At 46.1% G+C, this 57671-nt stretch carries 48 protein-coding genes, 1 pseudogene and 1 riboswitch (1 of these 50 running past the window's edge); of the genes and pseudogenes, 9 read left to right on the top strand and 40 right to left on the bottom strand.

The window, feature by feature from the left end; translation table 11 throughout:
- The 3 genes from FYJ57_RS07265 to FYJ57_RS07255 all read right to left on the bottom strand — a co-directional run.
- Positions 1–269, bottom strand: the 5' portion of a protein-coding gene (locus FYJ57_RS07265; RefSeq protein WP_154432182.1) for a DJ-1 family glyoxalase III. Its footprint begins 283 nt before the window's first position; 269 of the gene's 552 nt are visible here — the first part of the coding sequence; its start codon is at positions 267–269; its stop codon lies beyond the left edge, outside the window.
- Positions 270–339: 70 nt separating this feature from the next.
- Entirely contained in the window at positions 340–1134 is a 795-nt protein-coding gene (proC, locus tag FYJ57_RS07260) for a pyrroline-5-carboxylate reductase (protein ID WP_106491919.1), read from the bottom strand.
- A gap of 116 nt (positions 1135–1250) precedes the next feature.
- The gene (locus FYJ57_RS07255; protein WP_154432181.1) at positions 1251–2330 is read right to left on the bottom strand and encodes an NlpC/P60 family protein; all 1080 of its coding nucleotides are present in this window, start codon (positions 2328–2330) and stop codon (positions 1251–1253) included.
- 190 nt (positions 2331–2520) lie between these two features.
- Between FYJ57_RS07255 and FYJ57_RS07250 the strand changes: the two genes are divergently transcribed.
- Complete coding sequence (locus tag FYJ57_RS07250) at positions 2521–2694, top strand: chorismate--pyruvate lyase (RefSeq protein WP_106491917.1); 174 nt, start codon at positions 2521–2523, stop codon at positions 2692–2694.
- Between the two features lie 108 nt (positions 2695–2802).
- On the opposite strand, the gene FYJ57_RS07245 is transcribed toward FYJ57_RS07250, so the two are convergent.
- From FYJ57_RS07245 to FYJ57_RS16230, 4 genes are all read right to left on the bottom strand, one after another.
- A complete protein-coding gene (locus FYJ57_RS07245) occupies positions 2803–3801 on the bottom strand; it encodes an ABC transporter substrate-binding protein (protein ID WP_154432180.1) in 999 nt (332 codons plus the stop codon).
- Between the two features lie 134 nt (positions 3802–3935).
- Positions 3936–4523, bottom strand: coding sequence for an HD domain-containing protein (locus FYJ57_RS07240; protein WP_118575631.1), 588 nt, complete (start codon positions 4521–4523; stop codon positions 3936–3938).
- Positions 4524–4696: 173 nt separating this feature from the next.
- Positions 4697–6055 carry a M20 family metallopeptidase gene (locus tag FYJ57_RS07235; RefSeq protein ID WP_154432179.1) on the bottom strand — a complete coding sequence of 453 codons (1359 nt, stop codon included), beginning with the start codon at positions 6053–6055 and terminating at the stop codon, positions 4697–4699.
- A 101-nt stretch (positions 6056–6156) separates the two neighbouring features.
- Complete coding sequence (locus FYJ57_RS16230; protein ID WP_328597445.1) at positions 6157–6345, bottom strand: DUF6783 domain-containing protein; 189 nt, start codon at positions 6343–6345, stop codon at positions 6157–6159.
- Here FYJ57_RS16230 and FYJ57_RS16225 point away from each other — a divergent pair.
- The 4 genes and pseudogenes from FYJ57_RS16225 to FYJ57_RS07220 form a co-directional block, all read left to right on the top strand.
- Positions 6256–6579: pseudogene (locus FYJ57_RS16225) on the top strand (DUF6783 domain-containing protein); the annotation flags it as partial. The gene FYJ57_RS16230 and the pseudogene FYJ57_RS16225 sit on opposite strands and share 90 nt — an antisense overlap.
- On the top strand, positions 6560–7990 hold the full coding sequence (locus FYJ57_RS07230) for an MATE family efflux transporter (protein ID WP_022172270.1): 1431 nt from the start codon (positions 6560–6562) through the stop codon (positions 7988–7990). The pseudogene FYJ57_RS16225 and the gene FYJ57_RS07230, both read left to right, overlap by 20 nt.
- A 333-nt stretch (positions 7991–8323) precedes the next feature.
- The gene (locus FYJ57_RS07225) at positions 8324–8512 is read left to right on the top strand and encodes a hypothetical protein (RefSeq protein WP_022172271.1); all 189 of its coding nucleotides are present in this window, start codon (positions 8324–8326) and stop codon (positions 8510–8512) included.
- 175 nt (positions 8513–8687) lie between these two features.
- Positions 8688–8924, top strand: a complete 237-nt coding sequence (locus tag FYJ57_RS07220; protein WP_022172272.1) for a helix-turn-helix domain-containing protein — start codon at positions 8688–8690, stop codon at positions 8922–8924.
- Positions 8925–9060: 136 nt separating this feature from the next.
- On the opposite strand, the gene FYJ57_RS07215 is transcribed toward FYJ57_RS07220, so the two are convergent.
- Positions 9061–9507 (bottom strand): CYTH domain-containing protein, encoded by a 447-nt coding sequence (locus FYJ57_RS07215; RefSeq protein ID WP_022172273.1) that lies wholly within the window; start codon positions 9505–9507, stop codon positions 9061–9063.
- 204 nt (positions 9508–9711) lie between these two features.
- On the opposite strand from FYJ57_RS07215, the gene FYJ57_RS07210 reads away from it, so the two are divergent.
- The 3 genes from FYJ57_RS07210 (at position 9712) to FYJ57_RS07200 (ending at position 13641) form a co-directional block, all read left to right on the top strand.
- Positions 9712–11415: an ABC-ATPase domain-containing protein gene (locus FYJ57_RS07210; protein WP_277664075.1), complete on the top strand. Its 1704-nt coding sequence runs from the start codon at positions 9712–9714 to the stop codon at positions 11413–11415.
- Positions 11416–11841: 426 nt separating this feature from the next.
- Positions 11842–13014, top strand: coding sequence for a YncE family protein (locus FYJ57_RS07205; protein WP_154432177.1), 1173 nt, complete (start codon positions 11842–11844; stop codon positions 13012–13014).
- 24 nt (positions 13015–13038) lie between these two features.
- A complete protein-coding gene (locus FYJ57_RS07200) occupies positions 13039–13641 on the top strand; it encodes an SGNH/GDSL hydrolase family protein (RefSeq protein ID WP_154432176.1) in 603 nt (200 codons plus the stop codon).
- Here the strand turns inward: FYJ57_RS07200 and FYJ57_RS07195 are convergent.
- From FYJ57_RS07195 to FYJ57_RS07160, 8 genes are all read right to left on the bottom strand, one after another.
- Positions 13619–13843: an alpha/beta-type small acid-soluble spore protein gene (locus FYJ57_RS07195; protein ID WP_118575615.1), complete on the bottom strand. Its 225-nt coding sequence runs from the start codon at positions 13841–13843 to the stop codon at positions 13619–13621. The two genes, FYJ57_RS07200 and FYJ57_RS07195, sit on opposite strands and share 23 nt — an antisense overlap.
- Before the next feature lie 66 nt (positions 13844–13909).
- A complete protein-coding gene (locus FYJ57_RS07190) occupies positions 13910–14092 on the bottom strand; it encodes a PspC domain-containing protein (RefSeq protein ID WP_022172278.1) in 183 nt (60 codons plus the stop codon).
- A 59-nt stretch (positions 14093–14151) separates the two neighbouring features.
- Positions 14152–14394: a hypothetical protein gene (locus FYJ57_RS07185; protein ID WP_022172279.1), complete on the bottom strand. Its 243-nt coding sequence runs from the start codon at positions 14392–14394 to the stop codon at positions 14152–14154.
- Positions 14391–15152 carry a DUF1700 domain-containing protein gene (locus tag FYJ57_RS07180; RefSeq protein WP_154432175.1) on the bottom strand — a complete coding sequence of 254 codons (762 nt, stop codon included), beginning with the start codon at positions 15150–15152 and terminating at the stop codon, positions 14391–14393. Before FYJ57_RS07180 ends, FYJ57_RS07185 begins: the two co-directional genes overlap by 4 nt.
- Complete coding sequence (locus FYJ57_RS07175) at positions 15142–15471, bottom strand: PadR family transcriptional regulator (RefSeq protein ID WP_022399506.1); 330 nt, start codon at positions 15469–15471, stop codon at positions 15142–15144. The genes FYJ57_RS07180 and FYJ57_RS07175 overlap by 11 nt, the downstream gene beginning before the upstream one ends.
- A 219-nt stretch (positions 15472–15690) precedes the next feature.
- Positions 15691–19314: a helicase-exonuclease AddAB subunit AddA gene (gene addA / locus FYJ57_RS07170; protein WP_154432174.1), complete on the bottom strand. Its 3624-nt coding sequence runs from the start codon at positions 19312–19314 to the stop codon at positions 15691–15693.
- Positions 19274–22729, bottom strand: coding sequence for a helicase-exonuclease AddAB subunit AddB (gene addB / locus FYJ57_RS07165; protein WP_154432173.1), 3456 nt, complete (start codon positions 22727–22729; stop codon positions 19274–19276). The genes addA and addB overlap by 41 nt, the downstream gene beginning before the upstream one ends.
- Positions 22730–22905: 176 nt before the next feature.
- The gene (locus FYJ57_RS07160; protein ID WP_328597444.1) at positions 22906–23799 is read right to left on the bottom strand and encodes a radical SAM protein; all 894 of its coding nucleotides are present in this window, start codon (positions 23797–23799) and stop codon (positions 22906–22908) included.
- A 128-nt stretch (positions 23800–23927) separates the two neighbouring features.
- Between FYJ57_RS07160 and FYJ57_RS07155 the strand changes: the two genes are divergently transcribed.
- The gene (locus tag FYJ57_RS07155; protein ID WP_154432172.1) at positions 23928–24389 is read left to right on the top strand and encodes a hypothetical protein; all 462 of its coding nucleotides are present in this window, start codon (positions 23928–23930) and stop codon (positions 24387–24389) included.
- A gap of 14 nt (positions 24390–24403) precedes the next feature.
- Here FYJ57_RS07155 and FYJ57_RS07150 read toward each other — a convergent pair whose 3' ends face one another.
- The 24 genes from FYJ57_RS07150 to FYJ57_RS07035 all read right to left on the bottom strand — a co-directional run bounded on the left by FYJ57_RS07150 (position 24404) and on the right by FYJ57_RS07035 (position 56678).
- Positions 24404–25303 carry an acyltransferase domain-containing protein gene (locus FYJ57_RS07150; RefSeq protein WP_154432171.1) on the bottom strand — a complete coding sequence of 300 codons (900 nt, stop codon included), beginning with the start codon at positions 25301–25303 and terminating at the stop codon, positions 24404–24406.
- Positions 25304–25375: 72 nt separating this feature from the next.
- On the bottom strand, positions 25376–27289 hold the full coding sequence (locus tag FYJ57_RS07145) for an NAD(+) synthase (RefSeq protein WP_154432170.1): 1914 nt from the start codon (positions 27287–27289) through the stop codon (positions 25376–25378).
- Between the two features lie 15 nt (positions 27290–27304).
- Entirely contained in the window at positions 27305–28186 is an 882-nt protein-coding gene (hslO, locus tag FYJ57_RS07140; protein WP_154432169.1) for an Hsp33 family molecular chaperone HslO, read from the bottom strand.
- Between the two features lie 104 nt (positions 28187–28290).
- On the bottom strand, positions 28291–29046 hold the full coding sequence (locus FYJ57_RS07135; protein WP_022172289.1) for a class I SAM-dependent DNA methyltransferase: 756 nt from the start codon (positions 29044–29046) through the stop codon (positions 28291–28293).
- A gap of 271 nt (positions 29047–29317) precedes the next feature.
- Complete coding sequence (locus FYJ57_RS07130) at positions 29318–30109, bottom strand: prolipoprotein diacylglyceryl transferase (RefSeq protein WP_154432168.1); 792 nt, start codon at positions 30107–30109, stop codon at positions 29318–29320.
- Positions 30110–30155: 46 nt separating this feature from the next.
- Positions 30156–30752, bottom strand: a complete 597-nt coding sequence (locus tag FYJ57_RS07125; protein ID WP_154432167.1) for a nucleotidyltransferase family protein — start codon at positions 30750–30752, stop codon at positions 30156–30158.
- On the bottom strand, positions 30749–33028 hold the full coding sequence (locus tag FYJ57_RS07120) for a xanthine dehydrogenase family protein molybdopterin-binding subunit (protein WP_154432166.1): 2280 nt from the start codon (positions 33026–33028) through the stop codon (positions 30749–30751). Before FYJ57_RS07120 ends, FYJ57_RS07125 begins: the two co-directional genes overlap by 4 nt.
- Positions 33019–33495: a (2Fe-2S)-binding protein gene (locus FYJ57_RS07115; protein ID WP_022172293.1), complete on the bottom strand. Its 477-nt coding sequence runs from the start codon at positions 33493–33495 to the stop codon at positions 33019–33021. The genes FYJ57_RS07120 and FYJ57_RS07115 overlap by 10 nt, the downstream gene beginning before the upstream one ends.
- 4 nt (positions 33496–33499) lie before the next feature.
- A complete protein-coding gene (locus FYJ57_RS07110) occupies positions 33500–34285 on the bottom strand; it encodes an FAD binding domain-containing protein (RefSeq protein ID WP_154432165.1) in 786 nt (261 codons plus the stop codon).
- Between the two features lie 164 nt (positions 34286–34449).
- Positions 34450–35205, bottom strand: coding sequence for a pyruvate formate-lyase-activating protein (gene pflA, locus FYJ57_RS07105; RefSeq protein ID WP_154432164.1), 756 nt, complete (start codon positions 35203–35205; stop codon positions 34450–34452).
- A gap of 129 nt (positions 35206–35334) precedes the next feature.
- Positions 35335–37587 carry a formate C-acetyltransferase gene (gene pflB, locus FYJ57_RS07100; RefSeq protein WP_154432163.1) on the bottom strand — a complete coding sequence of 751 codons (2253 nt, stop codon included), beginning with the start codon at positions 37585–37587 and terminating at the stop codon, positions 35335–35337.
- A 189-nt stretch (positions 37588–37776) separates the two neighbouring features.
- On the bottom strand, positions 37777–39195 hold the full coding sequence (locus FYJ57_RS07095) for an alanine/glycine:cation symporter family protein (RefSeq protein WP_154432162.1): 1419 nt from the start codon (positions 39193–39195) through the stop codon (positions 37777–37779).
- A 21-nt stretch (positions 39196–39216) separates the two neighbouring features.
- Positions 39217–40065: a PIN domain-containing protein gene (locus tag FYJ57_RS07090; RefSeq protein WP_154432161.1), complete on the bottom strand. Its 849-nt coding sequence runs from the start codon at positions 40063–40065 to the stop codon at positions 39217–39219.
- A gap of 318 nt (positions 40066–40383) precedes the next feature.
- Complete coding sequence (locus FYJ57_RS07085; RefSeq protein WP_235904479.1) at positions 40384–41691, bottom strand: TPM domain-containing protein; 1308 nt, start codon at positions 41689–41691, stop codon at positions 40384–40386.
- 16 nt (positions 41692–41707) lie between these two features.
- Positions 41708–42820, bottom strand: coding sequence for a TFIIB-type zinc ribbon-containing protein (locus FYJ57_RS07080; protein ID WP_154432160.1), 1113 nt, complete (start codon positions 42818–42820; stop codon positions 41708–41710).
- Between the two features lie 119 nt (positions 42821–42939).
- Positions 42940–44040, bottom strand: a complete 1101-nt coding sequence (locus FYJ57_RS07075; protein WP_154432159.1) for a DUF4428 domain-containing protein — start codon at positions 44038–44040, stop codon at positions 42940–42942.
- Between the two features lie 20 nt (positions 44041–44060).
- Positions 44061–45578 (bottom strand): SPFH domain-containing protein, encoded by a 1518-nt coding sequence (locus FYJ57_RS07070; protein WP_154432158.1) that lies wholly within the window; start codon positions 45576–45578, stop codon positions 44061–44063.
- 156 nt (positions 45579–45734) lie between these two features.
- Entirely contained in the window at positions 45735–46379 is a 645-nt protein-coding gene (locus FYJ57_RS07065; protein ID WP_118619741.1) for a response regulator transcription factor, read from the bottom strand.
- Between the two features lie 29 nt (positions 46380–46408).
- The gene (locus FYJ57_RS07060; RefSeq protein WP_154432157.1) at positions 46409–47743 is read right to left on the bottom strand and encodes a sensor histidine kinase; all 1335 of its coding nucleotides are present in this window, start codon (positions 47741–47743) and stop codon (positions 46409–46411) included.
- Positions 47730–49412 carry a histidine kinase N-terminal 7TM domain-containing protein gene (locus FYJ57_RS07055; RefSeq protein ID WP_154432156.1) on the bottom strand — a complete coding sequence of 561 codons (1683 nt, stop codon included), beginning with the start codon at positions 49410–49412 and terminating at the stop codon, positions 47730–47732. The genes FYJ57_RS07060 and FYJ57_RS07055 overlap by 14 nt, the downstream gene beginning before the upstream one ends.
- A 257-nt stretch (positions 49413–49669) precedes the next feature.
- A complete protein-coding gene (locus FYJ57_RS07050; RefSeq protein ID WP_154432155.1) occupies positions 49670–50755 on the bottom strand; it encodes an ABC transporter ATP-binding protein in 1086 nt (361 codons plus the stop codon).
- Between the two features lies 1 nt (position 50756).
- A complete protein-coding gene (locus FYJ57_RS07045) occupies positions 50757–51821 on the bottom strand; it encodes a FecCD family ABC transporter permease (protein ID WP_154432154.1) in 1065 nt (354 codons plus the stop codon).
- Positions 51822–51832: 11 nt separating this feature from the next.
- The gene (locus tag FYJ57_RS07040; protein WP_154432153.1) at positions 51833–53146 is read right to left on the bottom strand and encodes an ABC transporter substrate-binding protein; all 1314 of its coding nucleotides are present in this window, start codon (positions 53144–53146) and stop codon (positions 51833–51835) included.
- 64 nt (positions 53147–53210) lie between these two features.
- Complete coding sequence (locus tag FYJ57_RS07035) at positions 53211–56678, bottom strand: hypothetical protein (protein WP_154432152.1); 3468 nt, start codon at positions 56676–56678, stop codon at positions 53211–53213.
- A gap of 325 nt (positions 56679–57003) precedes the next feature.
- Positions 57004–57220, bottom strand: a riboswitch (cobalamin riboswitch).
- Between the last annotated feature and the right edge of the window lie 451 nt (positions 57221–57671).

The following is a 57671-nucleotide window of genomic DNA, read 5'->3' as shown; positions in this document are numbered from 1 at the left end:
CACAGCATATCCGTCAGCGGTTTGTATGCACCAAGATGTCTGGTTCCAGGCATTCCTCCCGGCAGAACCAGCATTTTACCCTCTGTAAAATCTGTTTCTTCAAAGAGGGCATCTGCTTCCACTTTGATCTTATGAGAACCTTCGATCATTTTTCTTCCCATGATAGATACTGTCTCCACCTCTTCTCCGGCCCGCCGCAACAGATCCACTACAGTCAGTCCTTCAATCTCTTCAAATCCATCTGCCAGAAATACATATACTTTACTCATCGCTTTCCTCCCTGCATATCCTTCAATCGTCTGTCATGTTCTTCATAAATACGCATTATATTTCTATATTTTATACTTCCCGTCCCTTTTTTACACAGGCTTTCATTGCTTCGAAAACCGCACTTCGCAGTCCTTTTTCTTCCAGCACCCGGACAGCTTCGATTGTTGTTCCCTTCGGAGAGCAGACCATATCTTTCAGTTCCCCCGGGTGTTTACCGGTCTCAAGAACCATTTTTGCGCTTCCGAGTACCGCCTGTGCCGCAAAGCGGTACGCCTGTGCTCTCGGCATGCCGTCTGCCACGGCTGCATCTGCCATCGCTTCAATAAACATAAATACATACGCCGGTGAACTTCCGCTTACACCGACCACCACATCGATCATATCCTCTTCCACGATCTCCGTTTTTCCAAATCCGGCAAAGATCCGGCAGACCGTATCCACATCTTCGCTACTGCATTTTGCATTGCCGCAGACACAGCTCATGCCCTCACCTACCAGTGCCGGTGTATTCGGCATGGTGCGGACAATCTTTAACGGTTTTTCAAACAATCCCTCTATCCATGTCAGTTTCTTTCCCGGTGCAATAGAAACAACAATGGTATCATCGGCTACAACATCCCGGATCTCTTTGATCACATCTTCATAATAAAATGGTTTTACTGCCAGAATCAGAACTTCTGCAAATGCTGCCACTTCCCGGTTATCTGCAGTCATTGCAATCCCCAGTTCTTCTTTTTTCTTTTCACGGCTGACCTCTGTTTTTGCGGAAGCAAGGATATCCGCCGGTGCTACCACCTGATTTTTTATGATTCCGCCGATCATCGCGGAAGCCATATTTCCACATCCGATAAATCCAATTTTCATCTTTTTCTCCTTCTGCTGTAATATATATATTATTATTTTGCTTATATCAAATATATTTTTGAAAATTTTAGAAACTTCTCATCCGTTTTTTCCAAGTATTCTGAATGTTCGTTCTCTCAGGTTTTATAACGATCCATTCGGACGAATTTTGCATTCGCAAGATCGTTTTCATTTAACGGGCGTTTCCAGGTTCGGCAGTTGCATTTTGTTCCCTTCACATGCTGATCACAGCTCAATCCCAGAGAACATACCGCCGGTCCTCCGCACTCGGAGGCAACCACCATATCATTTCCAATATACAATAAAATATGCTGATATCGTTCCCCGTTATAACAGGTACAGATCGCATCTCCCGGCTGCAGTTCTTCCCGGCTGACCTCCTGCCCGTACCGGGCAAAATTGTCAGCGTTCAGATCGGCACCAAAATCATATCCGTTCTGTGTATACGCATACATCAGAAGCCCGGAGCAGTCCACACCTCCGTCCTGGGGTCCATTGCCTCCCCAGATGTACTGGGCATCCAGCAGTGTCAAAGCTGTCTTACATACCTCGCTGTCCGTCACCGTCACCGTGCAGGTTGCTTCCTTCGTTCCCATACTTGCTGTGATGGTTGCAGTGCCTTCTCCCACGGCCGTTATTTTTCCTCTGGAAACTTCCGCCACACTGGGATCGGAACTCGTCCACTGCATGTATTTCCACCGGGTGGTATCCTGCGGCTGCCACTGTGTCAGAAGATTTGCCGTCTCACCCCGGAGCAGGGTAATTGATTCCTCATTCAGTGTCAGACTCTCTAATGGCAGGTCTTTTTCTTTTTTTATCGAAGTGTCCTTTTTACCCTCACTGTCTACCCAATATCTGCCGACCCAGGTGTCCGTCAGCATCCTGCCATCGGTTCCCACATAATACTCATCGATCCATCGTCCGGTCTGCAACACACCGTCTTCGTCAAAATCATACCAGTTATCATCAATCTTTCGCCATCCGGTAACGCAGTAACCATTCTCGTCAAAATAATACCATTTATTATCGATCTCTTTCCACTGCCACGCCGGCCAGATTCCATCCTCCTCCTGATACCACCAGTTGTTTTCTTCCTGCTGCCAGGTGCCTGCCAGAACAGTGTCAGGTACCTGTATATTTATCACTGCAAGGCACAGCAGTGCTCCGGCAAGATATTTGTATCTTCTTTTTTTCAACTCTCTACGCCCCTTTTTTATAGTTACTGTTCACTCCGTGCTCAGTAACACGCTGCGCGATGCACTGAATCTATGCTGAACGGTAACTTTTTATACTCTGTTATCGCCAATTATAACACCGGATGGATGCATTTTCGAGAAAAATTTGTTATAATGAAAAAAATATCATGAGAAATGAGGTGATGGTCTGATGCTGACCTGTGATTATAAAGTACTTTCCATCGATGGTGACTATGCCCACCTGGAACGTCAGGACGCTCCGGAGAATGAACCGAAACTGGTGGCCCGTGCACTGCTTCCTGCAGAGATTTATGAGGGATGTATTCTTCATTATGAGATGATGCAGTATGAGATGAAAAACTGACGCAAAAAGATCATATCCACCTATCGTTTTATTATGAGGATATGATCTTTTTTACAGTTTTTTGATATTATGTCACCTGTTTATCCGGTACATCTGTTTTCAATTCCACTATTTTTTCATTGCTTCTTTCGCATATATCGTAGTCACCAGTTTCTCATAATCTGCCCGCTTTTCCAGTTCTCCGGCACTCTCCAGAATATCCTGTAACAGTTCAAAGGATTCTTTCTCGAACACCAGATTTTCTTTCCAGGTATCCTGACTCTGATAACGTTCCACGATCCTTGTTATCGTATCCAGATCATTTTCCTTAAACTGTGGCTGAATCACCTTCGCGATCTCCTCCGCCGTGTGGGAATTCACATAGTCCACTCCTTTTTGCAGACCGTCGGTAAACGCCTGGATGATCTCCGGATGTTTTTCGACGTAGCTGTTCTTTGCGCTGTAAGAAGTATAGGGCACATAACCGGAATCGACACCAAGCGAAGCAACCACAAAGCCATCCCCGTTCTTTTCAAGTGTCGTGGCCGCCGGTTCAAATTCCACTGTAAACTCCCCTTTTCCACCGGAGAAAGCTGCAGCAGTAGAACCAAAATCAATGCTCTGGTCAATTGAAAGATCCTTTGCCGGATCCAGACCGTTCTCTTTCAGGATATACTCAAAAACCATCTCCGGCATACCGCCTTTTCGTCCTCCCAGCACTTCTTTTCCTTTCAGGTCACTCCACTGAAAATCCGCCATCTCTTCCCTTGCTACCAGAAAGTTTCCCGCACGCTGGGTTCCCTGTGCGAAGTTTATCACCGGGTCGTTGGCGCCTTCAAGATACGCGTACACGGATGCTTCCGCTCCCATAAATCCGATCTGCGCCTCCCCGGAAATGACCGCTGCCATCGTCTTATCCGCCCCGTACCCGGTCACCAGGTCGAGATCGAGGCCTTCCTGTGTAAAATATCCATTTTCCAGTGCGACATACTGTGGGGCATAAAAGATCGAATGTGCCACCTCATTCAGGGTAACCTTTGTCATTTCATTCTCTTTTTCCCCACATCCGGCAAACAGACTGACCACCCCAAAAGCCATCAGCCCTGTTATGAATTTTACTTGTTTCATCCTAACCTCCTGGGTCTGTTTCATAATATTACATTATGGAAAACCAGGCTGGAAGGTGCCAATTTTGATAAATTATATTCTTTATGTCTACTCCAATTTTATCAGACAAAAGATTCCGTGTTCTGTATTTACCATTATTCCGGCAAATTCCCTTTTGCAATATTTTCTTTCAGAATCTGATCTGTCACTTCAAAAAGTTTTTCTGAACCACGTTTTGTTTTTCTCTGTCTTCCGTACACTTTTTCAGCATTTACCTCATGTTCTTTCCAGTCGCCGCCGTCGTTACTGTCGTTTAATAGCAGTGGCTGCAGGTTATCCATGGCACGGGCAAATTTCGCCTCCGGCGTCTGAAATGCTTCGAACTCATCGAAAATCCGAACCAGTTCCTGCTTCTGATCTTCCGGGAGCAGGGAAAAAATCCGCTCTTTTGCTGCATCTTCTCTGGCTTTCTGCGTTTTCAGACCGTCTGCGTCATATGCATAGGTATCTCCGGCATCGATCTCCACGATATCGTGTATCAGGCACATCAGCATCACCCGTCCGATATCCACCGGCTCGTTGGAGTATTCCCGCAGCAGATACGCCATGATCGCCATATGCCATGCGTGTTCCGCATCGTTTTCGTTTCTGCCCTGACCGGACAGATGGGTCTGCCGGAAAATATTCTTTTCTTTATCAATTTCCAGAACAAATTCCAGCTGTTGTTTTAATCTCTCATCCATATTTTTCTCCTTCTGCGCATGCTCTCTTTATTTATCTCCGGTTATCCGGCACTGATCAACTCTCATATAAACACAGACTTTGACTCGTTGCACACGGAAATCAAATACCATAAAAGAAAAACTACCGTCAACTTCTACCCCGGATGTTGACAGTAGTTTTTCTCCGACTCTCATCAGATAGCCAGCAGATTTTTGATTGCTTCCATATAAATCAGCACAGACTCTTCCATGCCTGACACCAGAATATACTCATCCGCGCTGTGGATCCGATAATCGATGCCCGGCATCTCCGGACCGAAGGCGATGATATTTTTCAGGGATTTTGCGTATGTTCCACCGCCGATTACCATCGGTTTGTTCTCGGTATCTCCGGTTACATCGACATAGGCTTTGTATAAAGCAGTCACCAGCGATGAATCTGCCGGGAAGAACAGGGATTTCCCTACGCTCCGGATCTCAATACGGCCATTTTCGTCTTCCAGTTTTCCTTCACACATGCTGCGAAGCTCCTCTTCTTTCAAAGTAACCGGAACACGGATATCGATCGTACAGGAGATTACACCGTCCTCAGTCTTTACGATACCGTTACAGAAAGTAAGATCTCCGTAAGCATCGGCAAACTTCAGTCCGATTCCTGCACCATCGCAGGAAGTTCCCAGATGGGTATTATAGAAGGTAACAAAATCATCTTCAAATCCTGCTTTTTCCAGGCATTCGAAGGTAACCCCTGCTGCATTGACACCCAGTGTCGGTGTACTTGCATGTGCCGGAACACCTTTGGCATAGATGTTCAGAGTTCCCTTTTCTTCGGTCACTTTATATTCCTGCAGTTTTGTCTCGGAAAGTGCTGTTTCCAGTCTTTCTTTCAGTCCCGCTTCTGCAGGGATCACGGTATTACAGGAGTCGCAGACCGCATTGACCACAAATCCTCCGTTCATGGAGATGATCTTTGTGTTTTTGGAATAGGCCATCATATGCACGCCGCCTTTTTCTCCGTGAATACATGGATAGCTTGCATCCGGTGTAAAACCGCAGGACAATTCTTCTGCAACCTCATTATAGTGTTCCATACATTTGGAACCGTTTTCCTCGTTACATCCCATGATCAGGCGGACACGTTTGTTTAATTTCACACCGGAATCACGCAGCAGTTTCATCGCATACAGAGCTTCAAGAATCGGTCCTTTATCATCGGTGGTTCCGCGGCCGTACACATAGTCACCGTCACGTGTCAGGGTGAATGGATCATGTGTCCAGTCACCGCCTGCCGGCACGATATCCAGATGACCGGCGATACCAACGATCTCGTCCCCCTCACCCATCTCTGCATATCCGCAGTAGTTATCCAGATTCACGGTCTTAAATCCCAGTTCTTCCGCGATTTTCAGTCCTACTTTCAGTGCTTTTGCAGGTCCTTCTCCAAAAGGCATTCCCTCTGCCGGTGTACCAAGCTGAGAATCAATGGCAACCAGTCTTCCCAGGTTCGTCAGCATCTCGTCTGTCAAATCATGGATTTCTTCTTTTATACTCATTAATCTTTCCTCCAAATTTTCATTTAATATGCTCATTATACCAGATAATGGAATTGTTGACAATTTGCATTTTGTAGTTGCAGGATTCATCATATTCAGGATTACGGTTCATTCCGTGCCAGCAACACGCCTCGCGGAATATTACCAGTGAACAGTAACTCTTCAGGTTCATCCGGGCTAGAGCGTGTCTGAAAAAGGCTTTTCGTGAGCTGCAAGTTCCAGTTTGTGGGAGAGTTTATCCGAATGAGGGCGGCGTAGCGGGCTACGGCAACCGAATGAGGGTAAAATATACCGCAAAGTGGGGCTTGCAGATTGCGGAAATGATTTTTCAGACACGCTCTAACAGGACAGGGCATTTCCTGACAGCTGTTTTCCTGTACAAAATCATGAAAACGTTAGGATTTTTTTGTGCTGTTTTTCTGACTTCTTTTAATGACTTCCGTTTCAAAAACTGTTACACTGGGAGTATAATGCTACATTATATGTTATTGGAGGTTTTTACAAATGAATCACAAAAACTTTGACTGGGGCTACTTTCTGAAGCACATTGCGATCATCGCAGTACCGGTAGCACTTCAGAACCTGCTTACCACAACAGGCAGTATGGTGGATACGATCATGCTTGCTTCGATCGGTGAAAAGGCTGTGGGAGCCGTTGGTCTGTGTGCACAGTTTTCCAGCCTGATGTTTGCAGGGTACTGGGGATTTGTCGGCGGCGGTATGCTGTTTTTCTCTCAGTACTGGGGAGCCAGGGATCATGACGGCATCACCCGTTCCTATGGAATGACACTGCTTTTCATGATGACGGTAGGTGTTCTTTTCGCCTGTCTTGCCATCTTCGCACCGGAATTTGTCATGGGTGTGTACACGGACAAGCCGGAGATCCAGAAAATCGGGATTTCGTATCTGCGTATCGTCGGATTTGCCTATCCGCTTCAGGTCATCGCAATGGCTGCCAGTGCTCTGCTCCGTTCCATCGAACAGGTGAAGATTCCGCTCTACGGCGGTATCGCTTCCGTTGTCGCTAACTGTTTCTTCAACTACCTGTTCATTTTCGGAAAGTTTGGTCTTCCGAAAATGGGTGCAGCAGGAGCTGCCGTCGGAACTGTTATGGCGGGTATCGTAAATGTCCTGATTCTGGTCATCTGCATTCTGTATAAGAGAATCCCGTATGTCCTGGAGTTTTCCAGACATTTTCGCTGGAGTAAAGTCTATGTAAAACAGTACCTGGAAAAATGTTTCCCGATCATCTGTAATGAAGTATTTATCGGTGTCGGAAATATGCTGATCAATATAGTTCTCGGTCGTCAGAGCGAGCAGGCTATCGCTGCTGTCGCCGTCTTCCGTACCCTGGAAGGACTGATTATCGCCTTTTTCAGCGGATTTTCCAATGCTGCCTCCGTTCTCGTCGGAAAAGAGGTTGGCGCAGGTAATCACGAAGTCGCTTATCAGAGAGCAAAGCGTCTGGTCTATCTGTGCAGCGGCATCATCGCAGTTGCCTGTCTTACCCTGTTACTGATCCACAACCCACTGTTACATACACTGGGGCTTTCCGGTGAATCCTATCGGATCGGTACCGGTATGCTGATCATCTATAGTATGGCAGCGATCATCCGTATGGGAAACTGGACGCAGAATGATACCTACCGTTCCGCCGGCGATGCGGCATTTGGATCGATTCTTGAGATTACGTTTATGTATCTGATGGTTCTGCCTTTCGTATACCTCTCGAACTTTTATTTTCATGCGCCGTTCCTTCTCGTTTTTGCCTTCTGCTATATTGACGAACCGATCCGGTATACTCTGATGCAGCATCATCTTTATTCCGGCAAATGGATCCGCCCGGTATCCGGACCGGGACTTGCTACGATTGATGCTTTCCGTCAGAAACATGGAATTAAAATAAAGCAGAAATCTGCAGCGTCTGTAAAATAATGTAGAAAAGAGAAGAATATTTAGGGAACGATTCTCTGAAATGTTCTTCTCTTTTTATATTCTAGTACAGCGTTTCATAAATAACTATACCATACACGCGGGATACGGATTCGAGTGTGCAGGTTTAAAAACGTAGGCGTAGCGGGCTACGCTGAGGCTTTTAGACCTGTGCAATCGGATTCGTAAACAAGAGTATGGTGTAGTTATTTTGAAAACGCTGTACTAGAGCGTGTCTTAAAAAGGCTTTTATCCCACCAGATCTTTCCCTTCTGTATAAAAAATATTTTTTCGCATATTTTAATCCTATAATTACCTTTGCGGAGGTCACTGCCCATGAAAGAGAAAGAAAACCAGAAACTGATCGATTCCTATGATTATCTGTCCAATGCGGCATCCACGCATGACTGCACCGGACTGATTCCGTCCGCGCCGGTCAGTGAAGCAGAACTCGAATCTTATGAGGATGTCTATCATTACCGTCCTCCCAGAATGAACTCTTCTCCTGATACAGAAGAAAAATAGTCTGAAACTGTGTACCTGCCTGTCCTTTTCTTGCATTTTTAAAATTTCTCCTCTATTTTGCAATATTTTACTTTATATTTGCAAATTCTCACATTGTTTCTTTTCGATATATTCTGCTGTACGCTAAGAAAAACACAGGCGATACGTCTGTTTGTATGGAGAAAGGAACAGGGATATGGACTATAAACGCATCAATGAGTTTCGGCTTCTCGGTCTGACCATTGCTTATTATCGCAAACTTCGTGGACTTACACAGGCAGAACTGGCAGAGGCAACAAACCTCAGCCGTACACATATCAGCAATATTGAGGCACCAAATGGAAAAACATCAATTTCTCTGAATAAACTTTTTGATATTGCAGATGTTCTGGAAGTTCCGGTGAAAGATCTGTTTGATTTTCGTGATACCTGACGAATCGCGATAGTCGATACGTTTTTGTAAAAGCACAGACTTTGACCCGTTGCTCTTGTAAAAAAGAGACTGTTTTGTGAAAACTGAGGTATCCCCTTGAAAGCATCACAAAATAGTCTCTTTTTCGTTCTGTTCTTTATTTTTTCTGACTCAGCGTGCTGTTATGGTACGCACTGGACATCGTAACGTCCTCTCCGAACCACTCCGGTGGACAGTAGCTGTTTGCCTCCTCCTCGGTTGCAAACTCCACTTCTGCAAGAAGCAGTCCTCCATATCTTCCGTGAAAAACATCCAGTTCAATTGTCAGTCCGTTCTTCTCCGGGATGCGATAACGGGTTTTTGTGATCACCGTTCCGTCCGCTTTTTCCAGCAGATGTTCATAAGACTCTTTTGTCAGTGGCAGATTATATTCTTCCCGCACCATCAGTCCTTTGGACTTGTAGGTCAGCACATAATCCTCTCCTTCTTTTCTCACCCTCACCACCGGTTCCGTGCAAAGGTATGCCTGTTCCATCTCCATATGCGGATATTGTGCCAGATCTTCCGGCAGTTTTTTGATCAGATATTTTCTTTCGATCTCCATCCCATTTCTCCTTCTGCTCATTTTTGAACGTTTTCTGTTCTTTATTATAACTGCAAAATCCCGTAAACAAAAGTCCTTCTTCCTGCTTGTCTGTATTTTACAATATTGTTATACTGTTTTATGGAATGATACCGGGGTTAAAAGAGTACGACGTACGGAACAATCCGGTATCAAAGGAATTTTCCAGAAAGGATGAATACCATGATTAATACTTCTCAGGATCTAAAAGATCTTCTTTTCCGGATCAACCGTAAAAGTTATCCGGCGTATAAAGACACAAAGGGCAGTTACCGTTTTCCGGGCTATGTACTCTCTATCGACCATGTACAGGGCGATCCCTTTGCCGCACCGTCGAAGCTCAGCCTTCATATCAAAGGTGCTCAGGCAGGTTTCCCGGAGACTCTGTATGCGACACGCGAGATGCGGATCGCGCTTCAGGATCAGCTGATCCGTGGATTTGCTGCGCACATTGAAAAATACAGTTTTCGCGCCAAAGGTTCCGGAAAAAGCGGTCTGATCTCCATCTCAAAACCCGGACAGGAAATCCTGGAGCGTTCCGCCTGCACGATGGATGCAAAAAACGGTGATCTGACTCTTCGTCTGGAGGTCGGTTTTCCTGCAAACGGACGTACGGTCAATTCCGGTGAACTGATCAAGATTCTCTTTGATTTTCTTCCGGTCTGTGTGAAAGCTTCTCTTTTTTACCGGAATCTGGATGCTCGGAAGCTGGAACAGGTGCGGGCACTTGCCGAAGATCAGACCTTTATTCGAAAAGAACTGGCTGCACGAAATCTTACCGCTTTTGTCGCAAACGGTGCTGTTCTTCCGCGGGAATCCGGCGTGTCTCCTCTTCCGATGAAAAACGGAATTTCCTTTGTCTCACCGGATTCCATGGCAGTCACACTGCATCTTCCAAACCACGGTCCGCTGACCGGTATGGGGATCCCGTGTGGTATCACGCTGATCGTAGGTGGCGGTTATCACGGCAAATCCACTCTGCTTGAAGCGCTCGAACTGGGTGTCTATAACCATATTGCGGGAGACGGAAGAGAATATGTGATCACCAGAGATGACGCAGTAAAGATCCGTGCCGAGGACGGTCGAAGCATCAAACACACAGACATTTCTTTCTTTATCAATGATCTGCCGAACCACAAGGATACCCATTCCTTTTATTCGGAAGATGCCAGTGGGAGTACTTCTCAGGCCGCTAATGTCATCGAAGCACTGGAAACGGGAAGTCACCTGCTTCTGATTGATGAGGATACCAGTGCCACAAACTTTATGATTCGCGATGAACTGATGCAACGGGTAGTCAACCGCAATCAGGAACCGATCACACCATTCATTGAGCGTGTGCAATGGTTGAGTGATACACAGGGAATCTCCTCGATTCTGGTTGCCGGTAGTTCGGGATCTTATTTTCATGTGGCAGATACGATTTTACAGATGGATCATTACAAACCGGTGGATATCACAGCATTTGCCAAAAAAGAAGCGGAAGCTTTCCCTTCTATTCAGCCCTCCGCTCCTGCAGGTGCTGTTGCAGACTATCGCCGTGTGATTCAGCCTGATCCCGCTTTCCGTCCGGATCGCCGTCTGAAGATGAAGGTACTCGGTATGGACAGTATCTCCGTCAATCACGATACCATCGATCTGCGCTGTCTCGAACAGCTGGCTGATCAGGAACAGATCCAGGCACTTTCAGCTATTCTCTGCTATGCGGAACGTCGGCTTTTTAATGGGAAAGACACACTGCAGCAGATCATAGATCGACTTGATACAGAATTATCCGACAGAGGACTCGAGATTCTCTCCGAGGGCGGTCGGCTTGCTCCGAACCTTGCCATGCCACGAATCCAGGAAGTCTACGCGTGTATCAACCGATATCGCGGTTTGAAAATCTAAAGAATTTCTTTCTGTTTTTTTTTGAAATTTTATAAAGTCTTCATTACATAGACACATTTTTATCACATTTTCCATGTAATATAATACTCAACAAAGCGAACCACACTTTGTTAAAGGATGTCACAACATCGCCTGTTGTGACACCCTCCCCCTCATTAAGTGGTAACAGTTATTTTTAGATTTCCTTTTTCATATTGGCCGGTATCCGAAAGGGTATCGGCCCTTCCTCATTTTATCCGGAGATTTTTAAACCACTCAGGAATATTATATATTTAATTGTATTTTTTCTTAAAATAAGATATGATTAACAGGTAACTTTTCAGTACCTTCACAGTTATAAGCCAACATGCATTTAAAATCATCTCGCGGAATATAACCTACTGAACAGTTAGATTGACAGTATCATCACATCTTGGGAGACAACTTATGAAAAACAGGCACAAAAAAGAAAATAAATCCACAAAAAAGCATCGCCGGATTTTCTGGATATTCGTCTTTTTCCTTGTGGTCGGAATCGGAGTTACCTCATATATTCTCCTTTTTTCTGCATATACCAGACGGGTGGAACGTGAGGCAATGGCTACCGGCACCGTGCAGGAAGAAATCTACAGTTTTAAAAGCCGACGGGATCTGCTTTCCCTGACACCGGAGGTCAAACGGGCAGCTTTATACGGACGTGCTACCGAAATTGATTATGGTACTTATATTATTCCTGGACTTAATGCTACAGAAACACAGGTTTTCGGAGAAAAAAATACTTCTTCTATCTGTACTTCCATGACTCCTCAGGGACTTGCCGTTACCGAAGATTACCTTCTGGTCACTGCTTACTGTCATACCAATACGCATAACTCTGTCATCTACGTCATCGATAAAAAGACCCATGAATTTGTAAAAGAAATTGTTCTTCGAAATAAATCCCATGTCGGCGGGATCGCATACGATACGATTCATAACAACATCTGGATCTCCTGTATGTCCCGTGGTATTCCACAGGTCAATGCAATCACATTGGAACAGCTGAAAAACTATTGTTTTCAGAATAGCCATCAGCCGATTTCCTACTCGCAGTCTTACGATCTGTATGCAATTACACGGAATTCTTTTCTGACCTATCATAATAATGCATTATATATCGGTTATTATACTTCCAATTCTGCAAGCGTACTGGAAGAATATGATATCACCGAAGATGGAACCTTACAGACCAGTACCGTCGATGATGACACGATAACAACCGGTCAGCTGGGTGTGGATTCGCTGACACCACTTGCCCTGCCATCCGGGATGCGCGTGATCACAGAACGGGCACAGGGTGTGGCATTTTATAAAAACAGGATCCTCACCTCTCACTCTTACGGGGTGCTTCCGGGATCCCTGAAAGTATTTCCGAACTCTCTGCAGATGCTTCTTGAAGAAGACACCATGCTGCAGAAGATCCGTTTTCCGTCAAAACTCGAACAGATCTATGTGGATGGTGACGATCTCTATGTACTGTTTGAATCCGCTGCATATGGCTATCGCTATACTTCGCTGACACAGTTTGATCGGATCTTAAAATTAAATCTGAATACCCTGCTGACAAACAGCACGAACTAATATTATGACCAAAGGAGGGATTATATGAAGCAGTATCTTTTTCTGGGCGACAGCATCACCGATGCGGATCATCTTTTTGATCCTGCCAATCTTGGATACGGCTATGTCTCTCTTCTTGCCCGCAGACCGGAATATGTAGACGCCAGATTTGTAAATCGGGGACATGAAGGATTTACCATTGAACGGGTGTTACAGATGCTCCGTCGGGATGGGATCGGCGGTCATTGGGATGCGATCACCCTCCTTGCCGGAGTCAATGATATCCCCGTGGAACTTTTTACTTCTCACTCCAGGATTCCTCTGGAGTTTTCTGCTTTTTACCGGGAAGTGCTGGATCTTTTATGCCAGCATACTTCCACCATCCTGTTACTGGAACCGTTTCTTTTTGATGAACCGGCAGAATACTCCGCCTGGCATTCTTATATCGAAAAAGAAAGCCAGATCATCCACGATCTGGCACTCTCTTATTCTGCTCATTTTATCACGACGGACTCAATCCTCCGACAGGCAGCTCGCCAGGAAGGAGTCGATGCGATCACGACCGACGGGATTCATCTGACGCCACATGGCAACACGCTCCTTGCTGATCTCTGGCATCAGGCGTTTACTGCTCTTTTCCATGACTGACCCCGCCTTCTTTTTCTTTCTGCTTTCGTCTCCGGTTCATGATCCCACCGATTCTTCCTGTCTCTTTTGCAGACAGAGTCTTCCACCCTTCTTCAAGCACCTGATCGAGAAGTCCTAGTTCCTGCGCGATCTCATATTTCATCTGCTCTTCCCGGCTCATCTTTGCGATATCCTCCCGGCTTATCTTTTTCTCTTTTCCCATAAAAAAAGTCACACTCCTTTTCTCTTGAAGTATGACCTTTTTTTCTCTTTCTATTCACGTTTTTCTTTATTTCGGAATGATGATCGATGCGATGATGTACGCAAGGATTCCGGATCCTCCCATAAAGGAAAAGATCACCCATGCCAGTCTCACCAGCGTCGGATCGATGTTAAAATATTCTCCGATTCCGCCGCAGACTCCACAGATCATATAATTGGTTGAGGAACGATATAATCTCTTATTTTCCATATTCTGATTCTCCTTTTATCATATAAATTTTTACTCTCTGTTATTTTTTCGACCCACGCTTAAAATATATCCGTTACCCATTCCACAAACCAGTTAACCGGATCAAAATTGGTATGGTCACTGATTTCACTCATAACCTCATCTTTCATCTCCTGAAAATCCCCGCTGTTGATGGAAAGTGCATCCACCAGATCATTTCCTCCCCGGATTCCTCCGAGAAGCATCCCGCAGATCAGAAGGGCAAGCCCGAGTCCCCCGCAGATTCCGCTGGTTACAAGTAACCCTTTGTTCAAACGCTTCATTCTGCCCTTGCCTCCTTTCCTTTATGTACGATTCTTGAGATAAAATTCAGCGTGGTACGTAATACACGCGGACACAGCTGAAAGGTAAACCACAGGAAAAATACTGCGCATAAGATTCCCAGTGCGATGCAGATCAGACCGCCGCCCATGCTTACCAGTCCGGCTGCCGGTGAACTGATCGCATGAAGGATCCCTTTGATCAGAACGGCGATCCCGCCTCCGATCATTCCAATCGCTACGGCGAAAAAGCTGATCCACAGGGCAAATACGGTTGCCAGGATTCCGATAAAAATGCCAAGTACTCCACCGCCAACGCCGAGAAGCACCGGAGATGCAAAGACCAGTATAATGATGAGCAGTGCCCATCCGCCAACACCGCGTTTCGGTTTTCTCGCCTGCATCGCATACGGGCTTTGCGTACTGCTATTCTGCCAGCCTTGCTGTGTACTCTGATTCCATCTGTTCATTGTCTGCCCATTCTGCTGCCAGCCATCGGCATCCTTCGTCTGACTTTCTGTCCCTGTATTTTCCATATCGGCATCATTCGCTCCGAATGTCGATCCGCCATACTGCAGGTTTGCCTTGATGCTTGCTGCTACTTTTCCCGGACTTCCCAGTTCCTGGATCACGGCATCCTCGTTTTCCTTCCCGGCATCGTCAAAATATTCCTGATAATAGCGAATGGCTTCCTGCCGTTCTGCCGGCGGCAGATCCTGCAGAAGTCTCGCTAATTGTGCAATAAACTGCTCACGATTCATTGTTGATTCCTCCCTCAAAAACCATGGAAATATTGGATGAATATCTCTTCCACTCCTCTTTGTATAACCCCAATTGGGCCAGTCCCTGCTCGGTTACTTTATAATATCTCCGGTTGCGCCCCGCACATTCCAGATCATAGACCATCAGGCACTGATCTTTCTGCAGCCTGCGAAGCACCGGATACAGGGTGGAATCGGAAATGTCAATAACCTTCCGCACATCCTGTGTGATCTTATATCCGTAAGTGCCTTCCTTCTCTCTCGAGACAACGGCAAGAACAATGGCATCCAAAAGAGCCGCTCCTGTATTAAATACCATATCGCACCCCTTTTTCTTTTTTCTGTATGTTCGAACCCTTTCCCGATCTGTTTTCACGAAAAGACTCCGCTCATACCTTTCCCCCGGTTTCCCGGACCGTATGTTGTTTTGCATTTAATACTATACATCGTATAATATTAGATGTCAACAAATCCTGGGAATCTTTAAAATATCTTAAGACTTCTTCTAAATATCTACAAAAAGCGGCTGCCGCGGAGGTTACACCTCCACAGCAACCGCTTTTCCAAGCGCAAATGAATATAAATAACACTCTTTTACCTTTTTTCCATACGCGCGCTCCAACGCCTGACTGTAATAATGCATCTGCCTCTGATACCGGTCGATCAGTTCCTGTCCCTCTTTTACATGGTCAGTTTTATAATCCACCAGCACCAGGCCGTCCGCCTCTTCCCAGAAAGCATCGATGATTCCCTGCACCAGGATCTGCTCGCCCTGATTCCACGCGGGATTTCTCTCACTGGCATCGATACTCATCACAAACTGCTGTTCCCGGTGCAGTGTGCCAAGCACAAAGGCTTCTTTCATCCGTTTTCCCACAGCCGAACGCACAAACCAGCTGATCTGACTGGAGCGTACCACTTTTGCCATCTCTTTGCTGATCTTTTCTTCCTTCAGCAGTTCTTCAATCTGCTTCTCGATCGCCTGCTGTGAGTCGACTCTTGCGTAGTCCAGGCATTCCAGGATCCGGTGGTATACCGTTCCCCTTGCAGCCCCCTGTAACAGTGGATCCTGTTCTTCTTTCATAAAATCAGGAATGATTGGCTCCTGTTCTTTCTCCGCGTACAGATAGACAGTTTCTTCCTCCGGCTCTTCTCTTCCCTGTTTTTTCAGTTCGGATACACTGACTTTCGCCGGAATCTCCTGCAGATATCCATACGGATACACATAGGAAAATTTCTCTTCCAGATCTTTTCGGATCGTCGCATCAAACACCTCCTGCGGATCCCAGGTTTCGTATGCGGCCCTCTGCCGTACCCGGTCTTCCCGGTCTGTTACCTGATCCGTGATCAAATGTTCCATCTCAAGGATCTGCACCGGAAACTCTTCGTTTGCTCCGGCAAGTGCCGGAAAAATCCAGTCCCAGTAGCAGCGCGCGCCTTCCCGCATGCCGTAAGGAAGTTTCTCTTCCTGCCAGTCCCGCGCCTCCGCCTGTACTGCCTGATAATCCTCTATTTTTTTAACGGTCCCGGTAAGGATCAGTTTTTCTTTTGCTCTTGTGAGTGCCACATATAATACACGCAGTTCCTCACCCAGACTCTCCAGCCGGATCTGTTTCTGGATCACCTGCCGTACCAGTGACGATGCCTGCGTCCGCTCCTTGGGGTCTACCGCCTGCATGCCGATACCGAGATCCTGATGAATCACCAGACCGGTGCTGGCATCGGACATATTAAACCGTTTCCCCATCCCTGCCGCAAAGACAATCGGAAACTCCAGTCCCTTACTTTTGTGGATGCTCATGATCCGCACCGTATCTTCCTGTTCTCCACGGATATTGACCTCACCAAAATCCACCTGATATTTCTGCAATTGTTCCACATACCTGATAAAATTAAACAACCCACGGTAACTGGTACTCTCATATTCCATGGCTTTTTCCACCAGCATCTGCAGATTTGCCCGCCGTTGTGCACCGCCGGGCATCGCACCTGCGTATAACCCATACCCGGTCTTTGTCAGAATCTCTCCGATCAGTTCATGGATCGGCGTATAAGTAACCTTTTCACGGAGTTTTTCATAGACAGACCAGAAATTGCCAAGTTTTTCACACAACTCCCCGTCCTGTCCCTCCTGCAGATAGTTCCAGACACAGCCATAGATTTTCTCCTGCGGATAGCAGGCTTTTAACAGTGCCAGCTCTCTCGCACTGCACCCGCCTAACGGCGATAACAGGACACCGGTAAATGGAATCTCCTGCATCGGATTATCCAGGATCCGCAGATAGTTCAGGATCGTCTGTACTTCTGTCGTGGAAAAATATCCTGTTTTTGAGGTAGCATAGGCAGGGATTCCCATGTCCATCAGCACATTGACAAAGTTCTCCGCCCAGCCGGTGATCGTCCGAAGCAGGATCACACAGTCCTGATAACGTGCGGGACGATACTGTTTTTCTTTCTTATCCCAGACCAGTTCTGTTCCCACCATGCTGCGGATCTTTTCTCCGATCATCCGTGCTTCCAGCTCCTGATCACTCTGTTCCTGCATCTTCTCATCCATACCGTCCGCGCCGGTCTGTGCCACAAGCACCTGGCACGCCGGTTCTTCCGGTACTCCCTCCGGCTTTTCTTCAAATACCGCACCCGGATACAATGCCACATCTGCATCGTATTCCACCGCTCCCAGATCCTTTCCCATGATCCGGTAAAAGATCTGATTGACCCCTTCGAGCACTCCGTCTCTGCTTCGGAAGTTTTTGTGTAGGTCGATCCTCTGACATACACTGTCTTCCAGACTGTAGGTTTCGTATTTTTCCATAAAAAGTTCCGGTCTGGCAAGGCGGAACCGGTAGATACTCTGCTTCACATCGCCCACCATGAACAGATTATGCCGCCCGAAGCGAAGCTGTGACACACTCTGCAACAAAGTCTCCTGCACCAGATTGCTGTCCTGGTACTCATCGATCAGGATTTCCTCAAAACGATCGGAAAACTCATCCGCTGCCTGGGTATACCGGATCTCCCCGTCTTCTTTTTTGACCAGGATCTCCAGCGCAAAGTGTTCCATATCTGTAAAATCAACGATATTTTTCTGCCGCTTTTTTTCCGAAAATGTCTCGATAAACCGACGGGTCAGACGAATCAGTTCCTGCACCGGCTCCCTGCAAAGTTCCAGTTCTTCCAGCACTTCCTCCGTTGTCTCATAAAAATAATTCTCCCGCAGTTTTTTCACAGCATCTTTTGCCTGATCCCGCAGGTTCTTCGCCAGCTCCCGCTTATCCTCCTGCACACTGTCATCTTTCTTTCGTGACAGTGCTTTTGGCTTCCAGCTATCCAGCAGGACTCTGCATCCGTCAAAATCCTGTGATGCGAAAGCCTCTTCCAGATCTCTTCGAAACAAAAGATCCTGTTCCAACGCTTCTCCGTACATATATGGTCCGCCGGGACTGTAGATCACTTCTTTGCACCGCTCCTGAAGATAAGTGATCTGATCCAGCAGGTGTCCGGCATCCTCCCACAGTTTTTTCATCCATATACAGGACACCAACTCTTCCTTTGTCCGAATCTCGTATGCCTTCGTACAGCTGTCCAGCCATTCCAGCGGCCAGGGATTACTCATGGCAAACTCATACATCCGGAGAATCAGTTCCGTCAGCACCTCATCGCTTTTTCCGGTGGCAAAACTCTCCACAAAACGGTCAAAACTTTCGGTTCTCTCCTGGTAACTGCTCTCAAGCACCTCTTTTGCCACATCCTGTTTCAGCAGTTTGATCTCTCCCTCATTCGCTGTGCGAAATCCGGGATCCAGATCGATGGTGTGAAAATAGTTCCGGATCACATAAGAGCAGAATCCGTCGATCGTCGTGATCTGTGCGTTGTGGATCAACGTCTGCTGTCTTTGCAGATGTTCATTTTCCGGATCCTGTTCCAGATAATTCTCCACAGCTTCCGTCAGTCTCTCCCTCATCTCTCCGGCTGCTGCCCGGGTAAATGTCACAATCAGCAGCTGATCGATATCGATGGGATGATCTTTTCTGGTCAGTTTTCCCAGGATTCGTTCTACCAGAACAGCGGTCTTACCGGATCCTGCCGCCGCACTGACCAGGATATTTCTGTCCCACAGTTCAATGACCTTCTGCTGTTCCGGTGTCCACTTCATTTCCATCTTCCTTCTCCCCTTTCTCTCTCATTTTCTTCCACAGTTCCTCATCGGAAAATGTCGGAAGTCTCCGGAAACTGTTTCCCTCCTGCTTTTCATCAAATCCGCAGATCTCCTTAAAGCTGCAATAGTCGCAGGCGGTCCGTTGTTTTAATTTATATGGATTTTTCTCCATCTCCCCGCCAAGGATCCGTGTTCCATTTTCACGGATCTTATCGTTGACATAGGCACAGAGTTCTTCGAACTGTTCTTTGCTTGCCGTTTTGGAACGACTTGAAAGGCTGCCGTTTTTATTGTAAGCTGCCGGGATCACCAGCGATTTTTTCCCTGCTTCCAGTTCCCGATCCAGATCCTTTAAGATCTTTTCTTCTGCCCGGACCAGTCCGTCCACCTTTAATTTTTCCAGCAGTTTCCGTTCAATCTCCTCTTCCTCATCCCCAGGTTTTCCATCCACCAGTGGATCTTTGACATGATAATAAAACATCCCCGCCGGTTCTGCATGTTTTCCCGGATGATTCTTTTCTTCCAGCTCCAGTGCTGCATTCAGATATACGATAAGCTGCAATTGCAGTCCGTGATACACCGAAGTAAGATCCAGAGCCGTATTGCCGGACTTATAATCAATGACTTTCACATAGATCGTATCGTCCTCCTCATAGCGGTCCACCCGGTCAATCCGCCCCCGCAGGCGCAGGCGCTCATCCTCCGATAACTGAAAATTCGATGCTTTCAGATCTTCCTCCATAGAAAAAGAGATTTCAAACCGACTTGGTTCATATTTTCCTGCTTTCAGCTGTTGCTGCAGTGCCCAGACCGTCCGCCGCAGGATCCGTTTTACACGCAGGATCATATACTGGTTTCTTGAACTGCTCTCCAGAATCGTATTGCCATAGTCGTGAATGGTTTCCTCCACACTCGTATCAATCAGCTGATCCCGTTCCTGATCCGTCAGACTACGCCATGTCAGCCGATTTTTTTTGAGATTTCGTGAAAACTGTTCCAGTGCCTGATGGATCACATTGCCCAGATCCGCCTGACGAAATTCGTATTCCTGTCGTTCCTCGATCTTCAGACCATACTGCAGAAAATGTGCAAAGGCACAGGCTGCAAACCGTTCCAGTTCCGTCGCACTGTTTTCCAGTTCTTTCCCGTAAAGTGCCACCGCCGCCGCTTTTCCGATGCTGCTCTCCGGTGCGCCCTCGTATGCCGCCTGGATCCAGCGAAGACACTGCTCCTTCCACTCTTTTGACCGCAGATACCAGGAAAACAGTTCCCTCCAGCCATTGTTCTGCTGCTGTTCTCCATCCTTTCGAAGTCCTGCCAGAAGAATTTCCGTTGCCTGCTGTGCCATCTGCATCTGGCTGATCTCGTCTTTCGGATTATCCTGGATCACCAGTTTCGGATACATCCGAAGAATCAGCGCGATCAGATACGCCGGACTCTGTGCCTGCCCCTGTGCATTTGACTGAGCGTAAGAAAGATACAGACACCGGGAAGGTTTCGTCAGATTCAGATACAGATAGAAACGCTGGATATACATGGATTCTCTTGCTGTAGGTGCCAGTGCTACCTGACGGCTGTCGAGAAATTCCCGATCTGACTCAGACAGCAGACCTGCCTTCCCTCCGTGTTTCGGGATGATTCCGTCGTTGACGCCTGCAAAGAACAGTACTTTGATGTCTTTCAGTCTGGTACGCTCCATCTCACCAATCAGTACCTGATCTGCCGTCGGTGGAATGATGCCCACCCGCATCTCCTGAAATCCCACATCGAGAAGCTGTCCGTACTCCTTCGCCGTGATCGTCTCGCTGCCAAGCATCTGCACCATCTTATCAAGAAGTTCCATGATCATTCCGTAAATCTGGCTGTATTCTTTCACCATCGCCTGATCGCCCTGTGTAGCAAATTCCTGTTCTTTCTCAGATAACCGTTCCTGAATATCATCTTTTACGATCATCTCATAGAGCATCCGTGTCCGTTCTTCCACTGTGTGCTCTTTTTCTTTCATATACTCCGCAAAAGGACCGATCTTTTTCCAGACCTGTTCCCGGATCTGGTTGATTCCTTCGATACTGCCTTCTTCCATCCCCCGGTACCGTCTTACCCAGTGATCCTTCCACTGTTTTTCCCCGCGGATTCCCACAGCGATACAGTAATTTTCCAGTTGATCCACCTGATAAACCGGAATCCCGGACAACCCACAGCGAAGATAACGGAACATACTCTCATAGGAAAAATACTCCACCACCAGATTGACAGCCGCCCGGATATACTCCACAAACGGATTCATCAGAATAGAATGTTTTTCATCGATAAAGCAGGGAATCTCACACTGTTCCATGACCTGTCTGGCATAACTTCCATACGTCGCCATATCCCCTGTGATCACGGCAAAGTCCCCATACCTGTAGCCCTTTGTCCGCACCAGCAAGCGGATCCTTCTGGCGATTTCTTCCATCTCTTCTTTTGGATTTGCAGCCTGAAAAATCTGTACCTCTTCCTGTTCCTTCCGGTACTGCCGTTTATCATATCGAAACAGATGCTGTTCCAGAAATTCCAGTGCCGGTGCCTTGCAAAAACGGCTGTTTTCTCCCGGACGCACCCACCAGGGATCCAGAATTTCCACCCGTTCTTCCTTTGCCATCCTGGTCAGCGACTCCACCATCTCCCCACTCATACGAAACAGTTGCTGCGGACGTTTTAACTGTGCCACAGGCACCTTTTCCTCCAGCGTCACCGTCACCCATACCTGCTGTGTCAGTTTCAGCAGTTCCCGCAGTAATTTATTCTGTACCGGAGTAAATCCGGTAAATCCGTCCAAAGCGATCCAGCTGTCTCTCACCAGTCGGGAACTTCCGATTTTCTCACACAACAGATCCAGAACTTCCTCCGCCGTGATATACCGTTTTCTCAAAAACTCGAAAAAACCCTGATAAATGGTCTGCACATCCTTTAATTTGTGATACAGCAACGGTCTTTCTTTCGCCAGATTGCCGATCTCATCCAGTTCTTCCGGATGAATATCGTACTGCATCAGCTCAGATAACAGTGATTTCATCTCACTGACGGTTCCCAGTTTTTCCAGACTGCTACCCAGAACTCCCAGCTTTTTCTTCTGTTCCTGCACCACGCGTTCCAGTACAAGAATTTTCCCCACGTCTTCCAGAACAGGTGTCTGATCACCGCCTACTTCCGCGAATACCCGGTGTGCCAGACGGTCAAAACTTAAAATATCCACGTTCATGATTCCATGACGGGGACTCAAAGCTACCAGTTCCTTCTGTGTCTGCATCGTAAACTGTTCCGGTACAATCACCAGATACTTTCTCTCCGGATGTTTTCCGGCTTCCTGTAAGATTTTCTGATATAACTGAAAAGATTTTCCAGCTCCCGAATTACCTGGTACAAATTGCAGTGCCATGGATCTTTTCCTCCTTTTTTGTTCCTGCTTCTGCCTGCGCTCAGCATCTTTTCGTCTGTCTTCTTCTCTCTGACAGTTCGACCCCTGTCTTTTTACCGGCAGGGGTCGTAACTGTGTTTTACATTTTTCTGATTGGTTCACAAGGAATATGCAGCTTCCCGTTCTGTTTGATTGCATTATAACCCTTCATAGTCAAAAAGTGGAATGAAACTTTCTTTTGCTGTCCCGCCTTCCTGAAAAAACCCCTGTGTAATACCAAGATCCAGTGCATGATCAAGTACCTTTTCATACTCCCGTTTTGTCACCCTCCGGTTCAGATCCGGGATATCACGCACCTGAGGAAGGGGGGTATACTGATTCATCAGACTGATGGTCAGGTCCTTTCCATATGTTTCATATAACTCATCAAGCACTGCTATGGAGTTTTTCGTATGGCCCGGCAGGATCAGATGGCGGACGATCACACCTTTCTGAATATAACCGTTGTCATCGTATTCACACCTTCCTCCGGCCAACATCATCTCCCGGATCGCTGCCACCGCAACTTCCGGATAATCTTTCGCTTTCGAACAGGCAAAGGCAAGCTCCGGATCCATATATTTAAAATCGGGCAGCCACACGTCCACGACTTCTTCAAGCATCTGCACCGTTTCCACCCGTTCATAACCACTGGAATTGTAGATCACCGGCAGATACATTCCCTGTGCTTTTGCCTTTTTCAGTGCTCCGATCACAGCCGGTGCAAAATGTGTCGCCGTTACCAGATTGATATTCGCTGCTCCCTGTTCCTGAAGTTCCAGAAAAATCTCACTGAGACGATCCCCGGAAATCTCCCTGGCACAGTTTCCTTGTGCGATCTCATAATTCTGGCAGAAAATACACCGCAGACTGCAGCCGGAAAAAAATACAGCACCAGATCCCCGTGTTCCTGAGATACAGGGTTCTTCCCACATATGAAGTGCAGCTCTCGCCGCCCGCAGTTTTCCGTCCATTCCGCAATAACCTTTCTCTCCGGACTCCCGGTCTACGCCGCACATTCTCGGACACAGCATACAGGCATCCATTCCCATCGTTTCTTCCCCCTGTTTCTTCTTGTACTACTGAAAGTTTCCCATTCAATTTTCCGGAAGCCCATATTTCATAAAATCACACCATTTCTCATACACTATAGAAAAGCATCGGAAAAGGAGTGTGTACTATGAGTTCCAAAACCAGGATTGTTGTACTACATATGAAAGAAGTGATCTATACCGCTATCTTTCTCCTACTCGGTCTCCTGATGATCGTTCTTCTTCTGATCATGTTCGGACCATCAAAAAACAAAGAAACCGCTGCCTCTGTTCAGACAACTTCTGCCCTCACCGGACAATATCTTCCGGGCGTCTATAGCACCGCCATTGAACTGAATGACAATACCTTCGATGTGCAGGTAACCGTAGACAGCAACCACATCAATTCCATCGAACTGGTAAACTTAAGTGAATCCACCGCTACCATGTATCCACTGATGGAACCGGCACTCGAAGAACTCGCCTCCCAGATTTATGAAAAACAGTCTCTGGAAGATATCACCTACGAAGACGATAACAAATATACTTCCATGTTGCTTTTAGAAGCCATCAAAAGTGCCCTTGCCAAAGCTTCTGTTCTGCAGCAATAGCTTCCATCCCGTTATTATTTCCGGATAAATATGCCATAGCCGCTTCCCAGTCTGCCTCCCTGCTGCAGATAGTCTGCAATTGCTCTCTGCAGCCCGGTCTTCCGGGGCAATTCTTCCGGTTTCTTCTTCCATTCTGCACCAAATACTCTCCAGCCATCCGGGAAAATCTCATCACTTTTTTCTGTGTCAATCAACTGAAAACGCCTGGCATACGCTTTCATATTCCCTTCCGGAAGAATCTGTACCAGATCCGGATCGATCAGCCAGGATTCCACACCAAACACCCTGTAGTCTTTCGGAAAGTAGTCTTTGAAAAATGCTTCTGCCCGTGCAAAGGCATCCTCCAGAAGCTCCGGTTTCATCGGACCTGCGGATGGAATATGCATATTAATGACAGTATCCCCGGGATGAATCCTTACACCATCCAGTCCACAGTCTTTCTTTCCCTCAAACGGGCGCAGTTCAAATTGCAGACGGCCCAGTCCGAACCTGGTCAGATTGAAGAATCCGTCATACCAGTGACCTACAAAATTGCCGTATACGCCATGAATCTCATAACACTCCAGCATTTTCCACTTCATATCTTCCAGACTCTTATAGTAAATTTCCACAGGCAGTCCCTGTTTTTCATAACGCACTTTCACTTCTTCCCAGCAACACCATAACATCAGTGCATCCAGAAGATAGCGGTTCACTCCCAGTGCTTCTTCTCTGGCTTCTGTCTCTGCCAGTGCCTGGGTAAGAACGGAAAGTTCTCCGTCTGCTGCCATCACCTGCTCTGCCGTCTGCACGATCACATCCCAGTGATCTGCTTCTTCCAGTTCTTTTCTTGCCTCCAGAAGCTGTGCAATTCCTTCTTCCGGCATCTGTATCTTTTCCATCAGACATTTCATCTGTTCTCTCGTTTCCTTCATCTGCCGCTTATTCCTTTCCCTTCTTACTGACTGCAAAATACATTTTCAGAAGTTATCCACCCGTTTTCACTATTATGACAGTTTTTCCACCTGATCCATCCAGATACGCACACAGGAATCGCTGGACATCCTCAGGTCTCCTCTTGGCGATACAGCTACGGTACCGACTTTCGGTCCATCCGGCAGACAGGAGCGCTTAAACTGCTGCATAAAGAATCTCCGGTAAAAATTCTTTAACCATTTCAGGATCACTTCCCGGTCATACACACCGTCAAAAGTCTGCACTGCGATCCGGAAAATCTTATCCGGCTCATATCCTGCACGAAGCATATAATAAAGGAAAAAATCATGCAGTTCATACGGTCCCACCAGATCTTCTGTTTTCTGTGCGATCTTGCCGTCTTTTGGCGGAAGCAGCTCCGGGCTTACCGGCGTATCCAGAATATCCAGCAGAATCTCGGACAGGCGATCATCTCCACAGGTATCCGCATAATACCGCACCAGATGGCGCACCAGTGTCTTCGGAATTGACGTATTAACCGCATACATGGACATATGATCTCCGTTATAGGTTGCCCATCCAAGTGCCAGTTCCGACAAGTCACCTGTTCCGATCACCATACCGCCCGCCTGATTCGCGATATCCATGATCACCTGCGTACGTTCTCTCGCCTGACAGTTTTCGTATGTCACATCGTGATTTTCCATATCATGTCCGATGTCCCTGAAATGAATGGTTACGGCTTCACGGATATCTACTTCCCGCAGGGTCGCACCAAGTTTTTTGGTAAGATCGCAGGCATTACGATACGTTCTGTCAGTAGTTCCGAAACACGGCATCGTGACTGCCGTGATTTTTTCTCTTGGCATGCCAAGAAAATCAAAGGCTCTGGCTGTCACCAGCAGTGCCAGTGTGGAATCAAGTCCGCCGGAGATACCGATGACAGCGCTCTGGCTGTGAGTATGTTCCAGACGTTTCTTCAGTCCCATTGCCTGAATCGTCAGAATCTCGTCACATCGTTTTTCCCTTTCTTCTTTTCCGGACGGTACAAACGGTTTTCTCGGGAAAGTTCTGGTCAATCTGGTTTCTTCTTTCTCCAGTGTAAATATAATTTCCTGATAACCGGCCGTATCTGCCGGCGGATAAGTTGTCATTTTCCTTCGCTCGGTTACAAGACGCCGGATATCCAGATCACCGTAGATTGTCTGATTGATAAAATGTTTTGCCTCTTTTAAGATGGAGCCGTTTTCACAGATCAGATTGTGTCCGCCAAATACCAGATCCGTAGAAGATTCTCCCTCCCCGGCCGTTGCGTAGATATAACCGCAGATCAGACGCGCCGACTGTCCTTTTACCAGTTCTCTCCGGTAGCTATCTTTTCCGGTGATTTCATCCCCTGCTGACAGATTGATGATCACATTCGCACCTGCCAGTGCATGAGCCACGCTCGGCGGATTCGGTACCCAGAGATCCTCGCAGATCTCCACAGCCACTTTCATTCCTGTCATCTGCGGGCAGGAAAACAGAAGTTTTGTTCCAAATGGTACTTCCACCCCGTCAATTTTAACCATATGGGAGTCCTGATCCGCCGGTGTAAAATGCCTTGCCTCATAATATTCAGCGTAATTTGGCAGATTCGTCTTCGGTACCAGACCAAGAATGGTTCCTCTGTTTAAGACAGCTGCCACATTATATAATTTTCCATTATATTCCCATGGAAGGCCTACAATGATCAGCGCGTCCACCTGACTGGTCTCCTTTGCCAGCCATATCAGCTGCTCTCTCGCACTGTCCAGAAGCAATGTCTGCCAGAACAGATCCTGACAGGTATATCCGGTGATACAAAGCTCCGGAAATGCCATGATCTTTGCACCCTCGTTTTCCATCTGCCGGATCAGCTTCAGAATCTCCCCTGCATTGTATACACAGTCTGCCACCTGAATCTTCGGTGTACCGGCTGCTGTTTTGATAAATCCGTGTCTCATATATTTCCTTTCCGCCTATTTTCTGGCAAGTTCCAGCAGTTCTTTCAGTTCTTCTACGCTGAAGGTATAGTTGGTGTTACAGAAATGACAATTCAGTTCGATGTTTTCACCGTCATCGATCATGCCCTGCAGTTCTTTTTCTCCCAGACTGATCAATACTTTTCCAACCCTTACTTTGTCACAGTTGCAGTAGAAACTTGTCGGCACTTTCTCATTGATCTCCAGATCCATATCACCAAGCAGTTTTTCCAGCAGCATTTCCGGTGTATAACCCTGATCCAGAAGTTCGGTAACAGAAGTGATCTGTGCCAGATTTTTCTCCAGTTTCTCAATCACTTCTTCCTCTGCGTTCGGCATCAGCTGCACGATAAATCCACCGGCCTGGTGGACAGTATTATCCTTCTCCATCAGTACGCCAAGTCCTACTGCGGAAGGCACCTGCTCACTGCTTGCAAAATAATAGGTCAGATCATCTCCGATCTCACCGGTCTTTAATTCCGTCTGTCCCACATACGGCTCTTTCAGACCCAGATCCTTAATTACACTTAAGACACCAAGACCAAGCGCACCGCCCACATCCAGTTTTCCCTGTGCATTCGCCGGGAGCATGACTTCCGGATGATTTACATAACCTTTTACTCTTCCTTTGGAATCGGAAGTCACCGTCAGACCTCCGATCGGTCCGCTACACTTGATCTGCAATGTCAGGACATCTTTGTCCCCTTTCATCATGATTCCCATCATCGCACCGCCGGTCAGCAGACGTCCCAGAGCCGCGGTTGCCACAGGGCTGGTATTATGATCCTTTCTTGCGGTCTCCACTACATCTTTTGTGTTAGCCGCAAAGGCGCGGATCTGTCCGTCGGCTGCGGTTGCTCTTACAATATAATCACTCATATCTGTTTCCTTTCTTTCATATAATATTATGACACCAGGGTCAAAAGTTCAGAAATCTGACGCATGCTTGCTTCCAGGAAGTTTTCATACTTTCTGCAATTTCTTTATTTTGTACACTCTCTCGCAATAAAATAGATTCTTTCGCTGTCTTCCCGTACCGGTTCTCTGGTAAATGCATCGTAGATTGCTTCCACTTTCAGTCCTGCTTCCTCCAGTAATTCTTTCACTCTCTCCGGCTCATATGCTTTCTGGTAATGGAATTCTTCGTGCTTCCGGTAAAGATCGTCCTCTTCTTTAATAAATAATGTCAATGCATATTCATTGACCTGTGATTCCTCATCAAAGCAGTTTTCCCAGATAAAGCTTCCCTCTTCCCGGTTTTCTGCAATCGTCGTGTTGCCGATGACCTCCCGGTATTTGTACGGAGTATTCATATCAAAGACAAAGATTCCGCCCGGATCCAGATAATTGTTGGCCAGACAGAAGACCTCCAGAAGATCTTCTTCCTCCAGAATATAATTCATACAGTCACAGATACTTACAACAGCCCTGACCGTTCCATACAGTTCAAATTCCCGCATATCCTGCATCAGATATAAAATATCCAGACCGGATTCCACCCGTTTTTCCTGGGCGACCTCCAGCATATCCGGGGAATTGTCGATGCCGATCATATCGTACCCCTCAGCTGCCAGAAGTTCTGTCATACTTCCGGTACCGCAGCCAAGCTCCGCGATCAGTCCGTCTTCTATTCCATATTCTTTTAAAATACCGGTCAGATACGTACACCATGCCGGATAATCAATGTTATCCATGAACAGATCGTATACACCGGCAAAACTTTCATAAGATTCTTCCATACTGTCTCCTTTCTGACCTGTCGTTCTCTTTCTTCCGGTTTCCTGTTTTACAAAACGTTTTTCAGAAGTAATACCTTCCACAAATCCAATCCCAGCGATTTGCGGAAGGTATCCGATTCCTCTTGTGTAACCTTGTAACTGTTCAGTACCTTCACAGATACAGGAAAAATTGCATTAATAATTACCTTCGGTGATGTCATTTTGCTTGTATGTCTCAGGATTTTGGCATATTCATGCCAAGACACCTCGTGGGATAGTGGCTGCTGAATAGTTACACAACCTTTTCTTCCTGTATATTCTTTTCCGGTCCCTGTGCCTTTTTCTTTCCAAACCAGAAAAACAGTACCATGCCGGCAATCGCAGTGAAAATAGCGATAAACTGGGATGTGGACAGACTTCCCACATTTCCCCTTTCCAAATCCCCACGGAAGAATTCCAGGACAAATCTTCCCACACTGTAACAAACCAGATACAGCCCTGCCACCTGTCCGTCACCTTTTTTCTTTCCTGCAAACCACATCAGGAAGATGCAGTTCAGAAAATCCAGCCCGCTGGAGATCAGCTGAGTCGGAATCAACGGCACGTTGTTCGGCGCATAAGCAGAATCGTGGAAAATAATATGAAATGCACTGTTCGTCTCTTTTCCATAGCAACATCCTGCCAGAAAACACCCGATTCTTCCAAATCCCTGTGCCAGTGCCACCGACGGCATAACCAGATCGAAATATTTTATAAATTTCAGTTTTGCCACCTTACAGTAGAGCCATGCGGCAAGGATTCCTCCGATGATTCCTCCATAAACCACAAAACCGTTCCGTGCATCTTTCAAAAGGGAAGGATCTTTAAGAATCGCCGGAAGCTGCGTGATCAGATATAGAAGCTTTGCTCCTCCAAATCCACCGATCACCGCCCAGACCGTCACATAGAAGACTTTGTCCGGATCCAGCGCATATTTTTTCGACCGGTACGTGGCACTGAAGTATGCCGCCAGCACACCAATGGCAATCATCAGTCCATATCCGTAGATTGTGATCGGACCAATGGAAAACAATTCATTTTTCATGGATATCTCCTTTTATGTTTTATCTTTTCGCGTCCCCCTTATTATATCAGCATGCCCCGTCCGGTACAATCAAATTATTATCAAAATTATAATCCACATCTTCCAGTTCTTTAGCATGTGCTACCGGATACCAGCGAATCTCTTCCGGATGCTTTTTCAGGATCTTTCTCCCTCCCTGATCTCCGGAGAGTGCCCTGAGATCAGGAAGATATTTTCTGGAAAACCAGACCGGATTACCGGGCGTTTCACCATGGCAGACACTGCCCAGGTCTGCATGCTGTTTTTCCATTTCGCAGACAAATCCTTCCATAGTTTTCTCGCGAAGCCAGGGCTGATCTGCTGTAAAAAATACAAATGCTTCCGTATCGTCTGCTTCCTTCAGCCCGTTTTTTATAGTCCAGGACGCACCGTCCCTGCTTTCCGGTGAAAATACTGTCCGGTGGGCAAATGTTCTTCCCTGTTCCAGAAGTTCTTCATACTGGCTGACCAGCACAATTTCCCAGTCACTGTGCCGTTCGCATATTGCAGCCAGCCGTTCAAGGACATGCCGGTACATCGGTTTCCCATCGATCGGATAAAATAGTTTATTACTGCCAAAACGGCGGCTGTTTCCAGCCGCCATATAAATCATTCGAATTCTCATTTTTTCAGGAGTCCCATCGCAATCTTTTCGCTTGTGATCGGCAATTCCCGGAACCACAGACCTGTTGCATTATAGATTGCATGCGCCAGTGCCGGTGATGGCGTATTAATAACGATCTCACCGATGGATTTGGCCCCAAACGGTCCTGTCGGTTCGTAACTGCTCTCAAACTCCACACGCAGTTTTCCCATATCCAGACGGGTCGGAACTTTATACTGCATTAAGGAATTATTTCTCAACTGTCCTTTCGGGCTGTACTGAATATTCTCATACAGTGCCATACCGATTCCCTGTACAATGCCTCCTTCCACCTGAACCCGTGCCAGATTCGGATTGATGACCGTACCACAGTCCACAACTGCCACATAATCAAGAACCTCTACATGACCAGTCTCTTTATCCAGTTCAATCTCTACCATACCTGCCATAAACGGAGGCGGGGACACCGGTGAGCTGCTGTCTTCCACAGCTTCCAGGGCATTGATACTTCCGCACATGGAACTGGTACCGATCTGGGTAAGCGAAACTTCCTCACCGGTAGCCAGACGTTTTACACTGTCTCCGGCAAATTCCAGTTCCTCACTTTCACAGTCCAGGATCTTTGCAGCTTCCTGCACGATCCGTTCCTGTAATTTTCTGCAGGCCTTTTCTACCGCACGTCCGGTAATATACGTGGTACTGGATGCATAAGATCCGGAATCATACGGGGAGGTATCGGTATCCGCACCGCTGACGATCACATTTTCAATCGGGCACATCATACATTCTGCTACCATCTGTGCCAGAATCGTATCACAGCCGGTTCCCATATCTGCCGCACCGATTGCAAGGGTGTAGATACCGTCTTCGTTCAGTTTGATATCCGCAGACCCCACATCCACACCGGAGATACCGGAACCCTGCATGGACATAGCCATTCCCACGCTTCGCACTTTACCGTTTCCCATATCTCTTGCCGGATATTTGTCTTCCCAGCCGATCATCTTTGCTGCACGCTCCAGACAACGATCCAGGGCACAGCTATTACTTACCTCATCGTAATAAGAATGCATCTGCACCCCTTCACGTACCATGTTCATCTCACGAACCTTCAGAGGATCTATGCCGATCTTTGCCGCCAGCTGATTGACAGCGGATTCTACCGCAAACTGCCCCTGAGTTGCTCCGTATCCACGGTATGCACCTGCAGACATCACATTACTGTAAACTACGTCATAGGAAAAACGATGAGCCTCCAGAGATCCTTCGTATAGTGGAATGGATTTGTGTCCGGACAGACCAACCGTTGTCGGACCATGCTCCCCATACGCACCGGAATTGGATAACGTATATACATCGATAGCACGGATCTTACCATTTTTCATTGCTCCCAGCCGTACGGTTACTTCCATCTCATGCCGTGGGGAAGATGCGGTCTGGGATTCCTGTCTGCTGTAAATGATCATAGACGGTTTTCCGGTCTTCCAGGTGACAAAAGCCGGGAAAACTTCCGCTACCACCGACTGTTTTGCCCCGAATCCACCACCGATTCTCGGTTTGCTGACACGGATCTTTGATTTTGGTATTCCCAGAGCATTGGACAGGATCCTTCGTACATGAAAGACGATCTGTGTGGAACTCACCACATTCAGTCTGCCATAAGCATCCATAAAGCAGCAGGTACGGAAAGTCTCCATCATCGCCTGCTGATCTGCTTTTACATGATAGGTCTCTTCCACCATCACTTCACAGTCTTTGAAAACGGCTTCCACATCCCCGTAACCGCTGGTTCCTGTTGCCACCAGATTGCGCTTATTATCTGCTCCCACCGGACATAATGCTTTCCAGTTTTCTTCCGGGTGAACCAGAATCTCATTATCTTTGGCTTTGTGAAAATCCAGAATGGCCGGTAGAACTTCGTACTGTACTTTAATGATTTTCAGTGCTTTGTCTACGCACTCCTCATTCTCTCCCGCTACGATGGCCACCGGATCCCCCACATAGCGTACATGCTGATCCAGAATCTGACGGTCATAGGGACTTGGCTCCGGATAGGTCTGTCCGGCCATGGTAAAACGCTGGGTTGGTACATCTTCCCAGGTATACACAGCTTCGATTCCCGGAACCTTCTTTGCTGCATCTGTTTTTATTGACAGAATATTTGCGTTGGCATGCGGGCTTCGAAGTACTTTTACCACCAGACAGTCAGCCGGAGCCACATCCTGTGTAAAGACCGGTTTTCCTGTTACCAGCGCCATTGCATCTTTTTTCATCACCGGTTGTCCTACTACCTGCATACTGCACCTTCTTTCTCTTTTTTATAAGCAAGAAACTGCTGGATTCCCCGGAGCTGTCCTTCGTATCCGGAACAACGGCATAGATTTCCTGCCAGATATTCTTTTATTTCTTCCTCGGATGGATCCGGATTCTCACGAAACAGTGCCAGTGCGTTCATGATCATGCCCGGATTACAGAAACCGCACTGTTCTGCTCCCTGATTGGCAATAAATGCACCGAACTCCGCCGCTTCCTCCTGCAGTCCTTCCAGAGTATCTACTTTATGGCCGGATACTCTCGCCACCAGAGTGGAACAGGAAAGTACCGGTTTGTCATCTACAAATACTGTACACAACCCGCAGTTTGCCGTCTCACATCCTCTTTTCACACTTTTACACCCATGGGCACGCACAAAATCCAGCAGGAGCATCCCCGGCTGAATCTCTTCTGTGATTTTTTTACCATTTAACGTCATCTGGATCTTCATACCGTTATACCTCCTGCATCTTTTCTATCTGTTTGAGCCCTCTGCCGATCAGAACTTCTGCCAGATGGCTTCGGAATTCTTTTCCCGCACGCATATTACCTTCTGTCGGAAACTGCGCAGCCAGTTCTCCGGCCAGTGCTTCACTGCCCTTTTTCTTCCAGTCAGCCTCTGACACACACAGACAGACTGCTCTCGACGGACGGGCACCGACTGCCGTATAGATCTGTCCCTCCCGTAACGAAATCCCACAGGTCAGTACCGGAAAATCTGTTTTTGAATTTCTGTGAGACAGATAGACACTTTTATCCTCATGTTTTTTCACAATCAGGCGCACCAGAATATCCCGGTCCGGTTTCTGCCTGGCAAATTCGGCAAGGGGGATGCAGCCGCCTTTGTACAGTTCCACCCAGGTATCCAGTGCCAGAAAACAGGTCAGTACATCCGAGAAGCCAAATCTTCCGAAAATACTTCCGCCAACGGTTGCCAGATTCCGGAACTGTACACCGACTATACTTCTTACACTCTCACTGACTGCACCGTTTGTGTAGCTATTCAGTCCCTCGTGCTGCTCCAGCTGCCGCAGAGTTGTCATACAACCAATGGAAAATTCTTCTTCATTTTCCTCGATGGTATTCAATCCCAGATTGGACAGATCGATGGCTGTCGGAACCATCCGGCTTCCCATCTTCAGCCACAGCATGCCTCCAATGATACAGTTTCGCTTCTTCTGATTCAATTCATACGCCTGCTCCAGGCTTTCTGCCATCACGTATTCTTTTATTTTAATCATGTATTTCAATCACCTCTTTATTCTTGATGTTTACAATATTGGACATAATTCACCTATCATAAACAGTATACATGAAAATGCAGAAAGGGTAAAGAAAAAAATGTCATGAAAAATGCTTTGCTTTTTTCATGACATTTCCTATTATAATGTGCCCTGTAAACACTTTAAACCCGCGCTCCTGTATGTAGCAGCTGATTTGCATTTTTGATTCTCTCCTGAGTCGGCGGATCGATGCCTTCGAGCGGATACTCATAACCGAGTTCTTTCCATTTGTACGCGCCCAGTGTGTGATACGGCAGTACTTCTACTTTCTGTACATTGTGAAGAGACTGGATAAATGCATCCAGACGAATCAGATATTCGTCTTTGTCGCTTCGTTCCGGTACCAGTACATGTCGGATCCACATTGGTTTTCCGATTTCATCAAGGTATCTTGCCATATCCAGAATGTTCCGGTTCGTCTGACCGGTGAGGATCTTATGCTGTTCATCATCGATGTGTTTGATATCCAGCATCACAAGATCGGTCACTTCCAGAAGTTTTTTGATCTTCTCAAAGCGCTCGCCCTCTCTGGTAAATGGATTGCCGCTGGTATCCAGTGTGGTGTGGATGCCCTGGGCTTTGGCTTTCCTGAAAAGTTCTGTCAGAAAATCGATCTGCAGCATCGGTTCGCCGCCGGAGACGGTGATTCCGCCTTCTTTTCCCCAGTATCCTTTGTAGCGGACTGCTTTTTTCAGCAGTTCATCTGCGGTGTAAGGCGTTCCAACTTTCATATCCCAGGTATCCGGGTTATGGCAAAACTGGCAGCGCATCGCACATCCGGACACAAAGATCACATATCGTACTCCCGGTCCGTCTACGGAACCGAAACTTTCCAGTGAATGAATATATCCTGTCAGTTCTTTCTTTTCTTCTGACATAAGCTCCTCCATTTTTTCTTTTTCTTTTAAATTTTACCATAGAAAACATTTGGCGATACAGTTTTTCACTGCACCGCCAAACGATTTTATTTTATATTACTGTTTATTCACCTGAATCTGTCAGACAAATTACATTGTTTTGTGGCAGGTTCTTGCGATAACATCCAGCTGCTGTTCACGAGTCAGGTCGATGAACTTAACAGCATATCCGGATACACGGATTGTGAAGTTTGCGTATTCCGGTTTCTCCGGATGTTCCATAGCGTCGATCAGTTTTTCTGTACCGAATACGTTTACGTTCAGGTGATGTGCACCCTGATCGAAGTAACCATCCAGGATGTGTACCAGGTTGTTGACTCTTTCGTCATCGTCATGACCCAGTGCGCTCGGGCTGATGGTCTGTGTATTGGAGATACCATCCAGTGCCAGTTCGTATGGCAGTTTTGCTACAGAGTTCAGGGAAGCCAGCAGGCCGCTCTTCTCTGCGCCGTAAGATGGGTTAGCTCCTGGTGCCAGAGGCTCGCCCAGTTTTCTACCATCCGGCAGAGTACCGGTAGCTTTACCGTATACTACGTTGGATGTGATAGTCAGGATAGATGTTGTCGGCTCAGAATCTCTGTATGTGTGGCATTTGTTCAGTTTGTGCATGAATGTTTTCAGCAGCCAGATTGCGATATCATCTGCACGGTCATCGTCGTTACCGTATCTTGGGAATTCGCCTTCTGTCTCGAAATCTACTACCACACCGTCTTCATCACGGATTGCTTTAACTTTTGCATATTTGATAGCACTCAGAGAGTCTACTACGTGAGAGAAACCAGCGATACCGGTAGCAAATGTACGTCTTACATCTGTATCGATCAGAGCCATCTCTGCTGCTTCGTAGTAATATTTGTCATGCATGTAGTGGATCATGTTCAGAGTATCTACATACAGTTTTGCCAGCCAGTCCATCATAACATCGTAATGTTCCATTACTTCGTCATAATCCAGATATTCAGCTGTGATCGGTCTGTAAGCAGGTCCTACCTGAACTTTTGTCTTCTCATCGATACCACCGTTGATTGCGTACAGTAAGCATTTTGCCAGGTTCGCACGTGCACCGAAGAACTGGATCTCTTTACCGGTCTGAGTAGCGGATACACAGCAGCAGATGCTGTAGTCATCGCCCCATACCGGACGCATAACATCGTCGTTTTCGTACTGGATGGAACTTGTTGTTACAGAAATTCTTGCTGCGTAATCTTTGAAAGATTCCGGCAGTCTGGAAGAATAAAGAACAGTCAGGTTCGGTTCCGGAGACGGTCCCATGTTTTCCAGAGTATGCAGGAAACGGTAATCGTTCTTTGTTACCATGGAACGTCCGTCCTGTCCCATACCACCAACTTCCAGAGTAGCCCATACCGGGTCACCGGAGAACAGTTCTGTATAGGAAGTAATTCTTGCGAATTTTACCATTCTGAACTTCATAACCATATGGTCGATCAGTTCCTGTGCTTCTTTCTCTGTCAGAACGCCTGCTTTCAGGTCTCTCTCGATATAGATATCCAGGAATGTGGATACACGACCAACACTCATTGCTGCTCCGTTCTGAGTCTTGATTGCTGCCAGATATCCGAAGTACAGCCACTGTGCTGCTTCTTTTGCGTTTTTCGCCGGTACGGAAATATCGAATCCGTAAGATGCAGCCATTTCTTTCATTTCGTTCAGAGCTTTCATCTGATCTGCAAGTTCTTCACGAAGACGGAAATCAGTTCCTTTCATTCCATGTCTTTCGTAACGTTTCATATCGTAGTGTTTTTTCTCCAGCAGGAAATCGATACCGTACAGAGCTACACGACGGTAATCGCCTACGATACGTCCACGACCGTAAGTATCCGGCAGACCGGTAATGATTTTATTGTGACGGGCAACTTTCATCTCGTCAGTATAGATATCGAATACACCCTGGTTATGCGTTTTATGATATTTTGTGAAGATTTCATGCAGTTTCTCACTCGGTGTATATCCGTGTGTTGTGCAGGCTTTCTCAGCCATCTTGATTCCACCGTAAGGCATGAATGCTCTCTTCAGCGGTTTGTCTGTCTGCAGACCAACGACTGCTTCCAGATCTTTCATGCTTTCATCGATATATCCCGGGCCATATGCTGTGATACCGGAAACTACTTCTGTTTCCATATCCAGAACGCCGCCTTTTGCACGTTCTTCTTTCTGCAGCTCCTGCAGTTTTCCCCACAGTTTATCTGTTGCCTCTGTAGGTCCCTCCAGGAAAGTTTCATCTCCGTCATATGGTGTGTAGTTGCACTGAATGAAGTCACGTACATCTACGGAATTAACCCAGTTTTTACCCTGGAAGCCTTCCCACTGTTCAAACTTAGCCATTGCATATCCTCCTGTGTTTGTGTGTATTTGAATTGTTATCTTTTTGTCAAGTGTAGTATAACATCACTTTTTTCAAAAAACAAATAGAAAATAATCCCAAATCCATGAAATATAGGCATGTATGCAATTTTGTACAATTTTTGGCAGATATTGTATTTATTCAGGAACAATTTCCATATCTTGTGTTTTTTATCCTTTTTTTCTGTTTTTCTTCTCTATTTCATAAGATTTCAGTGCCTTCATGGCGATTCCGGACATCGGATAAAGCATAATAATATTAAACACGGTCATCAGACCCACGCCGACGTCTCCAAGATCCCACACCACCGTGTATGCTGCCAGTCCGCCGATAAACATCATCACCAATGCAAGTACTTTATAGAGATTCTGCGGCAGCATTCCATCTCCAAACAGATATGATATATTTGATCTTGCATAATATAAAATACCGAGAAAAGTGGAGAAACTGAACAGCCAGAGTGTCGCTGCAATGAAAATCACACCAAACTGTCCCAGATGGTAGCCCATTGCTGCCTGTAAAAGTTCCATTCCTACCGCCCCTTCGGTCAGGCTTTCCGGCGTCAGAAGCATGATCATCGCCGTACAGCTGCAGATCACGATCGTATCAATAAAAACTCCCAGTGCCTGGGTCAGCCCAAGTTTTACCGGTTGATCGCTTTCTGCTGCCGCTGCCGCACAGGGGGCTGAGCCGGAACCGGCTTCATTGGAAAACAGACCACGTTTCACACCATTCATCACCACCGTGCCAAGTCCTCCTGCCACTGCCTGACGAATACCAAACGCTTCCTCAAAGATTCTGGAAAACACCCCCGGAAGGGCAGAAAAATTCATACAGATCAAAATCACAGTAATCAGAAAATAACATCCTGCCATAATCGGTACCAGCACATCCAGCACTTTTACCGTTGCAGTTTTTCGAAAAATGATCACTGCCGCAAGTGCTACCAGAACCACTGTGGTATAGATTGGCGGAATGTGAAAGGCATTATGGAATGCAGAAGTTACGGAATTGCTGATAACCTGACTGATTCCACACCAGCAGATCAGTCCGGAGATTGCAAAGAGAACGGATATTCCCACATAACGTTTCTTTTTTCCTCCCCGCTTTTCCTGTATGAATCTGTGCATATAATAGGCCGGTCCACCACGGTAGCCACCATATACCGGGTCTTTTTCTTTATAGATCTGTGCAAGAGTTGCTTCCACAAAGGCCGTGGACGAGCCGATGAGTGCCGTCACCCACATCCAGAAAACCGCACCCGCTCCTCCGGCGGAAATTGCCGCAACCACACCGACTAGGTTTCCCATACCGACACGTGTAGCGGTAGAGACGATCAGTGTCTGTAATGCCGACAATGTACTGTTATGGCTCTCCCCTTCCGCCTTTTCCTTTTTTTCAAACAATGTATGCAGCATATCCGGAAACAGACGGATGGGAAGAAATCTCGTCCGGATCGTAAACCAGATTCCTGCCGGAATCAGTATCATTACGAGCAGGGAAAGCCGAAAAGAACTTCCTCCCGGAAGCGGAAGCACGATCCAGTCACCCCATAAAAACTGATATACTTTTTCAATTATCGCTATCATATGACTTATCCTTTTCTTTTTTTATTCTCCTGCTGAGAGGATTGGACGGATTACCTTGGAAGATTCCTGTGTTTTTCTGTTTTTCTGCGGATACTTCCGGTAATTGTGGTATTTTCTGTATTTGCGATGTGCCGGTTTTCTGATTTCTGCACCGTTATTCTCCTGACGGACTGCAACTTCTTTTACCTGCTGTTCCTGTTTCTCTTCTGTCAGCACCTTTTCTGCCACCGGAATCTCTGTGTTTTCCACATCCGGTTTCTGCTGCGCCGGATTCTGTGATTTTGTTTCCTGTTTTCTTGTGTGTACCTGCAGTCTTGTTGTCTGCCCCGGATGTGCATTTCCCTTCTTCTGCTGTTTTTTTCCATGGAATTTCTTCTGCTGATCAGGTTTCTCTTTCTCTTCACCGAATTCCTTTTCCGCTTTTTCCATTTTTTCCGGGTTTCCTGGTTTTTCTTTCTTTTCTTTTTTTTCTGTTTTTGAAGGTTTTTCTTCTTCCAGATCTGCCTTTGCTGCTGCAATATCTGACGCAGTCTTCACATTTTCTCCACGATCTGCCCAGTAACCTGTCAGGATCGCAAGACCTTTATCCTCAGACACAATATAATATGTCTCGTTTTTACCTTCATTTTCACTGATCAGATATCCCAGATATGTGGACAATTGAAAATCCAGTGCATTTTTCACACCGACTTCAACTTTTTGTAATACGATTTTTCCTTTTGTCTGATTCAGTTTTTCGTGAAGACCGAAGGTAAGTGTGGATGCGTTTTCACTGTAAAAAATACACACACAATCCTTCTTGCCAAGCTGATCCACCCCGTACATTCCGTCAGCTTTTACATTTTCATAATCTACGAGATAATATGCCATAATTTTTTCTCCATTTCTTCCATGTTTGTGAAGTACTATTCTTTCAATCGCACATTATTTTATTCTACCCTTTCCCGGCATTACTGTCAAACGCTCTGTGCATTTCTCTGCTACTTTTTTCTCTTACAGCTTTCCCAATGATCCATTGGTAAATGCCTGTCTTATCATACACACCAAATGTTTATCCAGATGTACGTACTTTAGAGCGTGTCTGAAAAATCATTCCCGCAATCTGCACGCACAAAAAAGACGAATCTACTGAAAATGTATGATTCGTCTTTTTCCTTTTTCATATTGGCTGTCGATTGTTTCCATCCATCAGAACTTTCCGGATGTTCCTCCATGGCTTCTTCCGGAAGAGCTTGTGTGTGTGGAGCTTCCACCGGAGGAACTTCCGCTGGAGCTGGATACCACTCTGGATGTCACGTTGGATGCAACCAGCACATCCGAATTCTGATACAGGCGCATACTTCCTGCCACCTGGTAATCCGCTGCTGATTCTTTTTTCCGTACACTTTTCAGTTTTGCACTCTTCGATCTTCCTATCAGTAAAGAAATCAGGAAACCAATTGCAAGGGAGATGGGGATATATACGGGATGGACTGTCCCTTTTGGCATATTATCCCCATCATATGGTTCTCCCGTATGGGCCTGGGTAAGGAACTTATCACAGCAGTCTGCAAAGTCGTTGAAGGCATCGCCATACCTTCCTCCACTTAAGGCAGGTTTGAAATCATTTACCACATATTGCAGACCTGCATCGGTAAATGCTGTGATACCAAAACCATAGGTAGTGATAGCATAGTCTCTGTCTTCCATACTGATCAGCAACAGGATACCGTCATCGTCTTTTCCGTAGCCGTAGCCGTTATAATCATAGAAATCATCTGCATAATCCTGTGAAGTCTTTCCTTCCAGGGAATCCACGGTGACTACTGCCACTTCACATTCCTGTCTTTCACTGATTTCCTCCAGTTTATCCAGCAGAGCATCTGCTTCTTCCTCAGTCAGCAGACCTGCATCATCCACAAGCAGCGGAAGCTGTCTTTCTTGCGGAATCGCGCTGCCGGCTTCCTGAGTGTTCGAACCGGAAGCTTCTGTAGTTTCCGAAGTATCGGCACCTGCCGTCTGGTCATCGCCCTGGCTGTCTGCAGCAGCCGGTTCTGCCACTCCCTGAGAATCCACGCTGCAGATAGCAGCTGCCGCATCCAGATAAGCATCTACACAATCCACATAATAATCCTGAATGGCAAATTCGTTCCAGAGTTCATTTTCCTGTTCCTCCGTCAGTGGAGCTGACTCCATTCCTGAGCTGTAGATAAACCATTCCTGATCATCGATACTGTAGATCAGCATAAAGCCCGGATCATCGGCAAACAGTCCCTTGTACACCTGCTCAGATACTGCCGGAGTTCCCATGCCCTCCGTGGTGTTCGTGATCATACAGGTAATGCGAAGTCCCGCTTCTTCCGATATTGTTTCTGCTTTTTCGTTCAGCGTCGAAATATATTCCCCCAGCACATCGCTCTGATCAATGATATAGGTATTACTGTCCGCATATACAGGTATGCCGAAGAGCAATCCGAATAAAATGGAGAGTATCGTAATTTTTAATTTGTGCTTCATATTCTCACCCTCCTTCTTACATCAGTGCAATGATCCAAAGTAACAAATAGATCACAAGTCCGATGATACCGCCGCGAACCGATACGCCGATCCAGAACTTCTTTTTGTCCATCGGCAGGTTGCCTACCAGTTTTCCGCTCTGTCCGTTCATAGCGAAGGTAAATTTTTCACCATTCCAGGTGGTGTTCAGGATCCATACCGGATACAGTACATACCAGTATCTGGCATTGCATACATTTACATTACTGCTGGCTACCGTCACACGGTCCATATGAGGCAGGGTCTTTCGAAATGCATCTTCTGTAGCTTTTTTCACTCGCTCCCTGGCACGTTCCATACGTTCTTCCATGTCCATATCGTATCGATCTGCCATATATCCCGCAAGGTAAGCCGCCTGGAAAGGAACCGCCTCACGGAATTCAAAAGGCTCTATGGATTCCATCAAAGTATCATCCATTTTCCTGGATCCGTCTGCCGGAACGCGGGCGAAACTCAGATTTCCTCCACGCTGCATGGAATACATTTCGGTTTTTGTGTACTCTGTGTCTCCATTTCTCCACTTGGTGATACGCTCACCGTTATATGCGACACTTCCTTCCGCATCTACATCAAAGATCCAGAAAGGAACATAGACACCTTTCATCTCATCCACATGATTTTCTTTTTTAAATACCTTTGGAAGGTATTTTTTCCCTTTCAGATGGTTGAAATAAGCAGCCTTTGCCGCTTTTTTATCTTTCTTAAACGGAATGATATAATCCGGTTTCAGATCTCCGGCAAACTGTCCTTTCATGACAACCCTGTTTCCACAGAACGGACAGCTTGTTGCGCCGGTATTGGCATCTGCAACGATTTCTCCTCCACAGGACTGGCAGGCATAGACCCTGATTCCGTCTGCCTCGCCTTCCATCCATTGATTGTTGCCCATATCAGACCAGTTTTCATTGTTTCCTCCGGTATCGCCACCCGGATTGCCACCGGCATTTCCTTCGGCTTTCTCCTTCATCTGCTGATACTGGGCTACTTCCATTTCCGTATCACAGTAGGGACATTTCATTTTCTGAGTCGTACTGTCAAACTCCATGGCTCCGCCACAAGAAGGGCATTTGTACTCCATCATATCTGCCATAGCTCACCCTCTCCCTCCTTTTTATGCTCTGTCCCCGAAAAAGTTTTCCGGGGACAGTAGCTCAGATATTTTTGTATAATGTCGACCGCATATTATGCGGACAGACACACCGGCTTAGATTACTGATTTGGTTTTGGCTGTCCACAGAATTCGCAGAATCTTCCTGTGTTGGATGCGCCACAACTGCATACCCAGGCACCACCGGCTGCTGCAGGATTTCCCTGTACAGGCTGGCTGTAATCCTGATTTGGAACACCTGCTCGCGGATCATAGTTGCCCTGATTCATCATTCCTGGCTGCTGGCCGTACATTCCCTGATTCATCATGCCCGGCTGCTGGCCATACATGCCCTGGTTCATCATGCCCGGCTGCTGGCCGTATGCTCCCTGATTCATCATGCCCGGCTGCTGGCCGTATGCTCCCTGATTCATCATGCCCGGCTGCTGGCCGTATGCTCCCTGGTTCATCATGCCTGCCTGCTGGCCATACATACCGGCATTCATATTGCCCTGTTGGCCATATGCGCCCTGATTCATCATACCGGGCTGCTGATTGCCGTGCATTGGGGTATTTCCCATCATTCCCGGCTGCTGACCGTACATTCCGGTGTTCATGTTGCCTGCCATATTGCCGCCGGAGAGTGCTGCGATGATCTGATTACCGATCTGCTCTACTGCCATGATCTTTCCACGGTCATTTGCATCGATGGCAAAATTATGTAACTGGAAATCCATATCGTCAAACCAGGGGCTGTTGATACCGATCATCATTTTATATTTGTAAGAATATTTGTATCTTGGAGGCACATAATCTCTCATCTCGCCATTCTGATCCCGATACTGTTCTTCTGTACGATCCTGTTCCACATCCATGCGACAGCTTGTAACCTGAGAAAGATCCAGAATATCCGGATTGGTCTCTACATCCATCCTGGTTCCAATCGCAAATTTCTGATGGTTATCATCAATAAATACATGGTAATTATTGTCTGCTTTCAGATCTCTGGTCACACGGAAATTACGAACTGCCTCTTTGTTCTGTTCTCTGTATGCCAGCTGCTTCTTAATATCTTCTACTGTACTGTGGCGACGCTCCTCAAACCAGGGAGACAGTTTTTTTGCACAATCCTTACACAGATTGCCGTCATCCAGCTTTCTGTTTCCTAACAGACCAATCTTCTCACCACAGATATCACATACTTTTTTATCAAATAAACCCATACCTCTTCCTCCCTTCCGGATTACTGAATATCAGATTCGTTAAAAGGATCTCCGCATTCCGGACAGAAACGCGGTGGATTTTTCGGATCTTCCGGGATCCATCCACATTTATCACAGCGATATAACGGTGCATCCGCCGGTTTCTTTGCTCCACAGTTCATACAGAATTTGCCCTGATTGACAGTTCCGCAAGAACAGGTCCATCCTTCCGGTTCTGCCGGTTTTTCTTCTGCCGGCTTCGGTGCGCCGCATTCCGGACAGAATTTTCCTGTGGCAATATTGCCGCATGCGCATTTCCATCCTTCTGCAGGTTTTGGTTCCGGTTTCTTGGAGCCGCATTCCGGGCAGAACTTTCCGCTGACTATATTTCCACAACTGCAGGTCCAGGTACCTGCAGCCGGTGCCGCTGCAGCTGCTGCCTGCTGCTGTGCTGCTTCTGCGCGGAGTTTTGCCTCTACCTGTCTGCGGATCTCTTCTTCCTGGGCTTTTTTCTGTGCTTCTTCCTGACGTCTGGCTTCTTCCTGCTGCTGACCCATAGCGAACAGATTCTGCGGATTCATACCGCCGCCTCCTGCGTTCATAGCCATTCCCATTCCCATAAAGCCTGTCATTGCACCTGCTTCATTGGATGCTGCTGCTTTCATGGCATCTGCCTGTGCTCCAACCATAGTAGCTGCTGCCATAGTTGGATCTCTCATGATCGCAGTACGCTGTGCCTGTTTGATCATCTCCGCATCTTCTTCCGGTAAAGTTACGGAACCCAGAGCGATACTTACTACCTGCAGACCACGAAGCTGTCCCCACTTAGCAGATAAGGATTCGTTCATGGCATTTTCCAGTTCTGTATTATGAGTGACGATCTGATTCGGACGTAATTCCAGATCAGATAATTTTCCAAATGCCGGCTGAAGTGCACTGATAAATTCTGTTTTCAGCTGACTTTCCAGTTCTTCTCTTCGATATTCGTCTTCTACGTTTCCACATACGTTGCTGTAGAACAGAAGCGGATCCGCGATACGGTAAGAATATACACCGGAGCAACGGACTGCCACGTCCACATCCAGTCCGATCTTGGAATCTACTACACGGAATGGAATCGGATTCGGTGTTCCGAACTTGTTATCGATCAGCTCTTTTGTATTGAAATAATACACTCTCTGATCTTTTCCGGTATCTCCTCCATAGGTGAATCGTTTTCCGATAGTTGCAAAGGTTGCTTCGATACTGGATCCAAGACTACCGGTAAAAACAGATGGCTCCGTGGAAGAATCAAAGGTAAACTGTCCTGGTTCTGCACAAACTTCAACAATCTTACCCTGTTCTACGATGATCATACACTGACCGTCTGCAACAGCGATTCCACTTCCGTTTGTAATGATGTTATCGCTGCCTTTTGTGTTGGAGGATCTTCCTGAAACACGTTTCTGTCCCTTTTTTACCATTACATCTTTATCCATGGAGTCGCAGTAGAAAAACTCCTTCCACTGATCTGCCATTACGCCGCCTGCTGCGCCCATAGCTGCTTTTATAAGTCCCATACGATTTTCTCCCTTCTTTTTATACATAGTTTTTCGTAACTGTTCAGTGCCTTCACAGTCACGACATCTTTTTCCTTTTTTGTAATATTATTATTACAGATATCTTATTGTCAGTCACTAACACTTGTGATAGCAAATAAAATACTTATTGATTTTTTATAATGTCTGCCAACCTTTCAATGTACTTACGACCAGCTTGCTTTCCAGTACTGCAGCCAGTAATTCTTCCTTACAGGAATAGCCGGCTTTTGCTATCATATCCTGAAAATTCCATCGAACTCCTGCTGCCGAACAGTTCATCTGTTTCCCAATCTCCGAATAGGAATAGCCTTTGATATACAGTCTCAGCATCTCCAGCTGCCGGGGACTGATCTCATCGCTTTTCATCCACTTCAGCTCCACGGCCGGCGCCTTGTCCGGAAAGACATGTTCTCCCTCCAAAGTCCGGTCGATCACCTCCATAATTTCTTCCTGTCCGTGATCCTTATACCACAGACTGTCTGCGCCCTTCTCTTTTGCCCGTGTAAGGATCTCCGGATCCACCAGAGATGTGATCACGATGATCTTCACTGCCGGATGTTGTTTTTTGATAGTTTCTGCAGCTAGCAATCCGTCATGGTTCTGGAAGGTCTGGACGTCCATCAGGACAAGATCCACCACCGTATGATTACAGTAAGAAACAGCCTTTTCTCCGTCGTTCAGAACGTCCACCAACAAGAATCTTTCATCCCCCTGCACCATGCTGGCGAAATACTTCTGCATAATCTTCTGGTCTTCCACAAGTAACACTCGTATTTTCATTTTTCATCACTTCCCTTTTTATTCTTCTTTTAACTGTTCAGTATCTTCACAGGTACTTCCTCTGAACTTTTGATCTCTCTGTCTTTTTCATGAGACAGTAACAGAATCAGTTCAAACTCAGGCGAAAAGATCACCTGCATCTTTCCTCCTTCCCGCTCCACTGTTTTTCTAAGAGATGTCAGTCCTCCGCCCTCCTGGGATCCTTCTGCGGGTTTCTTTCCATTGTTGGTGATCTGTACCTTACAAAGCACTTTATTGTTTGTGATCTTTACAAACACCCTGGTTCCACCGGCGTGCCTTGCACAGTTTGTCATACATTCCATAATCGCCTGGTCGATCAATAACTTCTGATATTCTTCCTCCGGCATGCTTCCGGTGACAAATACAGTGATTCCAAGCTTTTCTGCCTTTTCTGTGATGGACTCTTTATTCTCGTCCTGTACTTCCTCCATATTTCCCAGCAAAATCTGTGCCGTCTGCCTTATGGTCTTTAACTGCCCTTTCATTTTCTCCGGTTCTGCTTCCTCTTCCAGAAGTTGTCGGACTGCCAGGAGACTGCGCCCGAAGCTGTCATGGATACGGATCTTCATAGCCAGAGTTTCTTCTTCCCTGATCTGATCATCGATGCATTCATACATTTTTCTTATTTCTTTATTCAGCCGGATAAGTTCCTCATTGCTTTTCTGGATCTTCTCACTGTTAAAATAAAGATTGGTCACATCCAATGCCAGCACCTGTATATAACCCTGCAGACTGGGATCCTCCAGTTTTTCCTGGCGAAAATCCCATACGGTACCATTCGGAAAATAATACAGATTTTTCTTTTTCCCTACTTTTGAGATTCCGTTGGAATATTGTTTTGCCTCCAGTGCTTCTTTTAAAAGCAGATAACTTTGCAGATTCTCCCCGGTAAGCATATAGCCTAACTGATACATTTTTTCATTGCATAATACGATCTGTCCGATATCATCGCAAAAGCAGATTCCGCATTTCAGGTGATCCAGCGTCTGTTTGATGGAGTATACGGACAAGTCTTTTTTATATTTTTCATCCTCGTTCCGGATGCGACGTATCAGATAACCGTTATCTGCAAGAATAAGGAAAAAAAGGAATCCTACAGGCCAACGGGCCGCAATATGAAGAAGTCTGTTTTTCCCTTCCCATATGGCCAGATAATCGCTCAGCAGATCGGTCAGGATTCCGTAGCTGGCAATCAGTAAAAGAAAATTGACAGCCATTACCTCTGCCTTCCGCTTTCTGGAATGCTGGATACACAACAGCCGGATTTCCACCAGAATCAAGAAAAAAAGAGCAACCAGAATCATTTCCTGGACAAATATACCGAATGTTTCAAAGGATTTCATCCCTGCCTCCTTTCTCTGACAGTTGCAAAGCCAGAAACCATTCTTTTTCTTCTTCCTGCTCCATATGTAACAAAGGATATTTTTCTTGCAGACTCTCCGTCCGGCAAACACCCTCAAGATTCACTGAGATTCGAAGGACACCATCCATATCTGTCAGACGATAGAAAAGGGAACCTCCCTGTTCCAGGAGCAGTTCTACGGTCTGCTCGAAGAAATCATAAGCCTTCAGGACAAGTTCTGCCGGTAATGTTTCTTTGCCGGTTTCTATATAATACTGTCCTTGAATCTCACAAAAGATCAGATTACTGCAGGATTCCCTCAGGCTCTGGATCAGTTCTTCTTCCTTTAATTCCTTACCTTCCAGTGCGGAAAGTGTCAGATTCTTCCTTCTTTTCAGATAAGACCCTACGATCAGGATTTTCCCCAGAAGTCTGTGATATTCCCTGTGATCCGTACACTGTTCCAGCTGATCCACATATCCGGCGATCTGCTGAAATTGTTCTGCCGTCTGCTTTTGCATCAGATCGTAAAGCCGGTTCTTTTCTTCCGCCTGTTTTCTTTCTTTTTCTTTTTGATATTCCAGTTTCAAAAGCTGGTTTCGATCCCTCAGTTCTTCGCGAAGCTCATAGAAACTTTCATAAGCAGCTCGATGCTGACGGATATCTTCGATCCAGAAAGCATACCCTCCATTGATGGGGATACTGTTCAGACGGATTCCTTCTTTTTCATATCCCGGATTCTCCAGTGCTTCTTTCATCTCTTCTTTATCCAGCTCGATTCCGTCACCGGTTGTATAACGGATGTTCAGATTCCGGTCACTGATCTGTGCATTGATTCCTCTGGAAGCCTGAAACAATTCTCCGTATCGGTTATTTACCAGAATCAGCCCACACTGGATACAGCTTTCAAAAAGAGCGGCGATCAAAAGACAGCAGGCCGCCGCCATATCTCCCGCTATGATTTTCAGATACGGGACACGGAATATATTGGCAATACCCCAGATAAAAAACAGTCCTAATGGCACAAAGGGAAGCCACATTTTCTTTTTCTCGGGGTTCCTGCATTTTGCGATTAATATACCCAGCATAGTAAGAAAACCGATAGCGATCCATGCCACACAAAACACAAATCCCGGACCATAAAGATACTCATCATCTGTCCATGGTTTTTCTGCCGGAAAGCGGAATACCAGCTGATGAAGATCGTTGGTCATAACAAGCAGGATCACGCCCACTGTGATCACCAGGAAAATACCGGTCCATTGTCTCCTCTTTTGATTTTCACTTTCTCTCATCTTCAATGCCGCGATCACACTAAGGGAGGGAATAGACAACAGCGGGATATAATAGCAATACCAGCTGTAACGTCGTAATACCGGTTCATAAAACACATCATATTTCAGTGTACGAATAACAAACCAGAAAATCATAAGGGACGCGATCCCACACAGGCATCTTCGTGCTGTCCTGTTGACGATCCTTCGCTGAAGGGAAATTCCCCAGACACAATATAAGGTGATATACAGGTATGCCCTCGTCAGCTGAAAAAAGGCCAACCAGCCCGATTCTCTGTTGGCTGGAAGATGACGGCATATTATGGCAGTGATTATACAACCACCGGCAAGGAGCAGATTCCGGATTTTTTTGATTTTTTCTGTTTTTTCATTCATCTGATTTGTAGAATTCCTCTCCTGATAATGCTAAGGACTTTTGCCCTTGCTTAATGACTGCATGGTAACTGCTATACGTCACACAGTTACTTTAAGTATATACATTATACCGTATCTTCTCTCTATATCTCAAGTCATAACAGACACCCGCGAACAGCAATCAAAATTGGTCCACCGGACCAATTATTGATATACAATGCAACAAAAAGATCCCGGTGAAAATAGATTTCATCAGGATCTTTCTTTGTTTTCTTCTCTTACATTCTCTTTTTTGCAGCCCGGATCAGTTCCTCCAGCCCTTTGTTGCATTCTCCGATGGGAACATCGGCGCAGATCACCTTTTTACAGTTTTCCATGACCTTTATTGCTTCCCGGAGATGCTCCTGAGTAATCTGGCAAAAAGGTTCCTCTGTGATCACCCTGGCGGCTAGCAGGCGGGCTAACTGATAATCCACATCGTTGGTGTACAGGATGCCTGTTGCAAAGGGGATATTATCCTTTTGTAATTTTCTGTAGATGGGTATTCCCCTTCCGCATCCGGCGATCACGAAGACCTCCGGCTCCCCCTCAACCTTTGGAAGCTCAATGCTGCCAAATCTTGGATCATAGAATCCGTTTTCGATTCCGTATAATTCCCGGATGGTCTGTTCTTCAAAGATCTGTTCCGGAGTTCCGTAATAGCAGACATGATCTCCTTTTACGCAAAGGATCTGATCTGCAATCTTCTGGGCCAGATCGATCTCATGGAGAGACATGATCACGGTTATGCCCTTTTCTTTTGCCATAGAGCGGAGAATGGATAACAGTTCCAGCTTATGACGGATATCCAGAAAAGAGGTAGGCTCATCCAGCACGATGATCTCCGGTTCCTGGCAGATAGCTCTTGCAAGAAGGACTCTCTGACGCTGCCCGTCACTGATGGCATTAAAATCCCGGCTTCCCAGTTCTTCCGCATGGACGATCCGCATGGCCTCATCCACTTTATTCTCGTCTTCCCGGCTTAAGATACCCAGGCGACCTGTATAAGGATAGCGACCGGTTGCCACAATATCATGACAGGTCATCAGTTCCGGCCGCATGCGCTCTGTCAGAACTACTGCTATTCTGGTGGAAAGTTCCTTGTAAGAAAGCTTGTGCAGATCATTCTCCTCATACAGAACCTTACCGCCAAGTATCTTCAGCTGTCTGGTAATACTCTTTAAAATTGTTGATTTTCCGGATCCGTTCGGTCCGATCAGTGTGACAATCTCTCCTTTATGGATACCTACCTGAATCTGATCAATCAGAGGCTTTCCGTTGTATCCCACCGTCAGCTGATCCAGATGAAAATAATATTCTCCCATGTCAGTTTCCTTTCTTCCGGTGCAACATCATGAAAATAACCACCGGCGCACCAAATATCGAAGTCACGGTACTGATATTCAGTTCCAGCGGTGCAAATGCCATACGCGCGATGAGATCACACATCATACAGAAGACACCGCCACCCAAAAATGTGGCAGGAATGACGATCAGTGGCCGGGAAGTTCCAAGACTTCTCTTTACCAGATAGGGAACAGCGATTCCCACGAAAGAAATAGGTCCGGCAAATGCAGTCACACATGCAGAAAGCACACTGGAAGTCAGTATCAACATAATCCTGAAAAAGCGAATATTCACACCCATACTCTGGGCATAGGCTTCTCCCAGCTGGTAAGCTCCGATCGGCTTGGACATAAAAAATGTAATAAGGATCGTCACTCCGATGACAACTGCCGCCACCTTCACATTGCTCCAGTTCATACCGGAAAAGCTTCCCTGGCTCCATCCGTGCAGGTTGACAATGTCTGAGTCCTCTGCAAAAGTCACCACAAAATCCGTGACCGCTGAACAGATATAACCGATCATGATACCTGCTACTAAAAGTGTTGCCATATGATTGATCCGTCTGGACACCAAAAGGATAAAGCCTGTGGCGATCAGGGAACCGATAAAGGCTGCTATGATCAGCGTATAAGAAGATACCACCTGAAACCGTCCCAGAAAATAAATCATCGTCAGAGCTACCACCATTTTGGCTCCGGAGGAAATACCGAGCACAAAGGGACCTGCAATAGGATTTTCAAAGAAGGTCTGTAATAAAAATCCGGAAAGAGAAAGTGCTCCCCCAAGGATGGCCGCCATCAGAATTCTTGGCAGACGGATCTTCCAGATAATGTTATATTCCATCTTATTTCCTTCCCGAAGAAAAATAATCTTTAAAATCTTTGGGATAGAGATATCCACATTTCCGGTATTGATATTCAAAACAGTGATCACGCAAAATGCCGCCAGCAGTACGAGAAATACCGATGTATACCGGCTTCTGCGCAGAAAATTTTCATAATGAAAATCGGTTGCCCCCTGAAGGGCTTCTTTTCGTTTTTTCATGATTTCTCCTGTTACTTATCACTTACTTTAGTAAGGAATGTCATGTCTTTCTCATCTCCGTCGGTTAACATCAGATGAAAATCTGTGATCAGCTGACCAACGATATCCGTTGCCTGATACATATATTTTCCTACACACCATACATTGCCTTCCTGAACAGCTTTGAAGTCCTCAAACAATTCGTTCTTTGCAACCAGTTCGTCTACGGACTGGATGGGATTGTCAATAGTGGCATTGTATACCAGATAATCTGCATCTGCTGCAGCTGCATAGAATTCCTCCATGCTCATGGATACGGAAGCACTGGTTGTCTCCACACTGTCCAGATCCTGGAATACGTATCTTCCGCCTGCCAGCTCGATCATGCTTGGAATATAATCCTGGGTTCTTCTCACTACAATAGAACCGTCCGTACTTACAAAGAAAAATGCCACCGTCTTTTCCGTATTTTTAAAGTCTTTCAGGTCGCCGATTACCTTGGCCTGTTCATTGAAAAAGCTATATGCCTCTTCTTCCTTATCTAACATAGCACCATACAACTTGATCCATTCTGTTCTTGCCAGAGGATGGGTCTCGTAGCTGGAGCGGTCGATAAATACCGGAATATCCAGGTCTTCGATCATCTCCTGTACTTTCGGTGTGTGGAGAATCATAGTGGATTCAATAGCCACATCGCAATCCTGATCTACCAGCATCTCATAATCCGGCTCGCTGTATTTTCCTGCAAACTGGATCTTACCGTCTTCCATGGCCTGTTTTGCCTCTTCAATATACCAGCCGGAAGCGTCGATTCCACTCATCTTGATGTTATCCAGGGAATCCAGTGCACGGAAAAGCGCCATAGTGGAGCTGGCTGCCAGATAAATCTTATCCAATGGTTTCTGCAGCACGATGATACTGTCGTCCAGACCTTCGGGAGCCTCCGCTCCCTCAGGCACCAGAAGATACTGAGCACTGTCATGTACATCGATCAGCTGATAATCATCTTCATAATAATACACATCAAAGCAGTCTGCATACTCCAGTTTCAGCTTCCCCTGGCAGGTAAGTCCTGCCACCTCAGGCGCATCGGATGCATCTGTCAGATAAGAAGCTGTATCGCCGGATACCCCTTTCTGTTCTGCATCCTGCTGCTTTTCTGTATCTTTTTTTGCGTCTGCAGAATCGGTTTCTTTCGTTGTATCCGTGCTTTCCCGGGTCGTACTCTCTGCCTTTTCAGAAGCAGATGGGGTATCCCCACTGCCGCCGCAGCCGGTAAGCAGCATGGCTGCTGCAAGGAACACTGCCGTCATCCGGCTGCATTTCTGATAAATATTTTTCTTCATTCTTTTTCCCCGTTTGTCCTTTTGTCTTTAACTATTCAATATCTGTTAACAAATACGACAATCTTTATTTTTTGCTTTTGGCAGCTTTAACTGCTTTGTCATACAGTTTGTCTGTCTTGTCGCTGCATCCAAAGAATGCGCCGTATACCTTCAGCCACTCAGCTTTGCCGAGATCAGACTCTTCGTCTGCAGATCGGTCGATCAGCATAGGGATACCGAGAGTTGCAAAATTATCCGCCAGCTGATCCAGCACTGCCTCTTCCTCATTTTCATCGGAACTGTCTGTTGTTTTTTTGCTGTCTGTATCTGTACTCTTATCGTCTGCGTCTTTCACATCTGCTTTCTTCTGATTCTTACTGTTGCTGTTTTTCTTGCCGTCGGTATCGCTGCCCTTTTCTTTGGCATCTTCTGCTGTTTTGCTTCCCGGCAGAACTTCAGAAGAAACGATTGCAAAATCGATCTTATTCTTTACCAGTTCCCGGAATTTCAGATCATCGGCTGCCCCTGCATATACCATCTTATCTTCTTCCAGTCCTTTATTGACTGCATCAATATCTGTCTCATCCTTGTCAAATCCTACTGCTTTAACCTTTTTCAAAAGTTTCAGAGTTTCCAGAGTGCTGACAGACTCTTCAGAATCCACATAAGCATGTTTGATAGGCAGTTTTACAACAATCATTTCTTTCTCGATACCTACCGGCAGTTCTGTGTCGGAATCTTCCGGAACGATAAGATATTTTACAACCTTTGCCTTATACAGATCTGCTGTGATCTCTTCCTGGGTCTGTACTACAGCCTCTCCCTCATCGTTATAGGCTACGCTCTGGGTGTCTGTGGTCTTCTTTTCCTCATCGTTTCTCTTGATGGTAATCTTGGCAACTTTCTTTTTGCCACTCTTACCGGTTTTCTTGGTATCCTTTTTGTTATCCGCATCCGCTGTATCCTTGGCTTCTGCATCCTTTTCCAGCTTCTCCGGATCCTTATCGGTATCCTTGGACAAATCGATCTCCAGAAGAGTTATATCATCGTCATAATGATAGATTTTAAAATAGTCGGCATAGTCCAGTTTTGTCTCTGATTTGTATTTCAGACCAATGATATCCGGCGCCTTCTCATCCAGCTTGTCCTTGCTTCCAAAATTCATGCCGCTGCCGTCTCCAGCTGCTGCGCCACTTCCGTCTCCGTCAGCCGCTGCCAGGTAGACCATAATGCTGTACTCGATCTCATGAGCTGCGCTCATCTTGGTGGTCATACCAATGATCTTATTGTTCTTATTCAATTCCACCGGAATTACAAAAATGGACTTTCCGCCGGTGTGGGTCGGGAAATATTTCTTTCCGTTTGCTTTTACATACTGGTATGCGGAGCTGCTGAATGCGATGGTTGCCAGAGCCTGGCCATTTTTGATGTTTACTTTATCGCAGGTAATACTTACCTTTCCTGTACCACCGGACCAGGTGAATTTGTCCGGAGTGTAAACACCGTCTTTCAGCTTAGTTTTGCTGTTTACCTGACTGGTAGATCCACTGGTATCGGACTCTGATTTGGATTCTTCAGCCGGGGTTGTGTCCTTGGTAGAATCTTTCGTTGCGGTTGGATCTGAAGCCGGTGTTGGATTTGTATTTACTCCTTGGTTGCTTCCTGCTTCATCAGAAGATATTTTTTTCAGATCTTTGGAACTTACTGTAATGCTTCTGTCGTACCACCTGTCTCTTTTCACTGAATGAGATGCCATAGCTAGTGGAGTATCCAGTGTTGAAATTGGAATGATATAACTTCTTCCGGTTTTTTCTTCGCCGTTTTCAATATAGGATTTTTGCTCATCTTTACATCCAATCCACTGACTCTCATTGCCAGCTGCTTCTGCTGCGGTTCCCATGTACAGATAATCATATCCGGTTCCACTTAAAGTGATTTCTGCACTCATTTTTCCATTTTTTACCGTTAATATAGTTGCCACTACACGGAACATCTCTGCTCCTGTAGAGATAGTCGTTGTATAAACACCATCCGCCGGAACACCTGCCGGACGTGTTGATTGAGATGGTGTAGTAGAAGGCACAGGCTTTGTAGGTGTTACAGGTGTTGTCGGCACTTCTGCCTCACCACTATTTTTTACCTCGGGAATCGTCAGAAATAACTGATATTTATTAAACCAGGTTCCATCCGGCTTTCCCAGAACTACAGGAATAGCTTTTCCTGCTTTTTTCTTATCAACAGAAAAATGAAAAGTCCACTCTTTCCCTGTCAAAGTTCCATTGACTGTCGGTTTTTTTTCTGTATCTTCATTCCATCCAAAATAAAATTTATCAAAGGATCTATTAGCCGTCTTTACTGTTAATTCCATCATATTTTCTGCAGATTTTACTTCTGCTGAGGATATCTTGAACATTTTGAATATTGAACCATCCTCTTTGATCACCTGTGACTTCGTTACATCCGGTGACTTCATTGCTTCTTCTGGAATTGTTAAATACAACTGATATTTGCTAAACCAGGTTCCATCTTTCTTTCCTAAAACTATAGGAATGGCTTTCCCTGACTTGTTTCTATCGACATCGAACTGAAACTGCCACTCCTGTTCAGTTTCTGTCCAGGTGCCATTAATAATCGATGTTTTTTCTGCATCTGCATTCATTCCAAAATATATCTTATCAAAAGATACATTTTTTGTTTTTAATGATAATTCAATCTTGTTTCCTACTGTTTTTGCTTCAAATGAGGATACCTTGAACATTTTAAATTCTGAACCATCCTCTTTGATCACCTGTGATTTCTCTGTATTTGGTGATGCCATGTCAGGCACACTGGGAATTGTTGAAACTACAGGTTCTGTACTCGGTGCCTCTGACGGCGCCGGTTTTTCTGATGGTTTTGCAGCATCTTCCTTCTGTGTTTTCTCCGGAACCTGACAGAACAGATCCTGTTTTGTATACCACTCTCCGGATTCTTTTATTCCCGGAACGATCTGCAGCTTACTTCCCAGTTTTTCCTCGCTGACTGCAAACTGAAACTTATACTTTCCGTTCAGATCCTTCTCCCCGGCGATCACCGATGTTTTCTCTGTATCTTCTTTCTTTCCGATATATAACTGATCATAAACATCACTGTCTGTATAAACTGTAACCAGACATTCCTCTTTTGTCTCAACCAGTTCTGCCTTTGTCACCTGTACATCCGGCAGTTCTTTCTCCGGATTGGTTTCGGCATTTGTATTCTCATTATTTTTAACTTTTTCCGGCTGTGCAGCTGGTTCCGCAGTCGGTTCTGTCACACTCTCCTGCTCCTTTTTTGCATCAGCCTTCTGTTCTTCATTTTTTTCTTTCTCAACATTCTCTTCAGTCTTTGGCTCCTCTGTGGCCTGCTGACTGACTTCCTGTGTTACCTCCGGTTCTGCTGCCGGAACTTCTGCTTCGCTTACCTGTCCTGCTGCAGCTTCATCAGGAGTCGCTGCAAATGTTCCTGACGGCATACCCAATGCCATCATAATAGACAGGGATACGGAGAGAATTCTCTTTCCTGTTCCTTTCATCTCACATTTCCTTTCTTTCAACATATTGTCTGCCACGGTCAACAGAGTAAAGACCGCAAAACTGTCCGTCAAATCGCTTTCAAAAAAAGATGCACATAGTATAACATAGTCCCTGGGGAAGTCATGCCTGAAAACAATATTGTAACCGTTCATTTCATTCATAATGATATTAAACAGTTACCCATTTTCCACAAAAAAGTCTGCAGCCATACCCTTCTTTCGCAAGAATCAGATACAACTACAGACAAAAATGTCTTCAGACTGAAACAACAGATTAACCTACCACTGCTTTCCCATCTTTTGGAGTTCTGCTTTCTTCGGAAGCTCTTCACCAACTCTCCCAGCAGGTTTCCTGACTTACAGATCAACGCTTTGCCAAACCTTCTCACATGGATCTCCCACGCAATGGCTGCCTTCGAAAATCTCCGGCATATGACATCACTCCCTGCTTACAGTGACCGGATCGCTCAGGACTCTCACCTGATTCCCTATTATCCTCGCAACTACAATCGTTTTGAGGCACTGGAAAACTCTGTCAAAGCCTAGTATAACAAAGAACCATTAGATGTCAAGTTCTTGTCCGAAAATTCACTTGCTTGGCGGTAAGAGGGGCATACCCTGATCAACTTATCGCCTTCTTCCAAAACACAGAACCGGAGCCGCCCCTGGCGGGACTGACAGCCTTTTGCTGGTGCTTTTAGCAAAGATGAGATCCGGCACCTACGTAGACTTTCGCGAGGGTCCGCTGACCCTCGTGAACATAGTCGAAGTTGGTGACTAGTGTAATGACACGTTGATATTTAAACTAATCTTTGTATCCTAATTACAACTTAGGATACAAAGATGTGAGCTTTATACGCGCATCATTTGTTTTAAATTGCCAGTTTACGCCATCTTCATTACTGTTGCGTTCGTTTTCCCAAACGGATAGTTCTCTTTGAAGATGTTCAATGGAACTGATTCGTCTTGAAAGACATTGCCGTGTCATTACAT

Origin of the sequence: Oliverpabstia intestinalis (assembly GCF_009696065.1) — a bacterium.
Classification (GTDB): Bacteria; Bacillota; Clostridia; order Lachnospirales; family Lachnospiraceae; genus Oliverpabstia; species Oliverpabstia intestinalis.
Note: the sequence above shows the minus strand (reverse complement) of the source record. Positions and strands in the feature narration are given on the sequence as shown.

Coding starts and splice junctions, on each gene's coding strand:
- FYJ57_RS07135 (WP_022172289.1), bottom strand. CDS start 29,046: ATGGAAGAATCTTATGAAAGTTTTGCCGGTGTATACGATCTGTTCATG.
- FYJ57_RS07185 (WP_022172279.1), bottom strand. CDS start 14,394: ATGAAGCGTTTGAACAAAGGGTTACTTGTAACCAGCGGAATCTGCGGG.
- hslO (WP_154432169.1), bottom strand. CDS start 28,186: ATGAGTGATTATATTGTAAGAGCAACCGCAGCCGACGGACAGATCCGC.
- addA (WP_154432174.1), bottom strand. CDS start 19,314: ATGGAAATGAAGTGGACACCGGAACAGCAGAAGGTCATTGAACTGTGG.
- FYJ57_RS07095 (WP_154432162.1), bottom strand. CDS start 39,195: ATGATAGCGATAATTGAAAAAGTATATCAGTTTTTATGGGGTGACTGG.
- FYJ57_RS07225 (WP_022172271.1), top strand. CDS start 8,324: ATGAAAGAGAAAGAAAACCAGAAACTGATCGATTCCTATGATTATCTG.
- proC (WP_106491919.1), bottom strand. CDS start 1,134: ATGAAAATTGGATTTATCGGATGTGGAAATATGGCTTCCGCGATGATC.
- FYJ57_RS07160 (WP_328597444.1), bottom strand. CDS start 23,799: ATGGGAATGGATGCCTGTATGCTGTGTCCGAGAATGTGCGGCGTAGAC.
- FYJ57_RS07230 (WP_022172270.1), top strand. CDS start 6,560: ATGAATCACAAAAACTTTGACTGGGGCTACTTTCTGAAGCACATTGCG.
- FYJ57_RS07245 (WP_154432180.1), bottom strand. CDS start 3,801: ATGAAACAAGTAAAATTCATAACAGGGCTGATGGCTTTTGGGGTGGTC.
- FYJ57_RS07175 (WP_022399506.1), bottom strand. CDS start 15,471: ATGGTATTTAATACAGGAGCGGCTCTTTTGGATGCCATTGTTCTTGCC.
- FYJ57_RS07180 (WP_154432175.1), bottom strand. CDS start 15,152: ATGAATCGTGAGCAGTTTATTGCACAATTAGCGAGACTTCTGCAGGAT.
- FYJ57_RS07145 (WP_154432170.1), bottom strand. CDS start 27,289: ATGAGACACGGATTTATCAAAACAGCAGCCGGTACACCGAAGATTCAG.
- FYJ57_RS07040 (WP_154432153.1), bottom strand. CDS start 53,146: ATGAAGAAAAATATTTATCAGAAATGCAGCCGGATGACGGCAGTGTTC.
- FYJ57_RS07055 (WP_154432156.1), bottom strand. CDS start 49,412: ATGAATGAAAAAACAGAAAAAATCAAAAAAATCCGGAATCTGCTCCTT.
- FYJ57_RS07155 (WP_154432172.1), top strand. CDS start 23,928: ATGAGTTCCAAAACCAGGATTGTTGTACTACATATGAAAGAAGTGATC.
- FYJ57_RS07205 (WP_154432177.1), top strand. CDS start 11,842: ATGAAAAACAGGCACAAAAAAGAAAATAAATCCACAAAAAAGCATCGC.
- pflB (WP_154432163.1), bottom strand. CDS start 37,587: ATGGCTAAGTTTGAACAGTGGGAAGGCTTCCAGGGTAAAAACTGGGTT.
- FYJ57_RS07130 (WP_154432168.1), bottom strand. CDS start 30,109: ATGAAAAATGAATTGTTTTCCATTGGTCCGATCACAATCTACGGATAT.
- FYJ57_RS07235 (WP_154432179.1), bottom strand. CDS start 6,055: ATGAGTATAAAAGAAGAAATCCATGATTTGACAGACGAGATGCTGACG.
- FYJ57_RS07035 (WP_154432152.1), bottom strand. CDS start 56,678: ATGAAAGGAACAGGAAAGAGAATTCTCTCCGTATCCCTGTCTATTATG.
- FYJ57_RS07220 (WP_022172272.1), top strand. CDS start 8,688: ATGGACTATAAACGCATCAATGAGTTTCGGCTTCTCGGTCTGACCATT.
- FYJ57_RS07085 (WP_235904479.1), bottom strand. CDS start 41,691: ATGAAGCACAAATTAAAAATTACGATACTCTCCATTTTATTCGGATTG.
- FYJ57_RS07115 (WP_022172293.1), bottom strand. CDS start 33,495: ATGAAGATCCAGATGACGTTAAATGGTAAAAAAATCACAGAAGAGATT.
- FYJ57_RS07190 (WP_022172278.1), bottom strand. CDS start 14,092: ATGGAAAATAAGAGATTATATCGTTCCTCAACCAATTATATGATCTGT.
- FYJ57_RS07215 (WP_022172273.1), bottom strand. CDS start 9,507: ATGGAGATCGAAAGAAAATATCTGATCAAAAAACTGCCGGAAGATCTG.
- FYJ57_RS07125 (WP_154432167.1), bottom strand. CDS start 30,752: ATGAGAATTCGAATGATTTATATGGCGGCTGGAAACAGCCGCCGTTTT.
- FYJ57_RS07060 (WP_154432157.1), bottom strand. CDS start 47,743: ATGAAATCCTTTGAAACATTCGGTATATTTGTCCAGGAAATGATTCTG.
- FYJ57_RS07120 (WP_154432166.1), bottom strand. CDS start 33,028: ATGCAGGTAGTAGGACAACCGGTGATGAAAAAAGATGCAATGGCGCTG.
- FYJ57_RS07240 (WP_118575631.1), bottom strand. CDS start 4,523: ATGGATGAGAGATTAAAACAACAGCTGGAATTTGTTCTGGAAATTGAT.
- FYJ57_RS07045 (WP_154432154.1), bottom strand. CDS start 51,821: ATGAAAAAACGAAAAGAAGCCCTTCAGGGGGCAACCGATTTTCATTAT.
- FYJ57_RS07050 (WP_154432155.1), bottom strand. CDS start 50,755: ATGGGAGAATATTATTTTCATCTGGATCAGCTGACGGTGGGATACAAC.
- FYJ57_RS07065 (WP_118619741.1), bottom strand. CDS start 46,379: ATGAAAATACGAGTGTTACTTGTGGAAGACCAGAAGATTATGCAGAAG.
- FYJ57_RS07075 (WP_154432159.1), bottom strand. CDS start 44,040: ATGGGTTTATTTGATAAAAAAGTATGTGATATCTGTGGTGAGAAGATT.
- FYJ57_RS07090 (WP_154432161.1), bottom strand. CDS start 40,065: ATGGCATATTATCTCGTAGATTATGAAAATGTAAAAGCTGACGGAATG.
- FYJ57_RS07195 (WP_118575615.1), bottom strand. CDS start 13,843: ATGGGAAAAGAGAAAAAGATAAGCCGGGAGGATATCGCAAAGATGAGC.
- FYJ57_RS07150 (WP_154432171.1), bottom strand. CDS start 25,303: ATGAAGGAAACGAGAGAACAGATGAAATGTCTGATGGAAAAGATACAG.
- FYJ57_RS07080 (WP_154432160.1), bottom strand. CDS start 42,820: ATGGCAGATATGATGGAGTACAAATGCCCTTCTTGTGGCGGAGCCATG.
- FYJ57_RS07110 (WP_154432165.1), bottom strand. CDS start 34,285: ATGATTAAAATAAAAGAATACGTGATGGCAGAAAGCCTGGAGCAGGCG.
- FYJ57_RS07070 (WP_154432158.1), bottom strand. CDS start 45,578: ATGGGACTTATAAAAGCAGCTATGGGCGCAGCAGGCGGCGTAATGGCA.
- addB (WP_154432173.1), bottom strand. CDS start 22,729: ATGGCACTGCAATTTGTACCAGGTAATTCGGGAGCTGGAAAATCTTTT.
- pflA (WP_154432164.1), bottom strand. CDS start 35,205: ATGTCAGAAGAAAAGAAAGAACTGACAGGATATATTCATTCACTGGAA.
- FYJ57_RS07250 (WP_106491917.1), top strand. CDS start 2,521: ATGCTGACCTGTGATTATAAAGTACTTTCCATCGATGGTGACTATGCC.
- FYJ57_RS07200 (WP_154432176.1), top strand. CDS start 13,039: ATGAAGCAGTATCTTTTTCTGGGCGACAGCATCACCGATGCGGATCAT.